The sequence below is a fragment of the Microbispora sp. H10836 genome (genome assembly GCF_012999525.1).
Taxonomy (GTDB): domain Bacteria; phylum Actinomycetota; class Actinomycetes; order Streptosporangiales; family Streptosporangiaceae; genus Microbispora.
Genome location: NZ_JABBWU010000004.1, coordinates 282,181 through 339,851, shown reverse-complemented (window position 1 = coordinate 339,851; position 57,671 = coordinate 282,181). Strand labels below are relative to the sequence as shown.

Sequence of the window (57,671 nt, the reverse complement as noted above, 5' to 3'; positions counted from 1 at the left end):
CCCCGGAGGAGGCGGCCGGATGGGTCCGGTACGCCAACGTGACCAAGAAGTACGGCGTGAAGTACTGGGAGATCGGCAACGAGCTCTACGGCAACGGCTACTACGGCGCCACCTGGGAGACCGACGACCACGCGGACAAGAGCCCCGCGGCGTACGCCCGCAACACCCTGGAGTTCGTCCGCGCGATGAAGGCCGTCGATCCCACGATCAAAATCGGGGCGGTGCTCACGATCCCCGGGAGCTGGCCGGACGGCGTGGTCGCCGCCGGCGACTCGGCGAACTGGAACCACACGGTCATCCCGGCGGTGGCACCCGAGATCGACTTCTTCACCGTCCACTGGTATCCGGGCACGAGCATCCCGGACACCAGCGGCGACGTCGCCGGGCTGCTGGCCTCTCCTCCCGGGCTCGCCGAGATGCTGGCCCAGGTGCGGGCCGACGTCGCCGCCCTGGGCGGGCGCGACGTTCCGCTCGCGCTGACCGAGGTCGCCTCCAACATCGGGCGCAACACGCACGCGGCCGGGCTGTTCGCCGCCGACGCCTACCTGACCGCGCTGGAGAACGGCGTCTTCACCGTGGACTGGTTCGACACCCACAACGCGCTGGAGAAGGTCGGCACGATCGACGGCGAGACCGACTACCAGGACATCGGCTTCCTGTCACTCGGCCAGTGCGCCGACGGCGTCTGCGAGCCGCCGCTCAACACGCCGTTCCCCGCCTACCACGGCATCGAGATCCTCCAGACGGCCGCCGGGCCGGGAGACAGCCTGGTCAGGGCCGGCTCCAGCCGACCGAAGGTGGCCGTGCACGCCGTACGGCAGGCCGACGGCGACCTGGCCGTCGTGATGATCAACAAGGATCCGGGCACCGCCTATCCCGTACGGCTCCGCTACACCGGGTTCACCCCCTCCGGCCGGAGCCCGGTGACGTACACCTTCACCCGGGGGGCCACCGCGATCGTCCGGGCCGAGCAGGGCGACGCGTACACCCGGACGCTTCCGCCGTACTCGATCACGACGATGACGGTGCGGGCTGAGAAGGGCCCGAAGCCCGCACCGGCCCCGGGTACGCCGACAGCGCGCGGTGTCCCCGGCGGCATCACGGTGAGCTGGCCTCCGGCCGGTCCCACCGCGGACAGGTACGAGGTGTACCAGCAGACGGGCACGGACACCGTCCCGCTGGGCACGACCCGGGGCACCTCGCTCACGCTGCGCGGCCTGGAGCCCGGCGCCTCCTACACGGTCAACGTGCTGGCCAGGGACCGGGCCGGACGGCTGTCGCGGCCGTCCGCGCCGGTGACCTTCACCGCACCCACGCCGCAGGACAGCGCCTGCGCGGTCCGCTACCGGGTGACGCAGGGCTGGGGGCGGGGCTTCACCGCCACGGTCACCGTCACCAACCGCGGCGCGGACGACGTGTCCGACTGGTCGCTGGCGTTCCGCTTCCCGGTCGCCGGGGAACGCGTCGGCAGCGGGCAGGGCGGCACGTGGACATCTGAGGGGACATCGCAGGGACAGGACGTGCGGGTCGTTCCCAACGAGCAGACCAGGACGATCCCGGCGGGCGGATCCGTCACCCTCGGGTTCGTCGGCGCCAACGAGGGGGCCTATCCCTCCCCCACGGTCTTCCGCCTGAACGGCACGGTCTGCTCGACGCTGTAGTCGCCGGTCTCAGCGTGTGACGCGTAGTTTGGACTGCTTGTGCCGGGTCCGCTCCCAGTCGTCCATGAACCTCGCCGTGAGGCCGTACCGCTCGGCGAGGTTCACGAGCGTCTCCGTCCGGTAGTAGAAGTCCTCGCGCAGCACATGGTGCTCGGCCTTCTCCGTACGGTCGAAGGTGAAGTCGAAGAACCCGTCCGGGTGCAGGATGCGGCCGACGTGCCGGAGGCACTCGTCGATCACCTCGATCGGGCTGTGGGAGAACACGCTGTGCGCGTGGATCACGGTGAAGTGCTCGTCGGGGAGAAAGGCGAAGGTGAGGTCGTCCACCACGGTCAGGTGCGGCAGCCGTGACTGCAGCCCGCGCCGGGCGACCGTGTCCGCGGCGGCGAGCAGGATCTCGGGCGAGATGTCGACGCCGTAGTAGTGGCCCGGTTCCAGATACTCGATCAGCCGCCAGCCGAGGCGCAGGTTGCCGCAGCCGATGTCGAGGACGCGGTCGCGCGGCGTGAGGCCGTGTGCGCGCAGGTAGTCGAACTGCATCCTGCCGATCCGCAGCCAGCTCTCCCTGCCGTGGCTGCCGATCGCGCCGTCGGCGCTCATCTCCGCGATGTCGGCGCGCATGACCTCGCGGTAGTAGGACACGTGATCGGCGGTCGTCGCCCGCAGCCGCGCGTCACGGGTCATCCGCCGCAGGTGCGGCCAGACCTTGCCGGGGTGGCGCAGAGCGTAGGCCAGCTGGTAGGAGAGGCGTGACCGCCGCCGTTTCACGTAGGGCTGTCGCTGCATGGCCCCAACCGTAGGGCGGCGCACGCGAGGTCATTCGCATTCACGCGGAGCCTCAAGAAGAATTTGCCGAAACGCATTTCGAGTCCGGCGGTGGCGCTTGCGGCCTTTTGCGTGATCGGGGCGGTTTGTTGCACAGGGCCGCATCGAGCGTTTGATCTCGGCATGAAAGGCTTCGTGGCAAGCGCCTGCCATGTCAGGCGCAACCCCGCGGCTCATCGCCAGAAAAGCCGCCCGGTGTGGTTACGGCGAAAAACCGCTCGAAGCCCGCCCTCCTCGTCCTTCACGGCGAGGAGGGCGGTGCCCGTTCCGCGTTCCGCCATCCGGGCGCCCCCATCCGGGCGCCGCCGTCGGGGCGCCGCCGTCAGGGCCGGCCGTATCCCCCGCCGCCCGGCGTCTCCACCTCCAGCACGTCGCCCGGCCCCACCCGGACCGAGTCGCATCCCGCGAGACGGACCACGCTCCCGTCGGCGCGTCGCACCCGGTTGACGCCCAGCGCCCCCGGCGCGCCGCCGGCCATGCCGTAGGGGGGCACCCGGCGGTGGCCGGACAGCACGCTGACCGTCATCGGCGCCCGGAACCGGATGCGGCGCACCACCCCGTCCCCGCCCCGCCATCGTCCGGCCCCACCGCTGCCACGCCGGACGGCGAACTCCTCCAGCAGCACGGGGAACCGCCATTCCAGCACCTCGGGGTCGGTCAACCGGGAGTTGGTCATGTGGGTCTGCACCGCCGACGCCCCGTCGAAGCCGTCACCGGCGCCGGAGCCCGAGGCGACGGTCTCGTAGTACTGGTGCCGTTCGTCGCCGAAGCTGACGTTGTTCATCGTGCCCGAGCCCTCGGCCTGGACGCCCAGCGCGGCGTAGATCGCCCCGGTGATCGCCTGGGAGGTCTCGACGTTGCCCGCGACCACGGCCGCGGGATAGGCCGGGGCCAGCATCGACCCCTCCGGCACGACGATCCGCAGCGGCCGCAGGCACCCGTCGTTGAGCGGGATCTCGTCGGCCACCAGGGTGCGGAAGACGTACAGCACGGCCGCGGTGACCACGGCCGACGGCGCGTTGAGGTTGGAGTCGAGCTGGGGCGAGGTGCCGGTGAAGTCGATCGTCGCCGTACGGCGGGCGCGGTCCACCGAGACGCGCACCGCGATGACCGCGCCGCAGTCCGTCTCGTAGCGGTACCCGCCCTCGCTGAGCGCGCCGATCACCTCGCGCACCGCGCTCTCGGCGTTGTCCTGCACGTGCCGCATGTAGGCCCGCACCACGTCCAGGCCGAAGTGGCCGATCATCGCCCGGACCTCCTCGACCCCCCTGGCGTTCGCGGCGATCTGCGCGCGCAGGTCGGCCAGGTTGGTCGCCGGGTCCCTGGACGGGTACGGCGCCTCGGTGAGCAGCCGCCACGTCTCCTTCTCGCGCAGGCCGCCGCGGTCGGCCAGCAGCCGGCAGTCGAACAGCACGCCCTCCTCGTGCACGCTCCTGCTGGCCGCGGGCATGGAGCCGGGCGTGAGCCCGCCGATCTCCGCGTGGTGGCCGCGCGACGCCACGAAGAACAGGATCTCCCGGCCCGCGTCGTCGAAGACCGGGGTGACGACGGTGACGTCCGGAAGGTGGGTGCCCCCGTGGTACGGATCGTTGATCGCGTACACGTCGCCGGGCCGGATGCCGTCGCCCCGGCGGCGGACCACCTCCTTCACGCTGGCGCCCATCGAGCCGAGATGCACCGGGATGTGCGGCGCGTTGGCGATCAGGCCGCCGCCGGGGTCGAACAACGCGCAGGAGAAGTCGAGCCGCTCCCGGATGTTCACCGACTGCGCGGTGGCTCCCAGCCTGGCGCCCATCTGCTCGGCGACGGACATGAAGAGGTTGTTGAAGATCTCCAGCATGACCGGGTCGGCCTCGGTGGTCACGCCCGCGGCCTTCCGCCGCGGCCGCGCCCGCTCCAGCAGCAGGTGCCCGTACGGCGTGACCCCGGCCCGCCAGCCGTCGTCGACGACGGTGGTCGCGTCGGCCTCGGCCACGATCGCCGGACCGGTGAGCGCGTCCCCGGGACGCAGCCGTTCCCGCCGGTAGAGCGGCACCTCACGCCACGCGCCGCCCGTGTACAACCGCACGGCGTCCGCGGACGGCGGGCCGGCGGCGCCGGATCCGGGAGCGAGGTCCGCGAGGCCGGGCTGCTCGGTCAGTCCGACGGCCTCGACGGAGACCGCCTCCGCGACCAGCGGCCGGTCCATGAGGAAGGAGTACGTCCGCAGGTGGGCGGCCTCGAACGCCGACACCATCGCGTCCCGCCCGGCCAGGTCGACCTGCAGCGGCGTATCGGTGCCCTCGTACCGCAGCCGCACCCTCCTCGTCACCCGGATCCGCCCGGCCGGGACCTCCTCGTCCAGGAGCTCCCGTCGCGCCGCCGCCTCCAGGGCGTCCGCGACACCGGTCAGCCGGCGCATGGCGGCGGGCTCCAGGCGGGCCTCGACCGACTGCTCCCGCATGACGGTGGTGTCGGCCAGGCCGATGCCCAGGGCGGACAGCACGCCCGCCATCGGCGGCACCAGCACGGTGCCGATGCCGAGCGCGTCGGCGACCGCGCAGGCGTGCTGGCCTCCCGCGCCGCCGAACGTGGTGAGGGCGTACTCGCCGAGGTCACGGCCCTTCCGCACGCTGATCTGCTTGATCGCGTTGGCGATGTTCTCGACCGCGACCCGCACGTAGCCCTCGGCGACCTGCTCGGGCCCGCGCTCGTCGCCGGTCCGCCCGCGGATGTCGGCCGCCGTCTCGGCGAACCGGCGCCGCACCTCCTCGGCGTCCAGCGGCAGGTCGCCGTCCGGGCCGAACACCTTCGGGAAGTGGCCGGGCTGGATGCGCCCGAGCATGACGTTGGCGTCGGTGACGCACAGCGGCCCGCCGTTGCGGTAGCAGGCCGGGCCGGGGTCGGCGCCCGCCGAGTCCGGCCCGACCCGGTAGCGCCGGCCGTCGAAGCGCAGGATCGACCCGCCGCCCGCCGCCACCGTGTTGATGGCGATCATCGGCGCGCACAGCCGCACGCCGGCCACCTGTGTCTGGAACACCCGCTCGTACGCGCCCGCGTAGTGGGACACGTCGGTCGACGTGCCGCCCATGTCGAAGCCGATCACCTTGTCGAGACCGGCCAGCCGGGACATGCGCGCCATGCCCACGATGCCGCCGGCCGGACCGGACAGGATCGCGTCCTTGCCGCGGAAGTGCCCGGCCTCCGCCAGCCCGCCGTTCGACTGCATGAACATCAGCCGTACGCCGGGCAGTTGCCGCGCGACCGCGTCGACGTACCCGCGCAGGACGGGCGAGAGGTACGCGTCGACCACGGCGGTGTCCCCGCGCGGCACCAGCTTCATCAGCGGGCTGACCTCGCTGGAGCACGAGACCTGGGGGAAGCCGGTGCGGCGGGCCAGGTCGCCGACCACCCGCTCGTGCGCCGGGTGCAGGTGGCTGTGCAGGCAGACGACCGCGACCGCGCGGACTCCCTCCGCGCGCAGTCGCCGCAGCGCGGGTGCGAGCCCCTCGAGGTCGGGCGGCCGGATCACCGTGCCGTCGGCGGTGATCCGCTCGTCCACCTCGACCACCTGCTCGTACAGCATCTCCGGCAGCACGATCCGCCGGTCGAAGATGCGCGGCCGGTTCTGGTAGCCGATGCGCAGCGCGTCGCCGAACCCCTTCGTGATGACCAGCGCCGTGCGCTCGCCCCGGCGTTCCAGCAGCGCGTTGGTGGCGACCGTGGTGCCCATCCGCACCGACTCGATCCGCTCGACCGGGATCGGTTCCCCGGCGGCGAGGCCCAGCAGGGAGCGGATGCCCGCCACCGCCGCGTCGGGATAGCGCGCCGGATTCTCCGACAGGAGCTTGCGCGTCACCAGCCGCCCGTCCGGCCCCCGCGCGACGACGTCGGTGAACGTCCCGCCGCGGTCCACCCAGAACTGCCACCGGCCTTCGGGCATGGGACCCCCTCGCGCAGGCGCCCGTACGTCCCTTGTATCAAGGCCGCACGCCCCGGCTCCCGCGGGGGAGACCCGGGGGCGTGTTCCCCGCGTCGCTCGTCGGGGCGCCGCTGAGCCCACGCACCACACCGACACCGGATGACAGATCTATCATCAGATGGCGCTTTCCGGGACACACCGGACCGGGCGTAAGGAAAGGTGGTTCCGGCAGTGGTGTCCGTGCGGAGCGTGGAGCGCAGTGGCGGCATCGGCGCCCTCGTCACCGGCAACCTGCTCGGCGGGGTCGCGGTCGCCTCCGGCTTCGCGGTCGGCGGGCTGCTCGTGGAGCGGCTCGGCGGCACGTCCGTCGCGGGGCTGGGCCAGGCCGCGGGCGTGCTCGGCGCGGCGGTCGCCGCGGTGCCGCTGGCCGGCGTCGCGGCCCGGCACGGGCGGCGCCGCTCGCTCACCCTGGGGTACGCGATCGCCGTGCTCGGCGGCGCGCTGATCGTCACGGCCGCCGTCGTCTCCCAGCTCGTCGTGCTGCTGGCCGGGCTGGCCATGTTCGGCGTCGGCCAGGCGGTGAACCTGCAGTCCCGGTACGCCGCCGCGGACGGCGCGGCCCCCGCCGCCCGGGCCAGGACGATGTCGATCGTCATCTGGGCCACCACGATCGGGTCCGTGGCCGGCCCCAACCTCAGCGAGGTGGCCGACCGGTTCGGCAGGTGGCTCGGGCTGCCCGGCCTCGCCGGGCCCTACCTGGTCTCGGTCGTGTCCTTCGCCCTGGCGGGCGCGGTGATCGCGCTGTTCCTCCGGCCCGCCGTACGGCCGTCCGCGCCGGTCACCGGCGCGGCGGGCGACGGCCCCCGCACGGCGGGAGCGTCGACGGCGCTGCGGTGGGCGGCGGCCCATCCCGTGGCGCGGTTCGCGGTCGTGCTCGTCGCGGTCGCGCACGCGACGATGGTCATGGTCATGGTGATGACACCGCTCCACATGCAGCACCACGGCATGTCGCTGCGGCTGGTCGGCGTCGTGATCAGCCTGCACGTGCTCGGCATGTACGCCTTCAGCCCGGTCTTCGGATGGCTGGCCGACCGGCTCGGCGCGGTCCGGACCGCGTGCGCGGGAATGCTGATGCTCGTGGCGGCCGTCGCGCTCGGCTTCGTGGCCGCGTCCGCCTCCGAGGGCAGCGCGCTCACCGCGCTCGCGCTGACCGTCCTCGGCATGGGCTGGTCGGCGTCGATGATCTCCGGGTCGGCGCTGCTCACCGGCGCCGCGCCGGACCACGTACGGGTGCCGTTGCAGGGGGCCACCGACGCCGGCATGAACTACGCGGGCGCCGCGGCGGCCGCGCTGGCCGGGCCGATCCTCGCCGCCGGCGGCTTCCGCGCGGTCAACGTCGCGGCGGCGGTCATCCTGGTGCCCGCCGTCGCGGCGGCGGCCGCCGTCCTGCGCCGGGGTGGGGCGACCGCGGACGGGTCCGAGGGACGGCGGGAGCAGACCGTGGAGCGCGGCCACGCCGACACCGGCTCCGGCTCCGGCTGAACGACAAGTCCGGGCAGATCGCATCGAACAAGCGGCGCCAAACACGTGCCCCTCGTTTTTTTGCACTTTCCTTGAGGAAGGCGCACTTCAACTGGCGCGGGCGCTCCGGCGGGCCGTTGCTATGTTCCGGATACATGGTCGCCAGGAAATTCGGCGCGACCGGACGTGTGCGGAAATCTGCTTTTCGTCGCGCGTTTTTCCACCTGCATCAGCACGCTCGTGCGAACGAACGCACCCGAGAACATCCGGGCCAGTCAGGAGAACATGTGAGATTCCGTCCCTTGCGTGCGCTGACGGCGGTATCGGTCGCCGCCGTGCTCACGGCGGCGTTGGTGGCGAGCCAGGGCGCGGCGGCCGGCGTGCCGCAGGCCCATGATCCGGCGAACACACCAACGCCGATGGCGAAGCTCAGCGCGAACACCAACACTCTCTACTCGCTGCGCTGGGATGAGATCGGTCCCGACAAGAGGTCGTACCGGCAGCTCATCACCCAGTTGCGCGGTGCTCTTGCCCTGCCGAAGTCGTACCGGTACACGAACATTTCGCAACTGCTGGGCCAGCCCGGCCACATCGCCTCGAGCGGTCCCGTCGGCTGTCCCGAGGCGAAGCGTGCGCACGGCGCGCTGGGCGGCGCGTACCCGGTCCGCAGCGATTACTGGATCTGCCTCAATCCCGTGGATTCCACCACGAACAGGTGGTATCCGCAGGGAGTCAGCGGCACCTGGGACGCGACCGCGAACGGAGTCGTCGACGGGGAGCGTGCCTTCGCTTTCGGCTGGTACCGCCGGGCGAGCACGACCGACAGGACGCCCATCGCCTCCAGGGTGACGTTCCTCGACGAGCAGGCGCCGATGGGGTCCTTCGCGCACCGCTATCAGCATGTGCTGCTGGCGCTGCCGCGGTACGGGAAGAACGGGGTCACCTTCACCTCGGTGCCGACCCACGCGGGCGGCTTCGTCTGGTATCACCAGTACCTTCTGGTCGCGGACGACGGCCCGAGGCATGAGTTCAACGGGATACTCGTCTTCGACCTGCACAATTTGATCGACCTGGCGCTCAGCCCGCGCGCCGATCTGACGTCGCCGCAGGCCGCCACCCGTCCCTACGGCCTGTACAAGGGCCGGTTCTATTCCAAGGGTTACCGCTTCATCCTGCCGCTGCGCGGCATATGGCGGCCGTCGGTCGGCCCCCTCACCACGCCGCAGAAGTGCCGGGCGGGTGACCTCCACTACCCACCGTGCTACACGTACGCGGGTCTCGACAGGAGCACCTCCCCGCCGAGCTTCCTCACCGGTGAGTGGTGCACGAGCTCCGCCTGCGGCAAGGGGCGCGTGGCGCGCTTCCCGCTGTTGCCGGACAAGACCCCCTGCACCAAGGGCTGCCTGCGGACCTCCGGCGGCACGGCGAGGCCGACCTCGGTGTACACCCAGCCGGTCCGGTACGCGCAGGGCGGCGTGTCCTGGAAGGGGACGTACCAGTTCACGACGAGTCACGGAGGCGCCGCCGGACGCTTCGTGACCCGGCCGGGCGCGACGGCGGTGACTCGTCACTACGCCGGTGCGGGCGTCCAGGACCTCTACTGGAACCGTGCCACGAGCACGCCGATGCTCTGGTCCGTCACCGAGTTTCCGGGAGTGGGCAGGCGTATTCTGTACGGCGTCCGCCCCTGATCAGCACGCGGGAAGGCCCCTCTCGTCGCGTGACGAGAGGGGCCTTCCGCCGTCCCGGCCTCAGGTGAGGGCCGCCGGCGCCGGCTCGGCGTCGCTCACGGCCTCGCTCACGGCCTCGGGGCCCGCGAGGAGCCTGGCGGCCAGCGGCGCGGTGCCCGCGAGCTGGACCAGCGTGCCCACCACCGTGACGGCGAGGGAGAACTCCCCGCTGGACAGGACGAAACCCGCCACCAGGAGCGGAGCCGTCCAGCGCGGCAGCACGCCGGTGCGCAGGATCGCGGCTACCTGCGTGACCAGCCCGGCCACGGCCGAGGCCAGCATGGGCAGCATGATCCCGCCGAACCACGCCGAGCCCTGGTATCTCCCGTACGCCGCGACGGCCTCGGCGGCCACGCCGCCCTCCGGCGCCAGGCCCAGGACCACCGGCCGCATGCCGGAAACGATCAGGCCGAGCACCCCGGCCAGGGCGAGCAGCAGCCCGGAGATCGCCCCGGCCAGCGGCGCCCGGTCGCGCAGCACCCGCGCGACCGCCAGGCCGCCGGGGATGGAACACCCCACGAAGATCATGTAAAGCAGGGTGCCGAGGGCGTAGCCGTCCCGGTCGGCGGCCACCTGGGCGAGGTAGTCCGCCGCCTCGGTGCGGGGCAGGCCGACGGTGTCGACCAGATGCCAGACCACTCCGGCGATCGGGCCGGCGACGACCGCCGCGGCGAGCAGGTAGGGCTTGTTCGTTCTCATGATCGCGTTTCCTTCGTGCGTGGCGGCCCGTCCGCCGCATGCCGAAACACTGACGCGGCCCTGTCCCGGGCCGCCTGAGCCCACCGCCCCCTTCCGCGATAAGGACGATTTGTCCCATGCGGACGGGACACCAAATAACGGACAATTCACCTCGTGCATACGCGTACGGTGCTGATCGGGGACTCGGTCGCGGGAGCCGCCGCGGCGGCGACCCTGGCCGGGTTCGGGCTGCGGCTGCGGTCGCCGGCGGGGTTCGCCGACGACTACTGGCTGTGGATCTCGGTGACGGCCCTCGTGTACGGCCCGCCCGGCGCGTTCCTCATCCGGCGCGGCCGGGCCGTCCTGGGCGGGCTCTTTCTCGCGGTGAGCGTGAGCGCCGCGACCGGCGCTCTGACCGCGGAGTACGCCGCCGCGGCCCTGCCGCACTGGCCCGGCCACCTGACCGTGCTGTGGCTGTCGGCCTGGAGCTGGCTGCCCGCCTATGTGATCGTGGCGGCCGTCGTCCCCTACTGGCTGCCGTCCGGGGAACGGCCGTCGCGGGTGTTCCGCCCCCTGATGTACACCGGTTGCGCAGCCGTGGCGACGGGGTCGGCCGCCTGGGCGCTGCTGCCCTGGGAGCACGGCGACGACCCTGCGCTGGCCGAAAGCGGTTTGCTCAACCCTCTGGGAGTCGCGGGCGCCGAGGCGCTGCTGCCGGTCAGCCTGGCCCTGATCACCGTGGCGTCACTCGGTGGGCTCGCCTCCCTGGGCGTACGCCTGCGCCGGGCCGAGGGCGACGAGCGCGGCCGGCTGGCCTGGGTCCTCGCGGGAGTGGCCGGCACGCTGCTCCTGCTGGCCGCCGCCCAGGCGGTGCCGGCGCGCGGCTCGGGGGTGCTGCTGGCGGCGTCCGCCGTGCCGTTGCCGGTCTCCGTGGTGGCGGCGATCCAGCGATACCGGCTGTGGGACATGGAGACCGTGCTGCGCCGCGGCCTGGTCTGGGCGCTCATGTCGGCCGAGATCGCCCTCTGCTACACGGTGGTCGTCGCGTTGCTCGGGGACCTGCTGGGCCGTAGCCTCGGCGCTCCCCTCGTCGCCGCGGCCGTGGTGGCCATCAGCGTGGCTCCCGTCCACCGCCTGCTGCAGCGGGGCGTACGGCGGCTGCTGTACGGCGACGCGGCCGACCCGTACGACGCGCTGGGGCGGCTGGGAGCGACGCTGGAGACGGCGGCGGCCCCCGCCGAGGCACTGGAACGGCTGGCCGGGGACGTCGCCAGGATCCTGCGGGTGCCGGTCGTGTGGGTGCTGGTGCTCGACGGACCGGAGTCCCGCCACGGGGACGACGTCGGCGCCGACCCGGTGCGGGTGCCGCTGGTGCATGCCGGGGAGGCCGTGGGAGAGCTCGTGCTGACCCGGCCGCGCGCCGGTGAGTTCCGCCCCGCCGAGGCCCGGCTGCTGAACGTGCTGGCCCGGCAGGCGGGCGCGGCGGCGCACGCCGCCCGGCTCGCCGCGGATCTGGACCGGTCGCGGCGGGCGTTGGTCGCCGCGCGCGCCGAGGAACGCCGCCGGCTGCGCCGCGACCTCCACGACCATCTCGGGCCGAGCCTGTCGGCCGTACAGCTGCAACTGGAGACCATCCGCGACCTGGCGGCCGACGACCCGGACGGTGCGGGTGAGCTGGCCGACCGGTGCGCCGCGTGGCTGGCTGGCGCCGTGAGCGACGTCCGCAGGATCGTGGACGGCCTCGGCCCGTCCGCCCTCGACGACCTCGGCCTGGCCGAGGCGCTCCGCGCACAGGCGGCGGCCTTCGACCGCCCCGGCCTCACGGTCCGGCTGAACCTGCCCGCTCAGGGCCTGCCCCCGCTTCCGGCCGCCATCGAGGCGGCGGCTCTGCGCATCGTGGGCGAGGCGCTGGCCAACACCGCCCGGCACTCGCGTGCCGGGCGCTGCGACATCGACGTGGCGCTGGCTCCCGACGCACTGCACTTCACCGTAAGGGACGACGGCGTCGGCATGACCGGCTCCGCCCCGGGCTGGCGCGCAGGAGTCGGCCTGGAGTCGATGACCGAGGCCGCCGCCCAGCTTGACGGGAGATGCGAGATCCTTGCCCCGGCGGGCGGCGGCACCGAGATCAGCGTGCGGCTGCCGAGAGTCGAGGTGTGAGATGCGCGTGCTGATCGTGGACGACCACCCCATGTACCGCGAGGGGCTGATCGCGGCGCTGTCCGGCCGTCCCGACGTGACGGTCGTGGGCGAGGCGGGTGACGGGGCGGCCGCCGTCGACCTGGCGGTCCGGCTGGCGCCCGACGTCGTCCTGATGGATCTTCACATGCCGGTCATGAACGGCGTGGAGGCCACGGGGCGGTTGCGGGCGGAGCTTCCGGACGTGGCCGTCGTGGTGCTGACGATGCTGGAGTCCGACGAGTCGCTGGCGGCGGCCGTACGCGCGGGCGCGCGCGGCTACCTGCTCAAGGGGGCGGGCCGGGCCGAGATCCTGCGGGCGCTCGAGGCGTGCCGGGACGGCGGCGCCTACTTCGGCCGGAACGCCGCCCGGGCGCTCGCCGGGCTCGTCGGCGCCGAGTCCCGACGGCCCGTCGCCAACCCCGTCCTGCCCGAGCTCACCGAGCGCGAGGTCGAGATCCTCGACCTGATGGCGCGCGGGCTGTCGAACGCCGCGATCGCCTCCCGGCTCTATGTCTCGGACAAGACGGTCCGCAACTACGTGAGCACGGTGTACGGCAAGCTCGGCGTCGGCGACCGGGCCGCCGCGGTGGCCCGGGCCAGGGACGCCGGGCTCGGCGCCGGCCTGCCCGGCGGGCGCTGAGCCGGCGTTCGGCCGACCCAGCGCTCTACGGAGGGAGCGGGGTGGTCAGGCCCCGCGCTTCGGGATGATCCGCTTGACCGCCACGGCGGCCGACACCAGCGTGAACAGGCCCAGGGCGATCCAGAGCGCGTTCCAGCCCATGAACGGGGCGGTCAGCGCCGCACCGCCGAAGCCCGCTGCGACACCCCCGATGGGTGGGTTGTTGTACATGTTCACCATTTCCTTTCCCGACGCCATGCGGCGTCCCAGAAGGCTTTCGCCTGTGCTAACTGCAGGAAGACATCGAAGATCATTTCTACGAACAGCAGGGCGGCGACGGCCATCTGCCCGCCACCCCTGCTGCGTACGGTCACGATCCGCTCGACCATGAAGACGCCCGTGACCGCCAGCCAGAGCGGATGGAAGGTGAGCGTGCCCGTGACCGCGATCGACCAGGCCGTGGCGCCCAGGTACGCGAAGATCACAATGATCCCGACCAGCGACAGGAGCTGGCGGCCCCAGTAGGGCAACGTGACCCGCGTCCAGCCGTAGTCGGTGAGGTTCTCCAGCGCCCCCCGCTTCCACCGCAGCCGCTGCTTGAACAGGTCCCTCCAGGTCTCCATGACCTCGGTGGTGAGCGTGCACTCCGCGGGACACAGGATGCGGAACCGTAGGTGCAGCAGCGCCAGGGTGAGCTCGTTGTCCTCGGTCAGGACACGTACGTCGTACACCTGGTCGCGGCCGGGGAGACGGCCGCCGCGGCGGGCCCTGACGACCTCCTTGAGCGCGAGCGCGCGGAACAGCGTCGCCGTCCCGGTGAGCACCAGCGCCTTTCCGCGCAGCCGTCGCACGTCCCTGGCGTAGCGCGCGTACTCGTTGCGCTGGAACATGCCCACCAGCCCGCCGCCCGGCTTGCCGGTGAAGGTGCCTCCCACCGCGGCCAGTTCGCCGGTGGCCAGCCGGAGGACGGCATGGTGGATGAAACCGGGATCGAGCGCCGAGTCCGCGTCCATGACCAGCACGGCGTGCCGGGACCCCAGCTGCGGCAGCAGGACTTCGAGCACCTGGTTGAGGGCGCCCGCCTTCTTGTGGCGGTTGCCGATCGTCCTGATCACCTCGGCGCCGTGCGCGCGGGCGATGTCCTCGGTCCTGTCGGTGCAGTTGTCCGCGATCACGATGACGCGGTTGGGCCCGCGCCGCTGCGCGTGCAGCGACGTGATCGTCTCGGCGATCTGGGCTTCTTCGTTGTGCGCCGGGACCAGCACGGTGACGTGCATGCGCGAGGGGTCGACCTCCGGGAGGTCCCGTTTGCCGTCGGCGCCCTTCGCGGCCCGGTGCCGGCCCGTACGGGCCTCCGCGAGGTCGCCCGGATGGACCGGTGTGAAGGCATGTCCGCGGTGTCCGGCGTCAGGCGCGTGGCCGCGCCCGGCCTCCGGCGGCATGGGCAGAGTTTCTGACAGAACCACTTGAAACCCGTCCAGCTCCCAGCAAACCGCCGCATCGTGGTAACTACTTCCTAGAGGTTACACGCGTGACGAAAGTGACTGGTTTACATCAACGCGACATACGATGTGCGCGGAGATTTCAGGGTGGGAACGGTGATGAAATGGGCAGGGCCGTTGTCGCCGTCCTTCTGGGCCTGGCCGCGGCCGCCGTCGGCGTCACGGTCGCCGTCACGGTCGCAGCAGGGCCCTCCGGCGACCGTCAGGCGGCGCCGCCCGCGCCGCCCGTGAGCGTCTCCACCCCGCGGGCGCAGCCGAAGGCCACGGCGCGCGCGCTGCCGTCGTCACCGCCGGTCAGGCTGGAGATCCCGAAGATCGGCGTGCGGACCACGCTGATGACGCTGGGCAAGAACCCGGACGGGACACTGGAGGTCCCGCCCCTCGACAGGGTCGACGAGGCCGGCTGGTACCGGCTCGGCCCGTCGCCGGGCTCCCCCGGTCCCGCGGTCATCGCCGGCCACGTCGACTCGAAAGAGGGGCCCGGTGTCTTCTTCCGCCTCGGCGACCTGCGTCCGGGCGACACGGTGAGGATCTCCAGGAAAGACCGCACCCAGGCGGTCTTCGAGGTGGACTCCCTGGAGCGGGTGCCGAAGGACCGCTTCCCCACCCGCAAGGTCTACGGGATGGTCAAGTTCCCCGGCCTGCGCCTGATCACGTGTGGCGGGGACTTCGACGCCGCCAGTGGGCACTACCGCGACAACGTCGTCGTCTACGCCCATCTCGTCGCCGTGCACCGCCCGAAGGACGGCGCCCTCTCCCGTCGGTCGGCCGCGGGGGGATGACGCGACACCGGCCACGAGCGGCACAAGGGCGGGAGCGAGCGGTGCCGGTCACCCGTGGACCTTCTCGGGCAGGGAATCCAGGAAGCCTTCGGCCTGCATCGAGAACAGGCCGGCGTAGATGCCGCCGCGTGCCGTGAGCTCCTCGTGGGTTCCCCGCTCGACGACGGCTCCTTCGTCCAGCACCACCAGCAGGTCGGCCTCGCGCACGGTGTTGAGCCGATGCGAGATCAGGACGTTGGTACGGCCCGCCCGGTGCCGCCGCAACCTGCGATGGATCTCGTACTCGGCCTCGGCGTCCAGGCCGGAGCTGGGCTCGTCGAGGATCATCAGGTCACGTCCCGCCCGCAGATGCGCACGGGCCAGGGCGAGTCGTTGCCACTGGCCGCCCGACAGGGTCACGCCGAGGGCGCCACCGGTGTCCCCGGCGCTGTCCCCGGGGGTGTCGTCCTCCTGGAAGAAGACCCTGGACAGGAGCGTGTCGTAGGAGCGGGGCAGACGGCTGACGAACTCGTGGGCTCCGGCGCCGTCGGCCGCGGCGGTGACGCGCTCGCGGTCGCGCAGGTGCTCCAGGTCGCCCAGGCCGATGTTCTCGGCGGCTGTCAGGTCGTACTCCATGTAGTCCTGGAAGACCGCGCCGATGCGGGCGCGCAGGTCGGCGGGGTCGAGGTCGCGCAGGTCCACCCCGTCCCACAGGATCGCGCCGCGCTCCGGGTCGTACATCCGGCACAGCAGCTTGATCAGGGTGCTCTTGCCCGCGCCGTTGCGGCCGACCACGCCCACCGTGTGCCCGTACGGGATGGTCAGGTCGACGCCGCGCAACACCCACGGATGGTCGGGCGAGTAGCGGAACCACACGTCGCGGAAGACGATCCCGCGCGCCAGGGGTGCTATCGCCCGGGGCGGCCGGGCGACGGGCAGGTCCGGCCCGGCGGCGACGACCCGCAGATAGTGGTCGAACAGCAGGAGCTGCCGGTGACACTGGGCGATGATGTGCACCAGCGACACGCCCGCGCTCTGCACGCCGGCCACCGAGGCGACCAGCAGGGAGATGTCACCGATGCCGATCCGGCCGCCGGCGGCGGCCAGCACGGCCCACAGCAGCGTCCCGCTCGCCACCATCGTCCCGCCGAGGCCGATCAGGCCCTGAGCGCCGACCTGCCGGTGGTCCATGCGGCGGTTCTCCGCGTTGGCCAGGCGCCGCTGTTCGGTCATGCGGCGGCGCAGGTACGCGCCGATGCCGAACAGCCGGATCTCCTTGGCCGCCTGGGTGCTGGTCAGCAGATCGCGGAAGAACATCTCCCGGCGTTCGATGGGACTCAGCCGCCACGACAGCGCGGCACGTCTGCGGGCGAGCCACATCTCGACGAACAGCACCGGCAGAACCGAGGCCAGGATCAGCATCGGCATCCAGGGCGAGATCACCAGCAGTGATCCCAGGAAGCCCAGCCCGGTGACGACGGAACCGACGAGCGACAGCACGGCGGAGACGACCACACCCGGAGTGGTGCCGCCGTGCTGAAGGGCCATCCGCATGCGATTGAGGAACGCGGGATCCTCGAACCGGGCCAGGCCCACGAACCGCTCGGTCGCGGCGAACAGGCGTTCCTGGGCCAGGAGCCCGACGCGCCGCTCGGTCTCCTGCGAGGCGTACGCGGTGACGTGCGGAATCAGGCCGGTCACCAGGCCCGCGGCGGCGAGTCCCAGGCCTTTCCCGAGCACCGCGCCGGGCCCGGCCCCGGCGGTGATCTCGTCCAGCACCAGCTTGGTCAGCCAGGCCGTCACGACCGGCGCCGGCGCGGTCAGCAGCGTGAGCGTAACGCACACCGCGGTGAACAGCGGGCTGGCCTCCCAGCTCAACCGCAGCGCAATGAGGATCTTCCGCATCGTCAGACCTTCTCCAGCGCGGCCGTCACGTTGTGCATCAGCGTGCCGGATGCCCGGACCACTCCGCCGGGTTCGACGATCCCTACGGCGGGATAGCCCTTGACCCCCAGCGACGCGCACAGCGGCCCGCCGTGGAGGCCCTCCACCACGACGGTGGCCACCGGCTCCAGCCGCGCGAGCTTCTCGGCGACGCCGTCGGTGCCGACCACGAGAGCCAGCACCCGCTCCCTGCCTCCCGGGAAGGTCTCGGCGAACCGGACGAACTCCGGCAGGCGCTCCTCACACGCCCCGCATCCCACGGAGAACGCGGCCACCAGCGCCGGGCCGCCGGCGAAGAAGTCCTCGCCGACCGGCCTGCCGTCCACCGTGGTGGTGCTGAACGCACCCAGCCGCTCTCCCGACTCGCGCATGACGGGACCGAACCCACCCGGAGACGAATGTCCGTCCGATGCGGGGCCGGGCTGGGACAGCAGCGCGCCGAGGGCACGCAGCCGCCGGGCCATCCCCACGGTGAAGACGAGGTTCAGCACGCACACCAGGACGGCGGCGCAGACGAGCGCCACCACGATATTCGACACGACAACCCCTAACTACGACGGTGACGGCGCCGCCGGCACCCGCGGCGGCGGTTCAGGTGAGCGGCCGGAACAGCTCGGCGACGTCGTCGGTGAGCAGAACCAGGCCGGCCCCGGTCAGAGCGGCGACCACCGCGGCCACGACACCGGCCGGTTCGAGCGCCGCGGGCGTGCCGCCTGCGGCGAGCACCACCCCGGCCAGCGAGGCGGTCAGCAGCGCCGTGTTCCTGATGATCTGGGCCGGTCCCACCGGCGCGGAGGAGGTGCCGAAGCAGTTGCAGGCCACCTGCCTGCGGGCGCGCACGGCCGCGACGATCGCGGCGGTGAACGCCGCCAGCAGGACCACGGCGAGCGCGAACCCGGCCGCCACCGTGGCCGGAACGGCGAGCAGCACGACCGCGGCCAGTTCACCGGCGACGACCGCGGAAGACACGAGGGACCGCAGCCTCGGCGGCACCCGTGGCGCCAGCTCGCCGGCGGCCCGGCGGAAGGCGGCGTACGCGTCCCGGCCGCGTATCTTGCCCGCCGCCGAGACCAGGAAGACCACGCCGATCAGAAACCGGCAGCCGACCAGGACGTACTCCATGGCAACCCCTACTCTCGGGAGGGGGTGCCGCGGCTCTACGCCAGCCGCGGCACCCCCGATCGTCCCCTTCACGAGGTCCGGGTGACCGGTCGGGCCCGGATCACCCGGAGACCTAGGGAGTGTCTGACAAATGCTGCCCGTCGCGAGCGTGGATCCAGGTGGATGCATCGCAAGGCGGAGGAGGAGCCGATAACAGCGTTATCGGCGACGACGACAACGCAGCGAGGCGCCGCCTGGGCCACGCGTAGCAGGGCTTGATTTGTCAGACACGACCTAGCAGTTCGGCAGGAAGGGCGGGCAGACGGGCGGCGGGCAGGGGCCCGAGCTGGGGGAGCCGTACGTGCCCGGCCCGTAGGGACCATTGCTGTAGTTGCAGGTCGTCTGCTGCGGGTAGTGGCAGGGCTCGGTCTGGACCACGCTCGCCTTGCCGTCGCAGACCCGGATGAGCTGCCTGCCCGTCTGGTAGCTGGGGCAGTTGTAGATCGGCTCCCAGCGCTCAGTACATGCCAACGGTTCGACCTTCCTTCTCGTGACGGCTCCCCTCGGCGGGGAGCACGTGAGTGCGACACGGCCAAACCTAGGGACGCCGCGCATGGAGACGGCATGGCCGCGACATCACCTGGCGCGGGTCTTCGATCGGATTGCGGGGCCGGACATATGTGCGGTTACGTATCGCCATGCCGATCAACCGCGGCACCCACGTCGACGACCCGCACCACCGATGGCTCGGCCCGGCGCCGGGCGGGACTCATCCCCAGCGGGCGAAGGAGTACAGCTGACATGCGGTTCGAAACGGGCGTCGACATCGACGCCTCCGCGGAGCGGGTCTGGCAGGTCATGACGGACGTCGTCAGGTGGCCCGAGTTCACGCCCACCATGACCACGGTGGAGCACCTCGGGGACGGTCCGCTGGGCCTCGGCGTCCGCGTACGGATCAAGCAGCCGGGGCTTCCCCCGATGGTCTGGCAGGTGACGGAGTTCGCCGAAGGCCGGTCCTTCGCCTGGCAGGCGGCCGGCGGGGGCGTGACCACGCTCGCGACGCACGTGCTCACGCCCCGGGACGGCGGGGTGTCGGTCCTGCTCGGGATCGCCCAGTCCGGACCGCTGGCGCCGCTGATCGGCCTGCTGGTCGGCGGCCGCACCCGCAGGTACGTGCGCACGGAGGCGGAGAGCCTCAAGCGGCGCTGCGAGTCCGGCGACGACCGGTGAAAGGGAGAATGGGCCGGAGTCGCGGGGACTCCGGCCCACCGGCTACCGGGCGGGGTAGTCCGCGATGTACTGCGGCACCCCGACCTTGGTCGTGTCGGCCGCGTCGCCGACGCCGTTGACGACGTGGTCGATCGTCCCGGCGCTGAGGTTGACCGTCATGATGTGGTGCAACTTCACGCCCGGGGTCCGCGGGACCTCGAAGCCGTTCTCGGTGTGGATCTGCGGGTTGTTCTGGTTGAAGACGTACACGCCCGCGCCGTAGAGGTTGTGCCTCTTCACCCGGTCGCCGACCTTGTAGCCGGCGTAGCCCTCGACCTTGCCGTTCATCCAGTCGGCCTGCGTGGGCGGGTCGTACGGCAGCTCGTTCTGGTAGAGGATCGTCGTGCCGTCCTCGCCGTTCCAGACCGTGTTGTAGCGCTGGAAGTGCTCGACGAACAGGCCGGTCGCCGTCACGCGGTCGCCGTTGATGACGGCGCCGTACCGGCCGATGTTGGTGTTCCAGCGCTGCGTGTCGGTGAAGCCCTCGACGCCGTGGTCGGCGCGCCACACCCAGGTGTGGTCGATGAGCACGTTGTCGCTGTTGACCTCGAGAGCGGTCTCGGTCTTGCCGACGTGCGGGCCGCCGACCCGGAAGTACACGTCGGACAGGGTCGTCGGGTCGTCCGCCGACGTCCGGTGGCCGCCGTGCTCGCTGCCGACCCGCACGCCGTGCTCCTTGCCCACCCGCAGCAGGACCGGGGACTTCTGCGTGCCCGCGTCGACGGTGACCCCGGCCACGACCACGCCGGGGACGTCGGCGACCTCGATCGGAACCGCACCGCGTACGGCGGTGAGCGTGGCGTGCCCGATGCCGAGGACCACCGTGCCGGGCCGCTTGATCTCGATGCTCCGCGCGATGTCGTACACGCCCGGCGTGAGCAGCAGGTTCTTGCCGCGCGCGAGCTGGCTGTTGATGGCCTGCACGGAGTCGGACGGCTTCGCGACGAAGAAGTCGGACAACGGCACCGTACGGCCCGGCGTCATGCCGCCGGCCCACGAGACGCCGCGCGTGTTCTTCCTGGCGTCCGGCACGCGGACGCCGAACCCGCCCTGCGCGTCGGTGAACAGGTAGGGCTTCTCCCGGCTGACGGGGGTGTTCTCGATCGTGGTGTAGGGCGGGTCCGGGAAGCCGGACTCGTCCGGCGCGCCGACGACGCCCGAGAAGACCTGGTTCCACACGGCGTTGGACCACCCGGCGACCTCGGTGTTGCGGGTCAGCCACTGCTGCTGGGAGCCGTTCGTGACGGACGGCAGCCGGGAGTCGGCGATGAAGCCGCCGCTGGCGTACTGCGGGCCGGCGGTGCAGTAGTCCATCAGCGACAGGGTGCCGCCGGTGACGTTGAGGCGGCGCATGGAGACCGCCTGGGAGACGGCCCAGAAGTTCGCCGACTGGCGGCAGCCGTCCTGGCCCGCCGCGTTGACGTTGATGGAAAGGTTCGACAGCGTGCGCCAGAAGTTGACGAGCGCGAGGCAGTTGCCGGTGCCGTTGTTCTCCAGGCAGCGGTTGTAGACCTCGACCTTGCCGTTGATGACGACGTCGGTGGGCGAGGCGCCCAGACCGGCGATCTCCGTGTAGTAGCCGACCTTGATCTGGAGGGGGCGCTCGGCGGTGCCGTACGTGCCGGGCTTGAAGAGGTAGGCGTGGCGCTCGGTGCCCATCTCGTTGTCGACCTGGGCGGTGTGCGCCGCGTCCAGGGTCGCCTGGATCTGGTCGACGGGCATGCTCGGGTCGAAGACGGTGACGTTCGGGCCGAGGTCGACGGCTCCCGGGTTTCCGTGGTCGCCGTGGTTGCCGTGGTCTCCATGGGCCGGTGCGGCGGTGGCGGCCGTCGCTCCCGCCGTCATGACGGCGGTCGTCAGCACGAGACCGGCCGTGAACGCCCGGCCGATCATCCGGCGGCCGGGGCGCCGCCTGGTGGGACTCCCGGTTCCAGGAGTCTGGGTCGTCATACGGGTCGTCCTTTCCGCTGCGTACGCAGCGAGAGAGCGCTCTCTCCGCGGGCCCGACTTACATCAAGCCCTGAAAAATGTGTGGGACGTTTCTATCGCGCGAACCGGCTCCGGCGCTATGCCCCGAGCGCCATTGATTTCCGGTTCGCCCGGCCCGGCACAGCGGACCGCCCCGGGGCCTTCGTGGCTCCGGGGCGGTGCGCAGCGGATCAGGCGGCCTCCCGCAGATACCGCGCGTGGGCCGCGGCCAGCCGGCCGCCGACCTCGGCCGTGCTGACGAGCACGGACATGTTCGCCCTGGACGACCGGCCCTCGGTGGCCGCGTCCACGGCGCGCATGAGGTACTTCGTGATCGCGTTGCCGCGGACGCCGTCCCGCTCGGCCGCGGCCATCGCGCCGGCGATGGCGGCGTCCACCTCGGACGCGTCGATCGCGTCCTCCTCCCGCACCGGTGTGGTGATCAGGAAGGAGCTGTGGTTGCCCAGCGCCCAGTGGTTCTCCACCGCCCGCGCGATCACCCGCTCGTCGTCCAGCCGCTGCGGGCTGCGGATGCCGCTGGACACGCAGTAGAACGCGGGGAAGTCGTCCGACCGGTACGACACCACCGGCACGCAGTGGGTCTCCAGAAACTCCATGGTCAGGCCCAGGTCGAGGATGCTCTTGGCCCCCGCGCAGACGACCGCCACCTTCGACCGGGTGAACTGGATCAGGTCGGAGGAGACGTCCATCGTCTTCTCCGCGCCCCGGTGCACGCCGCCGATGCCGGCCGACGAGAAGAACGGGATGCCGGCCAGTTCGGCCGCCACCACCGAGCTGGCCACCGTCAGCGCGCCGAGCCCGCCCTGGGCGAGGATCACCGGCAGGTCCCGGCTGCTGACCTTGGGGATGCCGGGGGTCGAGGCGAACCGCTCGACGTCCTCGTCCGTCATGCCGACCCTGAACCGGCCGCCCTCGACGCAGATCGTGGCCGGGACCGCACCCCCGGCGCGGACCGCGTCCTCGACCTTCCGCGCGGTGGCGGCGTTGTCCGGATAGGGCAGGCCGTGGGTGATGACGTTCGACTCCAGCGCCACCACCGGCCGGCCCTCGGCGAGGGCGTCCGCGACCTCCTCGCTGTAGACCAGCGGGACGCGGCCGTGCTCCCTAGTCATCGTCGGCCCCTCAGTTCGTCGCGGCCGGGCCGTAGTTCGGCAGCTTGTTCAGTTTGTGCTTCTGGTTGAGGATCTCCGGGATGTAGACCTTCTCGTCCCACAGCTCCTGCGCGACCGGCTCCAGGATGATCGACACCGAGCCCTCCTCGCATCCGAAGGCGCTCGTCATCGCCTTGGTCACGGCCGCGACCAGGTCGGAGTGCTGCTGCTCGGTGAGGGGGACGGGGAAGTGCTTGATGCTGACGTGCGGCATGATGATCTCCTTACGGTGGGTCCCGAGACGATCCCCGATGGCTCCGGCCAGCTCGTCGATGTCCGGTTCCTTGAGCAGGCCGTAGTGATCGGCTTCCAGATCGACGACGACCGGGGGCGTCGCCGAATAGCCGCTGCTGTTCTCCAGGAACGAGTAGTCGTCGCCCCTGGCCTTGAAGATGGTGATCGGCGCGTCGATCCGCCGCCGGGCCAGCTCGCGGAAGGTGTAACTGAACTCGAAGGTCTCGCCCACCACCCGCATGATCCGGCGCACCAGGTCGATGTCCAGGTCGGGGAAGTTGCGGTGGACGAAGGCCGCGAAGCTCTCCTCGTCCACGGCCTCGGCCAGGCACCGCTCCAGCAGCGGCCCGGTGATCGTGCCCGCGAAGACCGAGAACAGGATCGTCACGTACGCCTCGTTGCCGAAGCCGGCCTCGCGCTCGTGCCCGGCCGCGGCCGCCGAGCGGACCTTCGGCGAGCCCGGCGCGATCAGGAACAGGTGCTCCACCCGCTCGCCGGCCTGCTCCAGCTGGTAGGCGGCCTCGAACGCGACGCGCGCGCCGAAGGAGTATCCCCACAGCGTGTACGGCCCGGACGGCTGCACCCGCCGGATCGCCTTGACGTCCTCGGCCGCCATCTCGCCGATGGTCGCGTACGGGACCTCCTCGGGGTTGATCCCGTACGCCTGGACGCCGTAGAAGGGCCGGGCGGCGCCCATCCTGGCGGCCAGCGTGCGCAGGTTCATCGTGTACCCGCCGAGGCCGGGCCAGCAGTAGACCGGCCGGCCCGCGCCCTCCCGCTGCAGCGGCACCAGCCGGGAGCACGCCTCGGAGTCGCGTCCGTCGACCCGGCGGGCGAGCTTCTCGATCGTGGGGCACTCGAACAGCACCTGGAGGGGCAGCGAGCCGCAGAACTCCCGGTTGATCTTGTTGATCAGCCCGACGGCGATGAGCGAGTTCCCGCCGGAGGCGAAGAAGTCGTCCTCCACCGAGACGGTCTCCCGCTTCATCGCCTTCTTCCACAGTTCGGCGATCCGGCGTTCGGTGACGGTCCGCGGCGCGACGTACGGCCGGTCGTCGTTGTCCACGTTCGTCGCGCCGGACGCGGCCAGCGCCTTGACGTCGATCTTCCCGTTCGCCGTGAACGGGAGCCGGTCCAGCACGACGACCTTGTTCGGGATCATGTAGTCCGGCAGGAAGTTGATCAGGTCGTCCCTGATCATCTCCGCCGGTCCCTTCATGTGGACCAGGTCCTCCTTCATCCCCTCGCTCAACCGCTGTTCGTCGCTCACGCGCCCGCCGATGAAGAAGTAGGACGGGCCCGTGGGCCGGCCGAGCGAGCGCAGGATGCCGTCGATCCGGCGCGCCGAGGGCAGGTCGTCGCCGGACTTCGAGCTGTATCCGGACGACATGAACCCGATGTTGACGTCGTTCATCGACAGGTGCTGCAGCGTGCGGCCCAGGTCGATGTAGCGCAGCCAGTCCTCGTCGTTCCTGCTGACCACCGAGACGCCGATGGAGGCCCGGTCGTAGACCTGCTGGTTGATCGCGATGACCTGCTTCTTGAGGATGAGCTCGTCCGAGATCAGGCGCAGCCGCCCGTTCTCGTAGGCGTACTGGCCGGCCCGCAGGTCGGGGACCCTGCCGGGATGCGCCTGGACGTAGAGGTCGACCTCGTCCGGGCGCGGCCCCGCGTACGGGACCAGCTCGAACGTGCCGAGGTAGTGGTCCTCGTCGGCGCAGTCCAGGTGGTCCTTCGTGGCCGGCGCGTACTCGAGGGCTCTGATGTCCAGGCCGTGCCCGGGCAGCACCTCCTCGAACAGGCCGACCATGTGGCCGGTCTCGATCTCCAGGACCTCGCGGATGTTGTTCTTGTAGACCGGTTCTATCGCCCGCTTCTTACCGATGAAGTGCACCTTCACCCGAGGCTCCGGCCCCCCGGCGGCCGGCCCGATCAGCACGAGCCGGTGGTGCACCGGGTGGTGGTAGTAGTAGCCCGGCCGGAGGCCGTCCATCCCGGTGATCTCGAGGTACATCTGGGTCGCGTACAACGCCCCGGGCGAGGCGTACGCGTACTTCGGCAGCAGGCGCTCCTCGCTGATGTGCTGGCCGAAGTGCCGCAGGATCTCGCCGAGCTCCGCCAGGCCGAGGGTGTCCAGGCCGCGGGAGTCCGCGCCCTCGGCCCGCCTGGCCAGCAGTTTCAGGATGTCGCCCCGGCCGACCTCGCCGCCCTCGTAGAACCGGTAGGTCTTGCGGGCGAACGCCAGCGCGCGTTGCCGCGCGGTCGCCTGCCTGCCCGGCAGGTCGACGACCGGCCTGCCGTCGAGCTCCGCGGCGTCCCGGACTCCGGGATTGGACAGCTGCGCCCTGACCTGGAGCCTGCTCGCCTTGGACTGGTGGTGCGCGCCGTGGTTGCCCTGGTCCATCAGCGCCGCTTCCTTGGGATTCAGCTCGACGCAGGCGATCAGGTTCTGGAATCCGGTGCGCGGGTCGTCCTTGACGATGACCGCGGCGTGCTTGACCCAGTCGTGGGTCTCGATCGCCAGCTTGATCTCGTCCAGCTCGACCCGGAACCCCCGCAGCTTGATCTGGTTGTCCGCGCGGCCGACGAACTGGACGGTGCCGTCGGCGTTCCAGTACGCGAGGTCGCCGGTCCTGAACAACCGGCCCTCGCCGAACGGGTTGTCCACGAACCGCTCCGCGGTCAGCTCGGGCCGGTGCAGGTAGCCGCGGGCGACCTGGACGCCGCCGATGAACAGCTCGCCGATCTCTCCGACGGCCACCGGAGATCCGCCGAGGTCGAGGATGTGGTAGCCGGTGTGGTCGACCGGCGCGCCGATCGAGATCGCGTGCGGGCCCTCGCCGACGGCCGCCGGGTCCACGGTGTACGCCGAGGAGTTGATCGTGCATTCGGTGGGGCCGTACAGGTTGACCAGCTCGCACCCCGGCAGGGTGTCGAAGAAGCTCGTCGCCAGCGTCTTGGACAGGACCTCGCCGCCGGTGAAGACCTGCGTCAGCGACGTGCAGCCGTGCAGCTCCTCGGTGTCCACGAGCGCCGTCAGCAGCGTCGGGACGCACTGCAGCGTGGTGACGTCGTGCGTCCTGATGACGTCGATCAGCCGCTCGGCGTCCCGGTAGACCCCCGGCGGGCCAACGACGACCACCGAGCCGCAGACCGGCGCGAGGATCTCCCACTGCGCCGCGTCGAAGCTCATCGGCGTCTTCTGCAGGACGATCTTGTCGTGGCCGATCCCGTAGCCGGCCCGCAGCCACCGCATCTGGCTGACGATGCTGCGGTGCTCGATCATCACCCCCTTCGGCTTGCCGGTGCTGCCGGAGGTGTAGATGACGTACGCGAGGTTGCCCGGCCGCAGGCCCGGGTGACGGTCGCCCTCGGGCGAGCCCGCGGACCGCGCCGCGTCCTTCAGGGTGACGATCCTCGTCCCGGCGGGCGCCAGCTCGGTCAGCCTGGCCGCGAGCTCGTCCTGCGTGACGACGACCCGCACGCCGGCGTCCTCGATCATGTAGCGGAGGCGCTCTTCCGGGTATTCGGGGGACAGCGGGAGGTAGGCGCCGCCGGCCCGCAGGATGCCCCACACCCCGACCATCAGGTCGATCGACGGCTCGACGAACAGCCCCACACATTCGTCGAGGTCCACGCCGAGCTCCCGCAGGTGCCCGCCGAGGGCCGCGCCGCCCTCCGCGAGCTCGCGGAAGGTCAGCCGCAGGTCTCCGCAGACGACCGCCGTGTCGTCCGGGCGCGTCCGGGCCTGTGCGTCGAGCAGATCGGGAAGACAGACGTCCTCAGGTGATTCCCGCCTCGCCTCAGTGACTGGAGTGGTGGTCATTTCCTCCCCCTGCGATGAGCGGACAAGAGTTGGTGGGAAGCCGCGGCCCTCGGCGCCGTCGCCGCCACGGCCGCGTCCGGCGCGGCCGTGGGCCGGATGACCGGCAGCGCGACGCCGGCCGCGCCGATCACGCGGCGCCGGCGTTCATCGTGTGATGTCCGTGCCGAAGTACCGGTCGCCGAAATCGCCGATGCCGGGGATCATGTAGGCGTTCTCGTTCAGCCGTTCCTCGATGGCCGAGGTCACGATCCGCAGGTTCGGGTGGCGCGCGTGGACCGCGTCGATGCCCTCCGGCGCCGCCAGCAGGGTGACGAAAACGATGTCGTCCACCGCGACCCCGTGGCCGAGCAGCACCTCGATGGCGGCCAGCGCGGTCCCGCCGGTGGCCAGCATCGGGTCCAGCAGCAGCACGCTCCGCCGGTCGATGTCCGCGGGCAGCGCGGAGTAGTACAGCCGCGGCAGCTTCGTCACCTTGTCCCGCTGGATCAGGATCTTGCCGATCCGCACTCCCGGCGACATCGCCCGCAGCTCGTGCTCCATGCTCTCCCCGGCGCGCAGGACGGACACCCCGCAGATCCGCGTGGCCGGTCGCAGGCCGTGGTAGGTGCGCCCCACCGGGGTCTGCACGTCGAACGGCTCGTACGGCAGGAGGTCCAGGGCCGTCTCGACGAGCTGGCGGATGATCCGGCCCGACGTGGTGACGAAGCGCTCCGGGTCGGCGTGCCGGTCCCGGATGATCGTGTGCAGCGCCCGGAGCTGCCTGGTCTGCGGCAGCAGGTGCACGGTGTCGAGCGCCGGCCCGGTCGTGGTCGCAGTCGTGATCGTCATGCCTTCTCACCCGCCTGCAGCTCGGCGAAGGCCCTGCGGGCCTCGTCGACGAACTTGCGCACCTTCAGCCGGTCCTTCCGGCGGGTGACCGGGTCCTCCAGGCCGGTGTGCGCGTCGACGGCGGCCGGGCGTACCTCGGCGATCGCGGCGGCGACGTTGTCCGGGTTCAGCCCACCGGCGAGCATCAGCGGCTTGGGCGAGATCCGGACCAGTTCCGCGCTGATCGACCAGTCGTGCAGCAGACCGGTGGCGCCCTTGGCACCGGTGGCCGGGTTGAAGGTGTCGGTGATGAACATGTCGACCCACTCGGCCGCCTCGTCCACGATCGTGGCCAGTTCGTCGAGGTTGTCCTGCTTGACCACGAGGCTCTTGAGCACGTACAGGTCGGGGGCGATGCGCCGCAGCTTCCGCAGTTCCTCGCCCGTCACGTCGCCGTGCAGCTGGATCGCGGTGACGCCGAGCTCCGCGCAGAAGGTCTTGATCTCCTCGGCGTCGGTCAGGTAGGTGATCACGACACCCCTGTGCTCCGGCTGGATCTCCTTGACGATCGCCGCGGCGTCCGCTTCGGACAGGTCCTCGTTCTTCGCCGGCAGCCGCAGGGCGAAGCCGAGCCAGTCCGCGCCTTCCTCGCGGATCAGGTCCGCCTCGGCCTGGTCGATGACACCGGCCACCTGAATAAGTCCCTGCATGTTGACCCGCCTTTCGAACCGGCCTTAGCGGCCTCGGTCGGAAACGAATTGCAATCGGCCACGAACGATGGCATTGAGCTGCCCGCGACAGTTCGGCCTTTCGCGCTGGAATTAGCAGCGGCGCGAATACTCTGGCCTGGCGAGGCGTATTCAGAATTGGCTGCGGCGCACTTTTCCCACAACCCCTAGCAGCCCCACAAGCATGTCAGGACAATCCGGGACACCTGCGGACTTTTCGGGTGCCCCAGAGCCGGGCGATAAAAATACGGCGGGCAACCCCTTTCGACCCCTATCGGAGGACGGCCCGCCCCGAATCGTGAACGACTCTCGTTGACCCGGCGGAAAACGCCGAACTAGCCTCCGTTTCGGAGTGCCTTGAGCACGCGCGAGAAACGGCGGTGGTGAGAATGCACCACGGACAATCACTTTCCCCGGATCATCCGCCGGCGCGGCTCCCCGCCCTCCGGCGCGCGATCGCCGGATCGCACGCCCGCCCATGCCGCCGGGGCGCTGTCACCGGCCCCTCTGGTCAATCGCTTAGCGCTAAGCTAATGTCTCTTAGTACTAAGCGAAGTTGCCCAGCCGACGCACGAACGTCCGCTCTCCCCTGCCCGGACCGGGCCACGCGCACAGGAGGAACCAGATGACCGTCATCGAGTCCGTCTCCGCCGAAGCCGGCAGACCGGATCGCGTGCCCATCAAGAACTGGCTCGCGGTGATCGCCGTCGCGCTGGGGACCTTCCTGGTGGTGACCGTCGAGAACCTGCCCATGGGCCTGCTCACGGCCATCGGCGGCGGCCTGAACGTCACCGACGGCGAAGTCGGTCTCATGGTGACCGTGTCCGGCCTGGTCGCCGCCGTCACCGCCCCGCTGCTGCCCGTGGCGATCCGGGGGCTGGACCGGCGGGTGGTCCTGCTCGGCCTGATCCTGCTGGCACTGGTGGCCAACGTCGTGTCCGCGCTCACCCCCTCGTACGCCGTGCTCATGGTGGCGCGGCTGTTCGTGGGCGTCAGCATCGGCGGGTTCTGGGCGCTCGCCGCGGGCCTCGGCGTCCGCCTGGTCCCCGGGGCGCACGTCGCCAGGGCCACCTCACTGATCTTCTTCGGCGCCATGGCCGCCAACGTCCTCGGCGTCCCCGCGGGCACGTTCGTCGGCGAGCTCACCGGCTGGCGCGTCGCGTTCGGCGCGGTCGCCGTGGTCGCGCTCCTGCTGGTGATCGCGCTGGCCGTGCTGCTGCCGCGGATGCCGGCGACCGAGCCGGTCCGGCTGCGCACACTGGGCGAGCAGCTGCGCACGCCCGCCGTCCGGGTCGGCGTCATCGCCACGTTCCTGCTGGTGTCCGGGCACTACGGCGCCTTCACGTTCGTCAGCCCGATCCTGCAGGACGTCTCCGGAGTGGACGCGACGTTCGTCGGCCCGCTGCTGCTGGCGTACGGCGTGGCCGGGATGATCGGCAATTTCATCGCCGGCTCGTGGGCGGGCCGCAACGTCCGCGGCACGATCGTCGCGGTCAGCGTCGCGCTCGCGGTCATCCTGGCGGCGTTCCCGTTCCTCGGCGGCAACGCCGTCACCGGGTCGATCCTGTTGATCGCCTGGGGGTTCGCGTTCGGCGGCCTCCCGGTGAGCGTGCAGACCTGGATCATCAAGGCGGCGCCGCAGGGCATCGAGGCCGCCACCGGGCTCAACACCTGCATGTTCAACCTGGCGATCGCGCTGGGGGCGCTGTTCGCCAGCCTCATCGTCGGGGCGGTCGCCGTGACCGGCGTGCTGTGGGTCGCGGCGGGGCTCGTGATCCTGACGTCGCTGGTGGTGTCCGGCGCCAGGCGGGTCTAGGAGGCCCGCTCGTCGCCCAGTGACGTCAGCAGTTGCCTGAGGGTCTCGGCCAGGTTCTCCCGCTGGGCGGGGGTGAGCCCGGCGAGCAGGCGCCGTTCGGTGTCCACGTGGTCGGGCAGGGCGCGGTCGATGAGCTCGCGGCCCGCCTCGGTCAGATCGACGTGGACACCGCGGCCGTCGACGTCGCTGGGCGTCCGGGTCACCAGGCCCCGCGCCTCCAGCCGGTCGAGGCGCTGCGTGACCGCCCCGGAAGTGATCATGGCTGAGCGCATCAGCTCGGCCGGGGCCTGCCGGCCGCCACGGCGGAGGGTGGCCAGGACGTCGAACGACGAGGGGTCCAGGTCGTGCTCGGCGAACGTGCGGCGCAGCTCGTTGTTGACGAGCTGGGTCAGCCGCGACAGCCGGCCGAAGACCGCCATCGGAGACACGTCCAGGTCGGGGCGGGCATGGGCCCACTGCTGGAGAACGTGGTCCACATGATCGGGCACATCGCAAGGTTACCGCCACGGCAACCACCCGGATCGAGAGGGAGTAACAGGCATGCGCATCACGGTGTTCGGGGCGACGGGGAACGTGGGCAGGCGTGTGGTCGCCGAGGCCGTGTCCCGCCGGCACGAGGTGACTGCCGTGGCCCGGACCGCGGTGCGGCTCGCCGGGCTGCCCGACAGGGTGCACGGCGGGGTGCACGGCGGGGTGCACGGCGGGGTGCACGGCGGGGTGCACGTGCGGGCCGGCGACGCGACCGACGTGGACGACGTCGTCGCGTCGATCGCCGGGCAGGACCTGGTGATCACAGCGACCTGCCCGGCCCCCGGCCACGAGGGCGAGCTGGTCTCGGCCGCCACCACGCTGCTCGCGGCGTGCGCCAAGACCGGCGTGCGCCTGCTGCTCGTCGGCGGCGCGGGCAGCCTGACCGTCGAGGGCGGCGGCCGTCTGATGGACCGGCCGGGCTATCCGTCCTTCCTGCTGCCCATCGCGTCGGCCTGCGTCGCCCAGCTGGCGGCCTGCCGGGCCGACACCACCGCGGACTGGGCCTACCTGAGCCCGGCCGACCTCCTCGTCCCCGGCGCCCGGACCGGCCGGTACCGCGTGGGCGCCGACGAACTCCTCGTCGACGCCGACGGCGAGTCCCGCATCTCCATGGAGGACCTCGCGGTGGCGCTGCTGGACGAGGCCGAACGGCCGCGCCACCACCGGACCCGTTTCACCGTGGCGTACTGAACGCGAGAGAAGGCACCGCGAGACGGGCTCATCCCGATTCGTCCCCGCGTTCCGGACCCCGCGCTCCATGGTCTGCCGCATCGCGACCTGCGCCATGGTCTCCGCGGCATCAGCCGGAATCGCCGGGTCGGTCAGAAACGACCGGGACCCCTTCGCGAATTCGACGAATCCCTTGATCTGGCATCCGTCGTCGGCTCCTGAAGTAGGGGCAGGGAAACGGCTCTCCGTACATTTCACCGGCGCGCGGGGTGTGAAGCTCGCCGTGAATCGAAGCCCTGCCGATATCGAGATCGATTCGTGATTCGGAGGCGACAGGCTTTCCGAGCGTGCTTTTCAGCCAAGGGAGAGATATGAAGCGTCTCGCGGTCGCCGGTTTTGTGCTCGGTATGCTCACGGCGCTGTCCGCCGGCGCCGCTCACGCCGATTCGCCCACTCGGCCGGTTGAGGCGCTCAGACAGCAGTTCGCGGCCGGACGTGGAGTGCTGGTTTCGGAGACGGCCCGGGTGACTTCCAGCAGTTCCAGACAGACCTACGTCACCCGCACCACCGGCTCGATCGGATTCGGCAAATCCGGCGTAACCGGCTATGACCTCACCTCCAGGCTGGAAATCACCCCTGCGCTCGAAGCCACTGTCCCCCGCGAGCACCTGGAAGACCTGCGCGCCCCGCTCCGCGCGGTCAACGTGGGGTCCGACACCTATGTCCAGGGTTTCGGGTGGGGTCCGATGCCCGCGGGAAAGACCTGGACCAGATTCGACGGGAACACCGCGAGCTGGGGAAATTATGGCCAGCGCGGAAATCAGGTCGTCGACGTGCTCAGCCCAGCGAGGCTCAAGTTCGTGATCTCGAAGGCGGTGGTCCGCCGCCCGGGCGAATATCGCGGCATCCTTAGGACGCAGGACCTGTACACGGAGCAGGGTCCCATGAATCCGGACAGGCTCAAGGTCTCGTTCAGACTGTACGTCGGCCCGGACGGACTGCCGGTTCGCCTGGTGACGCGGTGGGCGGAGAAGGATTACGAGTTCTCCCGCGACGACGAATGGGTCAGCACCGTTTACACCAACGTCGTGGACACGCGGTATCACCACTGGGGCGCGAAGGTGAGGGTCACGGCGCCTCCGGCATCCCGCGTCGTCGTCTTCGACGACCTCCCCGCGAACCAGCCGAATCACAACGTCGTCAGGATTCCGTGATTCATTCGCGAAGTTTCCGTTGGGTAGGGTCGATCCATGCGGCCTACCACGGACGCCGACGTACGGCGGGTGTTCGACCGGATGGCGGATCGGTACGACAGCCAGATGCTGGCCCAGGAGCGCCGTCTTTTCCCGGGCAGCCGGGAATGGGCCGTAGGGCAGGCGCGCGGTCACGTCGTGGAGATCGCGGTCGGCACCGGGCTCAACCTCCCGCTGTACGACGCCGGCACCACGGTCGTCGGGATCGAACTGTCCGAGCGCATGCTGGAGCTCGCGCGGCGGCGGGCGGCGCGGGCCGGCCTCGGTGAGCGGGTGCGACTGCGGCAGGGCGACGTGCAGCGCCTCGACCTGGCCGACGGCGTCGCCGACACCGTGGTGTCCACGTTCACGATGTGCACGATCCCGGATCCGGCGGCCGCGGCGCGCGAGGCCCACCGGGTGCTCAGGCCCGGCGGGCGGTTCGTGCTGGCCGAACACGGGCCGTCGAGCAACCGGGTCATCCGGGCCGGGATGCGGCTGGCCGAACCGCTGTTCGTGCGGTTCGCGGCCGACTACCTCACCCGCGATCCCCGGCCGTTCCTGGAACAGGCCGGTTTCGAACTCGAGTCGGTGACGCGGACGACGCGCGGGATCGGCTTCCGGGTGCTGGCCGTCCGGCCGTGACCCGCGCGTCTCCGTGACCCGTGCGGCTCCGGGCCCCGTCCGCGTACGGTCCGCCGACCGGCGGACGCGGGGCCCGGATCGCGCGCTCAGCGGGCGAGGTTGTCCCGCACGCGGGGCACGACGTCCTCGGCGAAGCGCTTGACCTGGTCGGCCGACTGCTCCTCGGGCCAGAAGACGAAGGCGCCGAAGGGCTGCTCCGTGCCGAGGCGGGTCAGCTCGGTTACCCACGTGTCGGCGTCGGCGCGCAGCGGCTCGGCGCCGGTGCGCAGGAGCGGGGTTGTGCCCGGCCGCCCGCCCGCCGTGACCACTCCCGGGATCTGGGCGATGCGCAGGATCGAGCGGGGGTCGCGTCCGTGCTCCTCCGCCTCCCGGTCGACGATCTCGTTGCACGACGGCCAGCGCTCGTACGGCAGGTAGGAGGGGATCGGCGCCGCCCAGCCGTCGGCGATCCGCGCGGTCTGCGCCAGGCTGCGCGGCCCCTGGGCGCCGAGCCAGATCCGTACGGGTGACGGTCCGGGGTCGGCGCCCTGGATGCCGGAGACGTCGTAGTACTTGCCGTGGAAGGTCACGCTCCGGCCCGGGCGCCACAGGCCCCGGATGATCGTGACCGCCTCCTCCAGGGCGTGCAGCGCCTCGGCCGGGGAGCGCCGCGGCACGCCCATCGCCGCGATGGCGTCCCAGTAGCCGCCGGCGCCGAGGCCGAGCTCGAATCGGCCGCCCGAGAGCAGGTTGAGCGCGGCGGCGGTGCGGGCCATCATGGCCGGCGGGCGCAGCGGCAGGTTCGCGACGTCCGGGAACAACCGGATCCGCTCGGTGTGCGCGAGCAGGTCACCGATCAGCGCGAAGGCGTCCAGCAGCTGCGCCGCGTACGGGTGGTCCTGCACGCCGGCGAGGTCGAGGCCGTGGCGCTCGGCGGTGACCGTGAGCTCCCGGACGAGCGCCACGTCGGGCGTGGGCGTCACGGAGACGCCGAACATCGGCTGAGGCGGCTGAGTCGTCTGCGACAAGGTCTACTCCCGATCGAAACGGCCCGGCGCGCGTGGTCCGCGCGGGGCGGGGGCTGGTCCGTGGTGCGGGTGACGCTGGTGCTCGGCGATGTCGAACGCGGCCGGGGCGGCCGTTCGGCCGCCGCCGGTCATGATCGGATGCTAATCGCTGGGCCGCCGCCCGTCCCGCCGCCGACCCCCGAGCGGCCCTAATCGAGCAAGATGACGATGCCGGTCATGCCGGTGAGGACGGCCGCGACGCCGGCCCGTACGGCGCGTCCGGCGCGCTCGGGCGTGAAGCTGGCCGGGTCGTACGTCGAGGACATGCCGAGACCCTCGCCGCGGAACGACGCACCGGGCCAGTCGGCGGCGGTGACGTTCGCGGTGGGCTCGGCCAGCTCCGCACCGACCACGAGGAACTGCTGGTCGAGGTGGTTGGGGGTGACCAGGGCCAGGGGGTCGACGAGGTCGTCGCCGGCGCTCACGATGAGATCCGGCTTCATCTCCATCGCCCTGCTGATGCTCGGGACGAACTGGTCCGGCCGCGTGGCCGTGACGGTCCTGAGGCTGACGCGCTCCTCCTCGGCCCACGCCGTCACCGCGCTCACCAGCGTCCTGGTCTGGCGGTCCTCCCCCGCGGTGAGCAGCACCACGCGGTAGCCCTCCGGCGGGCGGACCCCGTTCCAGGAGCCGGGCCTGGGTGTGATCGTCGCCTCGGGAGCGGGTGACGTCGCCGGGAAGAACCCGGGGCCCGGGGTGCCGACGGCGGTGGGCTTCGCGTGCGGCCGGGACCAGTCGTCGCCGGAGCCGCATCCACTGACCAGCAGGGCGGTCGCGACTGCCGCGGCCAGGGTGCAGGCAGGCAGAAGCCGAGAGCGCATGGGGATCGTCCTTCGAAGGCGGCGGGGACTGCGCCTATTTCCTACCCCATGTCCGATGTGGAGGTCGCGTCCGCCGAACGTGATTCCTCGTCGGTTCGCGCCCGAGATACCGATCGTTCATCTCAATCGAGCAGATTTCGTACGCCAAAGCCAAAAGGAGTCATATGTCCCCCGCCGCTCGGCGTCGTGTCTGTGCTGTCATCGCCGCCGCAGCCGTGGCCGTCCTGTTCAGCGCCCTCTCCGCTCCGCTGGGCGCCCTGCCCGCTCTCGCCCACGGGTTCACCTCGACGGTTTACGTCGATCTCGCCTCGCCCGCGACCGGGCACGTCCGCGCCGAACTCCAGCTGGAGTACGACCTTCTCGTCGTCTCCGCCGCCGACTACGAGAAGGACGACCCGCTCTTCAAAGCGGGCACCGCGGCGTTCGAGGCCGGTGATGCGGGTCAGCAGGCCGCCGCGCTCGACGCCCACGCCGACTCGGTCGTCGCGTACGTGACCGAGCGCTTCGGCGTCACCGCCGGCGGCACGGCGTGCGCCCCGATCAGGGACGGCGGCTTCACGATCGGGCCACGCGAGGGTGTCCCCTACGCGCGGCTGATTCTCGACTACCGGTGCCCGGAGTCCGCCGAGGCGCACGAGGTGCGCAGCGGGCTGTTCCCCGGCTCGGAGGGATACGTGCGCGACAGCAAGACGATCGTCACCTACGACCTCGACCTGAAGTCCGGGAGCACGGCCCTCGACGCCCAGCATCGGTCGTTCTCCACGCAGCAGTCCTGGTTCGAGCGGTTCTGGGAGTTCTTCCGGCTCGGGGCCGAGCACCTGCTCGGCGGACTCGACCACATCCTGTTCCTGCTGGCGCTCATCGCGGGGTCACGCCGCCTGCGCGAGATCGTGCTGACCGCGACGACCTTCACGCTGACCCACTCGGTGACCTTCGTCCTCGCCGCCCTCGGCCTCGTGGAGGTGCCGGCGGCGTTCGTCGAGCCCGTCATCGCCCTGTCGATCGCGGTGGTCGCGGGCTGGCACCTGTGGCGGATCTGGCGGCGCCGATCGCACGCCACGGATCTCGAGACGGCCGGTCACGGCCACCTCGGCCTGGACCGCGCGGGCTGGACGCGGCTCGCGGTGGTCTTCTGCTTCGGCCTCGTGCACGGTCTCGGCTTCGCCTCGGCGCTCGGCATCGACCAGGCGTGGTCGTGGACGCTCCTGTGGTCGCTGCTCGTCTTCAACGTGGGCATCGAGGCCGTCCAGCTGTCGATCATCGTCGCCGTCTTCCCGCTGCTCGCCCTGCTACGTCACCGGCGGCCGATCGCGGGGCTGTGGACGACCGGGGCGATCGCGGCGGGTGTGGCCGCGATGGGCCTGGTGTGGTTCGTGCAGCGAGTGCTCGGGGCCTGAGATCACAACTTCCGGCAAGCGCAACGGTCCACCCGCCCCATGTTCATCTTCACGACATTGAATCCCGAAAGCGTGCAAATCGCTCCAATGCCCCCAAATGGATGGAAAGCAATGAAGCTCGACAAGGGGACTCAGGGCCCCGGGCACGTCCTGCGCCGGGTGGCCCTCAGCGCCACCGCCGCCGCCCTCAGCGCCGGCGCCGTGTTCGGCGGCGGCCTCGCGACCGCGGCCCACGCCGACAGCGTGACGCTCACCGGTGTCGTCCTCGGCGTGGGCGCCGACGAGACGCAGCGCGTCGTGTCGTGGTACTCCTCGGCCGGCACCGCGCAGGTGGTCCAGGTCGCGCCGGCGTCCAAGGTCGTCGACGGCCAGTTCCCCGCGAACGCCGTCACGTTCGCGGCCACGGTCACCGCGAACGTCGTCAACGGCGGTTACAACGCGCACGCCACGATCGACAGCCTGAAGCAGAACACCGCGTACGCCTACCGGGTCGGCGCCGAAGGCAGCTGGTCCCCGACGTACTCCTTCACGACCCAGGACTTCAACGGCAACAACCTCGACTTCCTGTTCTTCGGCGACCCGCAGATCGGCTCGTCCGGCAACGTGGCGAAGGACGGCGCCGGGTGGGAGGACACCCTGAACGTCGCCCTCGCCGCCAACCCGAAGGCCGAGCTGCTGGTCTCCGGCGGCGACCAGGTCGAGACCGCCAACACCGAGACGCAGTGGGACGCGTTCCTCGCGCCCGACAAGCTGCGGCAGTACCCGTGGGCCGCCACCATCGGCAACCACGACGTCGGCGGTAAGGCGTACGAGCAGCACTTCTGGACGCCGAACACCGACCGTTCCGCGCCGTACTACAACGGCGCCTCGACCACCCGGTCGGGCGGCAACTACTGGTTCATGTACAAGAACGTGCTGTTCATCGACATCAACAGCAACGCCTACTCCAACGGCTCCGACGCCGCGCACGTCGGCTACATCACCGACGTCGTCAAGGCCCACGGCGCCAAGGCCAAGCACACGGTGCTCATCTACCACCACGCGATCTACTCGCCGGCCGCTCACGCGAACGACGGCGACAACAAGGTGCGTCGTCAGGACTTCCCGACGGCCTTCTCGAAGCTCGGCATCGATCTGGTCCTCCAGGGTCACGACCACAGCTACTCCCGCAGCTACGTGATCAAGAACGGTCAGAAGGCGGACGAGGACGAGCAGCCGGGCGCCACCGAGGTGTCCAAGGGCCCGGGCGGCGTCATCTACGTGACGGCGAACTCCGCGTCGGGTTCGAAGTACTACGACCTGACCGCTCCGGTCGTGGGCTCGGACTTCGGCCCCGACCCGCTGAACCCCAAGAGCCACTGGGCCAACTCGGTCGAGAACCAGGAGCACGTCCGCACGTACGTGCGGGTCCAGGTGCGCGGCAACAAGCTCGTGGTCGAGAACATCCGCAGCGGCACCTGCGCCGCCCCCAACGCCGCGGTGGAGCTCGGCAAAGTGAAGTGGTGCGGCCCGGACAACGGCGCCACCGCCGCTCCCGAAGTCGGCTCCCTCGTCGACAAGGTCGTGATCCACACGAACGAGGGCAAGGCCGGGGAGGACACACCGGCCGCCGCCGAGTCGGACTGGCTCCAGTAGACGACCGAGGGTGACGTAGGGCCTCTCGCCCCGATCGACCGTGGGGTGGGCGCCGTCATGACGCCCGCCCCACGGCACGTCGCCCGTCCCTGCCCAAGAGACCACCGAGGACCAATCAGATGCACCCGCTCAGACCGCCCGCGACAAGCGCGGCAGGCTCCCTCGCCCGGGCCGTCGCCGTGGTGCTGCTCGCCACGCTCGCCCTCCTCGACGTGGGGGCGGCCCCCGCGGCGGCGGCGGACGGCGAGGCCTCCTGGACGGTCACCACCGCCTCCAACGACTTCGGATCCGGCCGGCGGAACTACAGCTACACCCTGGACCCGGGCGGGCGGCTCCAGGACGGACTCGTGATCGCCAACCGCGGCACGACCCCGCTCCACCTGGCCATGTACGCCGCGGACGGGTTCACCACGGAGCAGGGCCGGCTCGACCTGCGCGGCAGGGACGCGAAACCGGCCGGGGTGGGTGCGTGGGTCCGCACGGACCGCCCCGACGTGACGGTCCCGCCCGGGGAGTGGGCCGAGGTGCCGTTCACGGTCGCTCTTCCGCAGGACGCCGCGCCCGGCGAGTACATGGGCGGCATCGTCACCTCACCGGCCTCGGCCGGCGCGGCGGACGGGCGCCGCCTCGGCATCCGGATCCGCCTGCGCGTGGGCGGAGAGCTCAAGCCGAGCCTGTCGGTGGAGAACCTGCACGTCGGTTATTCGGGCACGCCCAATCCGCTGGGGAAGGGCGACGCCACCGTCACCTACACGATCCGCAACGACGGCAACAGCGTTCTCACCGCTCGTCAGACGGTGTCCGTGTCCGGGCCCTTCGGGCGCTGGCACGCCGAGGCGGGACACATCGACGACTCGCCCCAGCTGCTCCCGGGCGACACCTGGAAGGTCTCCGTACCGGTCCGCGGGGTGACGCCCGCGCTGAGACTGACGGGGACGGTCTCCCTCGTCCCGCTGCTCACCGACGCGGCGGGCTCGGTCGCCCCGCTCGCCGCCGTCGAGAGCACCACACACGCGTGGACCCCGCCGTGGGCGCTGCTGCTTGTCCTCCTCGTCGTCTGCGGACTCGTCGTCGCGGCCCTGGCCGCCCGGCGCCGTCGTAAGGCCGGTGGCCGTCCGGGGCGGGTTCCTCACCGTTCCGCGGCCGTCTCGTGAAGACGTACGGCCGTCCGTCCCGGTGACAGGCCGGTGTGTTCACCGGCGAAGGCCAGGATGTCCGCGGTCAGGGCGCGTTCCTTGCTCGCGGGCGAGGCGGCGTGGGCGGTGTCGGGTTCCCTGCGCATGAGGATCGGCCGGTCACCGCTGGTGGCGTGCTGGAGGGCCGCGCACATCTTGGTGACGTGGGCCTCTCCGGTCTGCAGATCGGTCACCGCGCCGGTGAGCAGGAACGCGGGATAGCGGACTCCGGGCGTGACGTGGTGATAGGGCGAGTACCTGAGCAGCCATTGGAGCTGGTCGGGCCGGGATGCGCTGCCGAACTCGTCGGTCCAGGTGCATCCCAGGCCGAACCGTTCGTAGCGCACCATGTCGCACAGCGGGCCTTCGGCGACGACAGCGGCGTACAGGTCCGGCCGCCGCACGGCGGCGGCCGTGACCAGGAGACCCCCGGCTGACTGACCATAGATCGCCAGTTGGTCGGCGGTGGTCGCGCCGCTCTCGATGAGCCAGGCCGCGGCGTCGTTGAAGTCGCCGACCGCGCGGTGCTTGTGCGGCCCGCGCCCGGCGTCGTGCCAGCGCTGGCCCTCTTCGCCGCCTCCGCGCACGCAGGCGACCGCGTACGTCCCGCCGGCGCCGACCCATGCGGCCGCCAGGGGGAAGAACCACGGGCGCATCGGCATGCCGAAGCTGCCGTAGCCGTACAGGAGGGTGGGGCGCGGGCCCCGGTCCTCCTCGTCCGCCGTGAACAGGAAGAGCGTTATCGCGGTGCCGTCACCGGCCCGGTAGCGGACACGGCGGCTGTGGATCGCCGGGGTGTTCCCGGCCGTCGCCGCGCCGGCTTCCCGTTCCGCCCTCCGGCGGACGGCGTCGTACCGATAGATGGTGGGGGGCGTGGTCGCGTCGCAGTAGCTGAACCACGCCTGGTGCCCGGGCGGGACGCTCGTACGCAGGGATGACACGATGCCCGCGCCGGGAAGGGGCAGATCGGCGAGCGGCCGGCCGTCGGCCAGGTCGTGCAGTGTCAGTGTGGAGGTGCCGTGGCGGGCGCGCGCCACCAGCAGGAGGGGCCGGGCGAGCGCCGGGCCGTCCAGGACCAGGCACTCGTCCAAGGGAGCCTCAGGATCTTCGGCCACCAGCGTGCGCCAGCCTCCCGGGCCGGTGTCGTGCCGGTCCGCCAGGCAGACGCGGCCGCACGGCGCCTGGTAGTCGGTGACCAGCAGCAGACGGCCGTCCGCGAGGAAGCGCGGGAGTACCCGCGCGCGGACGGCGTCTCCGTCCACGACCTTGACGAAGCTCGGAGTTTCCGGATCGGCGAGTTCGGCCACGTACACGTCGTTTCGCGGGGCGGGCCCGGCCGCCGCGGTGACGGCCAGACGACGGCCGTCGGGGCTGACCGTGAGCCCGTAATAGTGGTCGGGGGCGTCCTCGCCGCCGAACACCACCGTGTCGGCCTGCCAGGGCGCACCGATCCGGTGCAACCGCACCCGCCGGTGCAGCCGCATGTCGCCGGAGGCCAGTTCCTCGTCGGGAACACGGCTGACGTAGTAGAACGCGTCCCCTCCCGGCAACCAGGCGAGCGAGGTGTTGCGGGCACGCGGCAAGGGCCCGTCCACGACCTCGCCGGTACGCACGTCCAGCACGATGACGTCGCTGCCGGGCTGCTCGGCGATCTCCATCTGCACGGCCACCCGCTCGCCCTCACGGGACGGCCACCAGGCGTACAGCCCGGTGTGACCGGACGGATCGGCCTCCATCGGGTCGACCAGCACCCGCCTGCCGCCCTCGGCGTCGACGACGAGCAGGCGCCGCTGCTCGTCCCCGCGCCGCTGCTCGGCGAGGAACATGACCGGGCCCCGCACCATCGGGGGCTCCGACACGCCGAAGGAGGACACCTCGGCCACGGAAGACGCCCAGGATTCCTTGTCACGCCATTGCTCGCGGTGGGCGCGGAAGAGACGGTCCTGGGCCGCGACCCACTCCCGCACGCGCGCATCATCGCCGTCTTCCAGCCAGCGATAGGGATCGGGCACGGGATTTCCGAACAGATTCTCCACCACGTCGCCGCGCCGGGCGGCAGGGTAGAACAATCGCGCCATGGACGTCCCCCGATACGTCGTGTGATATGTCGAGGTACTGCGGCCGTACGCGCCGCAGCACCTCGATTCACTCAGCTACGACTCGCCGCGGAGAATATCCGCCTGCCAGCCGCGCACGCCCCCGATACGGGCGGCGGGAGTGGAATCGCGATACGGCAGGTATCCAGTCATGTCAGCCTCCTGGATCCGTCGATTCGCCCCGAATTGGGCGATTACGACGCCGACCATCCCCGCGCCCGGGATCGATAAACACCGGCACCACCTCGGGCCCCTCGACTCACGGGAAGCGACGAGCCGTCAATCATCCTGTCGTCAAATCCACCGAAAAAACGAAGGCGTACGAGAATGCCAGTGGAGATCAATCTCACGCGACGGCGATAAGGACGCGACCGGATCGGCGATCCCTCGGCGAAGCCCCTGGGCGGGCAGATGAAAAGCTGTAGAGGTCCATCCGCCGGAGGAACGGGGCCATCACGATCGTGGATATCGGTGCGGGGAGCCATCACAGCGGGGCGGAAGACCTCGACCAGGCGGCGGCCACCTTCGAGAGCGTGCGGCCACGCCTGTTCGGAATCGCGTACCGGATCCTCGGCAGCTCCGCCGAAGCGGAAGACCTGCTGCAGGACGTCTGGCTGCGCTGGCAGGCGTACGACCGCGGCATCGTGGCCGACCCGGGGGCGTTCCTGGCGACGGTGACCACGCGCCTCGCCATCAACACCCTGCAGTCCGCTCGCGTCCGCCGCGAGACGTACGTCGGCCCGTGGCTGCCCGAACCCGTCGACACCGGTAACGACCCTCACCTCGGCGCCGAGCGAGGCGAAGCCCTCGGCTTCGCGGTCATGCTCCTGCTGGAGAAGCTCTCGCCCACCGAACGCGCGGCCTACGTGCTGCGGGAAGCGTTCGACTACCCCTACGGGCAGATCGCCGAGATCATCGAGGCGAGCGAGGCCGCGGTGCGGCAACTCGTCAGCAGAGCACGCAAACACATCGTCTCCGAGCGCCGGGCACCGGTGACCCGAGCCGAACAGCGCAGGCTGCTCACCGTCTTCGTCGCCGCCGCCCGCTCCGGCGACCTCGCCGCGCTGGAAGAGCTCCTCGCCGCGGACGCCGTCAGTTACTCCGACGGCGGCGGCGCCGTCCGCGCCTCGCGCATCCCCGTGATCGGCGCGTTCCGGGTCGCGAAGTACGTCAGAGCGTTCGCGGACCGGTTCTGGGCCGGGGTCGAGGTGGAATGGGCCGACGTGAACGGGCAGGCGGCCGCTCTGCTGCACCGCGACGGCGAGCTGTTCACGGTCCTCACCGTCAACGCCTCGGACGAGGGCATCGACCAGGTGTTGTGGCTGATGAACCCCACAAAGATCGCCGCACTGTCCGCCGCGGGGACGCCGACCCCCGGCTACTCCACCAGCGCGCCGAATACGTAGCTCCCGGGAGCGTCCGGGTCGTCCCCCGCCCAGAACTCCGTCCAGTGGGTGCGGAACTCGTCGCGGGTGAGGTGGCCGTCGCCGTCCAGGTCCAGGCGGGGGAAGACCTCATCGGTCGCCGTGCGCGTCCCGTTCCACGTCTCGATAAGCGCGCCGTACTCCGAACGGGAGATCAGACCGTCCCCGTCGAGGTCGACGGCCTCGAACATCGCGTCGGCGGTGGCGGAGACGGCGTCCGCCCGGTCGCCGAGTCCTTCCACGACGAGAAGCACCTCGTCGAGAGTGACGGCGTTGTCGCCGTCCCGGCCGGAGGCGGCCCGGAGCACCGGCCACCAGCCGGTCATGACGGAGGCGAGTCGCTCCGGATCGCCGGATCCGGCGACGGCCGTCCAGCGGCCGGCGAGCGCCTGGAAATCGGCCTCGGTCAGCCGGCCGTCGCCGTCCACATCCATCGCCCGGAAGACTCCGCTGACCTTCCTCCGCTGGAACTCACTGGCCACATCCGTCTCCGTTCTTCGGGAGACTCCATGCTGCCGGGAGATAACTGTCCGTGACAGTACACAACAAGTGACTAGTGCGTTACAGCCATGGCGCCCGCGGCCGAGGCCGCGGGCGCCATGCGCTCGGGATCACCGGAGAGTCCGGGACCTCCCCGGCCGGTACGTCACGGAGTGACGGTCACCTGGACCGCCGGGGCCGTGCCGATCCGTACGTCCAGAGTGATCGACTCGCCGGCGAGGAGGGCGGCACGGGCCTCGTCACGGAGGTTGAGCTTCAGGTCCCCGGTCTTGCCGGGCTGGAGCGTGACCTTCCTGGTGTCGAGCAGGTGGCCGTCGTGGGAAACGGCGACCTGCTCCCGGCACTTGTCCGCACCCGCGCAGACCAGGGTGATCGTCGCCTGGGCGGGTGCGTTCCCCTTCGTCTTGACCGTGGCGGTGACGGTCTCGTGGAGCACCCTCATCGCCGGGGTCGCGGGCGTGCTCGGGAGGAGCGAGGCGACGTGGCGCCGCGTGTCACCGGAGGTGTTGAGCGCGAGGATCGTCCCGCCCGGCCGGTCCGGGAGCACGGTCAGCGTCGCGTTGCCCTGCTCGTCGAGAGGCGCCTCTCCGAGGTAGGCGATGTCGTCCTCGGCCGGAGCCGACGTCGAGGCGCCGGCCTCCAGCAGGAGGAACGACAGCTGCTCGGCCGCCGCCGCGGTCCCGGCGGACACCGTAACGGTGACGGTGCCGTCGTCGTTCGCGACCGCCTCGTGGCGGATGCCGCCGGCCTCGACGACCTCGGCCGCCCCCGGGACCGCAGTGGTGGACGCGGTGGTGGACGTGAGGGTCCGCGCCGCCCCGGGCTCGGCGCCGGTCTCCGGTGCGGCCGCCGGTCCGGCCGCCGGTCGGGCCGCCGTCGGCGCCTCGGCGGGTGCGGCTGTCGTTACGGCGGCGGGCGCCGCCGTCGCCTCGGGTGCGGCCATGCCGCGCAGCACCGGCCGGCCCAGGCCGGCGTCCCACTCCCAGACGTGCTCGAAGTCGAAGCCGAGCTTGCCGGCCCAGAACGCCTGGGCGGCGACCTCGTCCCGGGTCGCGGTGGCGCCGTTGAGCGTGGCCGGGCCGATCGCGGTCTCGGTCTGTGACTTCGCCTCGACGGTCTCGGCCGCCCAGTTGTTGCTCAGCGTGGCGACGTTGTTCGCCAGCACCCGGCCCAGGAAGCGGTGCGCCCAGGACGGCGCCGCCACCGTCGGGTTGAGCGCGATCGAGTCGCGGATGGTGGTGCCGGTGTAGCCGTAGCCGGCCACGCCGCCGTCATTGCGGCCGTCGGCGGTGACAGAGCCCGTGGCGAAGACCCGCTCCGTGGTGGAGCCGGCCAGGGCCACGCCGATCACGCCGCCCGCCTCGGTGCCGCGCACGTGCACGTTCGCGGCGGAGTAGGCGTCGCGCACGACGCCCTGCGAATCGCCGACGAGACCACCCGCGCGCGAGCCCGCGGTCACGGCACCGGACACCTGGACGCGCTCGACGGTGCCGGTGCTGCTGCCGGCCAGGATGCCGGCGCGAGCGGTGGTGGTGTTCACCGTGGCGTCGAGGACCGCGAGGTCGTGGACGTGCCCGGAGATCTGGGTGAACAGACCGCCGGTGGTGGAGTTCAGGCCCTTGATCGTGTGGCCCGCGCCGTCGAGTTCGCCCGTGAACGGCCCCGGCAGGCTGGTGAACGGTGTGCCGGTCAGGTCGATGTCGGCGGCGAGCACGTAGTCGTAGGAGGGGTGCTTACCCATCAGGGCCAGATCCTCGGCGCTGCCGACCTTGTAGAAGCCGCGCTCGTCGGCCGGCAGCCCGGGGGCCGGGACCGGTTCGAGCGTCTCGGGCGCCATCCGCAGGGTCGGGCGCCTGGCGACGTCGTTCCACTGCCAGACGGTCGCGAAGTCCCAGCCGCGCTCCTGGTAGAAGGTCTGCCTCTGGATCTCCGCGGGCGCGACCACGTTGCCCTTCTGGTTGTCGGCCGCGGGCGGGCCGGTCAGCGACTGCCCGCTGATCGGCACGGACCGGCTGACGTGGTTGTCCTCGAGCGTGGCGGTCTGCCCGGTGTAGACGCGGCCGACGATGGCGTGCGCGTAGCTCGACGCGGAGACGTTCGTGTTCAGCGCGACCGTGTGGCGCACCTGGGTGTCGGTGTAGCCGTAGGCGGCCACCCCGCCCGCGGACGCGCCGTTCGCGACGACGGCGCCGGTGGCCAGGACGTTCTCGGTGACCGACCCGCCGACCGAGACGCCGACGACCCCGCCGGCGTACTGGGTCGTGGCGCGCACGTCCACCGTGGAAACACTGTCGCGAACCGTGCCGAAGTGGTGGCCGGTGATGCCGCCGACGTAGCTGTTCGCGGTCAGCGACCCGTCGACGCGGACGCGCTGGATCGTGCCGTGGTTGTCGGCGAACAGGCCCGGCCCCTGGCCGGGCAGGGCGGCCAGCCCGGAGATCGTGTGCCCGTCGCCGTCGAAGACGCCCGTGAAGGTGGTCGTACGGCCGATCTGAGCGCGGGCGAGGCCGGTGAGGTTCAGGTCGGCGGTCAGCCGGTAGTGCCCGGCCGGGTCGTTGTCGACCTTGGCCAGGTCGTCGGGCGAGTCGATCAGGTACGGCGCCTGCTCGCTGCCCTCGCCGGCCAGGCCCTCACGCAGGGTCACGGCGGGCCGGAGCGGTTTGCCGGACCCCAGTGAGTCCCACGTGAAGAGCTTGACCGTCGAGCTCGGCGCCACCGGCAGCGGCGTGCCGAACCGGACGTACTGCTCGCGACCGCGGTGGTCGAGCGTGACGTCGAGGGTACGGACGTCGATCATCCGCTGCTGCGCGTTGTCGTACGTCGCCGCCATGACGGTGACCTTGTCCAGGCTGCCCGGAGAGGACAGCAGACCCACGCCCTTCAGCTCACGGTCCTTGATCTCGGCGGAGGAGACCTTCCAGGAACCGTGCGGTTCGGCGACCGTCACCTCGTCGACCAGGCGCCCGTCGATCGTGTACGTCGACAGCCGCAGGCCGGCGTCGGTCACCGTCAGGACGCCGCCCATCTGGACGTTCTCGTCGAAGACCTTGTCGTCCCACCAGAACTTCTGGTTGTCGTAGAACTTCGGGCCGGACGACCCCATGGTCACGAACGTGGTGCCCGCGACCTCCTCCTCGGGGGTGGTGGCCAGGCGCCCGTCGTAGATCGTGGACCGCTTGTAGACGTGGTCGTGCCCGCCGACGTACAGGTCGACGCCGAGCCGGTCGAGCACGCGCGTGACCTTGTCGCGGTCGATGTCCATGCCGCCGTCGTCGGCGTGCTGGCCGCCGTAGTAGGAGAAGTGCCCCACGACGACGTTCCACGTCGCGTCCGAGGTGCGCACGTCGTCGACCAGCCAGTCGAGCTGCTCGTCGAGGCGCGTGTTGGAGTTCAGCACGGAGAAGTGGACGTCGCCGCGGTCGAAGGAGTAGTTGCTCTCGCCGATCACACCGTTGCCCGGCAGCGCGAACGTGTTGGTGAAGATCGCACCCGGCTGCCTGCCGACCGCGTCGTAGTCGAGGTCCTCGTAGGTCTCGTGGTTGCCGACCAGGCCCGCGTACTGCAGGTCGAGCGTGGACAGGAAGGAGTCGTGGATCTCGGCCCACTTCTCGCCCCGGCCGCCGCGGTCGACGAGGTCGCCGACCTGGATCACCGTACCGCCGCCCGGCGCCTGGCTCTTCAGCCGGTCGAGCACCCGCCCCGGCAGCGTGAGCTCGCCGGCGTCGCCGTCGGGCACCTGCACATCGCCCAGGATGTAGACCGGCTCCCCCTTGGCGCCACCGGCGCGGAACCCGCCGCGTACGTCGGTCCAGGCCGGCGCGTCGGTGGCGGCGGGGGCGCGGCCGTCGCGGGCCACGCCGAACCGGAACCGGTAGGTCGTGCCGACCTTCAGCCCGGTCAGCCGGAACTCGTGCGAGCGCAGGGTCTGGCCCGTGATGGAGTGCTGGTAGACCGGCTCGTCGTTGCCGACCGTGTTCACCTCGTACGGCCGGTCGTTGGTGGACGTGAGCACCTCGGCCGTGGACCAGTCGTCCGATCCCTCGGGCAGGACCTGCGCGTAGACCCGCTCGACGGCGCGGTCGGTGGTGACCGCGACGCCGGCGGAGCCGGGCTTCTCGCCCACGGTCGCGTTGCCGCCGAAGCGGAAGACACCCGCGGGGTCCGGCTCCTTCTGGGAGACCCGGACGCGCAGCAGCTCGGCGTTGGTGTTGCCGAGGTTGTCGGTCGCCTTCACGACCACGAACGCGTCGTCGTACGAGCGGATCCGGAAGGCGCCGCCGGAGACCGGCACCTCGCCCGCGGAATCGAACACCTCGTACGCGACCGCCGGCTGGACGCGGGAGTCGTCGGTGGCCGTCGCCTGGGGCAGCGTGATCGTGTCGCCGTACCGCGCCGTGGCGGGGAAGCCGGCCGGGACGGTGATCACCGGAGCGTAGTTCGCGCCGCGGGTGGTCTTCCCGACCCAGATCGGCGCGGAGACCAGGAAGTTGCCGTCGGCCTGGTCGGCGCGGACGTAGTAGAAGTCGCCGTCCCGGACGTTCAGCGTGGTCTTCAGCGTCAGGTCGTTGCCGCTGATCGCGCCGAAGTCGTGGGCGACGGCGCCGCCGTTCGTGATGAGGCGCGCGGAGGTGAAGGAGTCCTTGGCGTCCGGGTCGGCGAGGCGGAGCTCGACGTCCAGGCCGGTGGTGTCGCCCGGCAGGATCGAGCCCATGAGTTTGCCGTTGCCGCCGAACCCGAGGACCGCGTTGGTGTCGGCGGTCGAGTAGAGGCTGCGGTCCCGCATCGCCGCGTACAGCGCGTCCAGGGAATGCTCCTTGGCCCACACGCCGGTGATCGACGGGTTCCCGGACACCCAGGTCGCGGAGTGCTCGTCGCCGTTCCACGTCGGGGCCAGGTGCCAGCCGGCGTCCAGCGCCTTCTGGAACTCGCCCACCGCGTCGGCGGACTTGACCTCGATGAGGTCCATCCGGTCGTCGGCGACGGGGTCGAGGCCCTTGAAACCGAAGAAGTCGCCCTTGTCCTTCGTGGACGGGTGGTTGAACTGGCCGATCGCGTCCGGGTCCTGCTTCAGGCGGGCCAGGAACGTGAAGTAGTCGTACTTCATGTCGCCGGTGCCGAACACGTTGCCGTACCCGTCGACGCTGCCCTTCTCGGTCGCCCGCGCCGTCACGTGCCAGTCGGTGCCGAACACATTGATGTGGCCGGTGCCGTCGTACCAGGTGTTCTCGATCGACGGGACCGCGACCAGGTCTTTCTGGCCGGCGTTGAACTTCGCGGCGCTCTCGTGCAGGTAGCGCCACTCGGCGGAGTCGGCGTCCCGCCAGTTGTCGACGAAGTCGTCGCCGTTGCGGATGTCCCACATGACGTCGTGCTCGGTGACCGCGAAGAAGTCGGCGTCGGTCTCGTCGTGGACGTGCTCGTAGGCGTCCGGCGGCAGCTTGACTCCGTCGCTCACCGAGGTGTGCGCGTGGAACTCGCCGGTGTACAGGGTCCTGCCGAGGTAGGCCGGCCGATCCTCGCCGGCCGCCGAGGCCGGGGAAGCCGGGGCGCCGACCAGCGCGCCGGCCGCGAGTGCGACGGCCGTGACAGCACCGGACCAGGTGGATGTGCGTGGTGCGCTACTGCGCGTCATGTTCTCTACCGTTTCACATGGTTCAAGCGTGCCGATCATAGAAATCAGGGCAGGTGAAACGGTTCGCTTCGCACACGTGTCACGAAAGTAAACGAGCGACCAAACCTGGCATATCTAATATTTCGGACGCATAGGGACAGTCCGTGATTGAAACGGCGGCGGACAGCCCTTCGGCCACACCGCGAGCACCTCCGCCCGGCGCAGTGTGAGCGCCTCCTGCGCGGGAGAGCGTTCCCGCACTCCGGCACCGGGAAGGCCGGCGGCTATTCCTGGGGCAGCAGGTAACGCCAGGCCAGCACGAAGGTCTCCCCCGAGCTGGTCTTGAAGAGCGACCGGCCATACTCCTGCCCGGCGGGAACCGCCTTGGTGACCGCACTCGCCGCCGCCCCCTCGACGTCCTTCTGCCAGACCGGGTCCACCACGCCCGAAGGCTCCGGAACGCCCTCGGGCCACGGCGACGGCTCGCCCTCCGCCGACGGGGCCTCATCGGCGACCAGCCGGACGCGGGCCACGACATAGTCGGTGCCCTCCGCGGCGGCCCGGGTCGCCAGGCCCTCCATCAGCTTCTTCGCGTCCAGCAACTGCTTCGGGTAGAAGTCCGCGAGCTGTTCCAGGGCCGGGACCCGGACCTCCAGCATCTTCCCGTCCTTCCCCCGTACGCCGAGGACGGTGTCCGGCACGTCCGTCACCGACGGCGCACCCGGCTTCGGCGCCGCCGTCGGCGGCTGCCCACCCAGGTACTCCTGCATCCGCGCGACCACCTCGTCCGTCTCGGCATCGGTGAGCGTCAGCTGCTTGCTCGCGTCGGCGATGACCAGGCCGTCGCCGTACAGCACCGTCCTCGGCGGACGCAGCACGTTCATGGTCGCGGTCACGAACCCGCCCTCCGCGCCCCACGAGGCGACCGGCTTCGCCGGCCCGTCGTCAGCCGCGGCCGCCGACGTGTCCGGTTCCCCTCCTCCACAGGCCGCGGTCAGCGCCGTCATCGCCACCAGCAGAATCAGTCGTAGTCTCATGCCTCAGACCACGTACGCACCCTCGCCTCGGTTCACCCACACGCCGATCAATGGCAGGTCGCCCGGCCGGAGGTCCGGGGATGCCTCTCGCTTGATCTAGGCGGAACAGACCTCCTGGTAGCCCAGGTCTGTTCCCACGTGCTCGCGCCACTCCTCCGGTGCGAGCCGGCGCCCGGCCCGCGCGCACACGGCAGGGACGGCTTTCGCGGGGTCGACCGGCAGCTCCTGGAACGCGCCGTCGTACCCGACCACGCGCAGGAGTGAGCCGTCGGCCGTGAAAGCGAGCGCGGGCATGGGGCCGGCCATCGCGTTCGGATCGAACATGCCGGTGGTCACGGTCCAGCCGGCGCCGAGCTGACGGCCCGCGACCGCGTCGAACAGCGTCACCCTGGTGTCGTGGGCGACGGCCAGGATTCGCCCGTCGGGCGAGAACCTGGCCCCCACCACGTCTCCCGGCACCCTGAACACCCGGCCCGTCGTACGCCAGGTGCGGGTGTCCCACAGGGCCACCGCTCTGCTCCCGTACGGAGATGCGCCCAGCGGGCCTTTCGGCGCGAGCGTCATCCACCTCTCCGCGAGCGTGCCGGGGCCTTCCTCGGCGGGAAGCACCCTACGGGCGACGAGGTCGATGACGTCGGTGCCTCCTTGATCGGCGGTCACGAGGAACCTGCTGTCGGAGCTGAAGGACAGGCTGCCTCCCGCGACGGGGCCGAACCGCATCACCTGCTTGCGTTGCGCGAGGTCGACGATGACGACGCTGCCCCGGCCGTAGTAGTCGCTGGGCAGGGTGTGGCTGATGGCGAGCAGGCGGCCGTCAGGGCTGATCTGCATGTCCGCCCTGTCGTACTCCGAGGCCACGGGCGCCTCGCCCAGCTTGCGCCCGGACTCCGCGTCCCAGAGTGTGGGGCCCTTGAGGTCGTATGGGGGGAGGGTGACCACGGTACGCCCGTCGGGGCTTACCTGAGTGATCAGCGCGTCCCTGTCCCGCCCACGGAGTGGAAAGCGTTTTTCGAGCCGCCCGTTCTCCGTGAAGCCGGGCACCGACCATCTGCGCACGGTGCCGCCCGTCAGGGCGAACAACGCGTCTCCCGAGGCGGTGAACCGCGGGTGCAGAGCGTCGGGAGGCAGGACGCGCCGGGGACCGGTCAGCCGGCTGACGTCGTAGGTGGTCACCCGTCCGGCGTCATCCAGGATTCTCAGGGTGCGATTTCCGGAGTCGAGCCGCGGGGATCCGACGATCCTGGAGGCGACGGTGAGCCGGAGGATCGGGGCCGCGTCATCCAGCCGCCACAGCGTGAGGCGCCCGCCCGCGGCGTTCACGAAGGTGATCAGGAAGCGGCCGTCGGGGCTGAACACGGCGTCGGTGTAGAGCCCGGGGAGGACCCGCCGGTCCCACGTGCCGGTGGACAGGTTCCACAGCCGCGTTCCGCTCCCCTGTACGGCGGCCAGCGCGCCGTCGGGGCTGAAGGCGAGGACCGCCCCCGGCACGTCGCGCGGAAGCCGCCTGCCCGCCGGCGTTCCCCCATCGGGGAACGCCCGCAGCGCTCCGTTGACGAGACCGAAGCGGTCGCCCGGTCCGAGCAGCGCTCCGCCCAGGTGTTCGTCCGGCTTCTGCGGCTTTTCCAGCGCCCGCCGCGCCACGTTCCACAGCGCGACGTACGGCCCGCCGATGTTGTCCTGGACGACGATGTAACCTCCGCCGGGACTGAACTCCACGCTGTCCGGGCGACCGTCGTCGCCCTTCATCTCCTCCGGCCCCCACCGGCCCCCGCCCAGCCGCCTGCCGGTCCGCAGGCTCCACAGCTCCATCATCTTGCCCCGCGCGAGCGCCAGCGTGTCACCGTCAGGGCCCATCGCGGCGGTGACGGGCGCCTCGCCGATCCCGCCGAAGGTCCTGACCGGCCGTCCGGTCACCACGTCGTAGGCGGTCACCCGGCCGGCGCCGGCGCTGACCAGCGTCCGCCCGTCGGGGCTAAGCGCCCGTCCCTCGTTGGCCGCGGCGGGATCCGTGAAGACCGACTGCTCCTGCTGGGCGAGCGAGCTCAGCACCGCGGAGGCGCTCTCGGGGACCGGCGCGATGCGGTAGGCGGCCACGCTGAGCAGCATCGCCTTCACCGGGTCGATCTCGCGCAGCGCGTCCGCCTGCAGGGCCACCCGCCGGGCCGTGGCTTGTGCCCGCTCATCGGCCAAGCGCCTGCCGGCCTCGTCGCTCCGCACCGACTGCTGCCAGGCGAGGGCGCCGCCGGTGAGCGAGGCGACGAGCAGGACCGTCAGGCCGGTGGTGACCAGGCGGCGCCGCCTGGTCAGCCGCACCGACGCGGTCCTGCTCACCTCGACGAACGTCTGCTCGGTGGTGTTCAGGGTCAGATGCGTGGTGTCCGTCCACTCCAGCGCCTGGCGCAGCGCGGTACCGCGGAGGAGGTCGTCCGGGCGGCGGCCGTTGCGCGCCCACCGCCGGGCGGCCTCGCCCAGCTCCCGGTGACGGCCGAGCGCCTCGCGGTCGCCCGTCACCCATTCGTGGAGCCTGGGCCATGCGTACAGCAGAGCGGCGTTCCCGATGGCGACCGCGTCTCCCTGGCGGCGGACCACCATGGCCTGCTCGAGCGCGGCGAGCACCCGCTCGGCGTGCCGTACCTCGATCAGCTCGTCCAGGGCGGCGATGCGCGGCGCCTCGTCGCTGTCGCGGACGTCCACCAGGCGCAGCAGCAGATCGCGTGCCACCTGGCGCTCGGACGGCGGCAGCCCGGCGTAGCACTGCTCGGCCACCGCGCCGAGCGTCGGCTCGTCGGCGGGCCCGCCGGGCGGCCGCACGTCGGCGGCGGCCTCGGCGCCCTCGGCCATCCTCGCGCGTACGCCGCCATCTTCACCACCGCCATCTTCACCACCGCCATCTTCACCACCGCCATCTTCACCACCACCAGCGAGCAGCGCCAGCAGCAGATGCTCCGCGGACGGACGCGCGGCCGGGTCCTTCGACAGCGCGGCGCGAACCAGCTCCCGCAGCCTCTCCGGCAGGACATCGATGTCGGGGTCGTGATTGAGCAGCCGGTTGATGACCGCGAACGTCGTCGGGGCGGTGAACGCGTCCCGTCCCGTCGCGGCGAACAGGACCACCGCGCCCCAGGCGAACACGTCGGCCGCCGGCTCGGCGCGTCCTCCGGAGAACAGCTCTGGCGCCATGTACATCGGGGTGCCGGCCAGCTCCCCCATCGAGGTCATCGACAGGCCGGCGGCCCGGGCGATACCGAAGTCGATCACTCGTGGCCCGTCGGGCCCCAGCAGGACGTTCTCCGGCTTGAGATCACGGTGCACCACGTCCGCCTGGTGGATGGCGGCCAGCGCGGTGGCGATGCCCACCGCCAGCCGGTGCAGCGGGTCGCCCGAGAGCGGGGCCTCCTCCCGCACCGCCGCGCGCAGGCTCGGACCGGGGACGAACTCGGTGACGATGTAGGGGCGCTCGCCGTCGAGGTCGTGATCCAGGATGCGGGCCGTGCAGAACGACGCCACCTGCTGCGCCGCGGTGACCTCCCGGGTGAAGCGGCGGCGCAACGGTGAGTCGCCGGACAGGTAGGCGTGCAGGACCTTGACCGCCACGCGGTTGGCCACCTCGTCGTAGCCCTCGTAGACGACGCCCTGGCCACCCGAGCCGAGCCTGCCCGCCAGCCGGTAACGGCCCAGCATCGCCGGGTCCCCCGGGCGCAGCGCGTCTGCTGTCATGGCTCCTTAGACGGCCGCTCACCGGACCTGGTTCGGCTGCGTACGGCCGGCCAGACCCGAGCGCGCAGGCGCCGCTTCATACGGCACCTGCGCCTACGGCTCCTACACCGAGTATGCGGAACTAGCGCGCCACGCCCGGCTCGCGGCCGTCTTCCATGTGCCCGTCGTCCCGTCGGCTCAGCGGTTGGTCCACAGGTGCCAGAACCAGTCGCCCTCGGAGCAGGTGTAGTGCTCCCAGTGGCCTCGATCGATCCCTCCCTGACCTGCCGCCACGCACTTGGAGTGGCTCGTGTACCAGGTGCGGTACACGTCATCTCCGGCGGGCCGCTGGGCAGCGCCGTTCTGCGGCGCGGCCACGCCCTGCGGCGGTTGCGCCGGCAGGGTGGCCGCCGTAGCAGGCAGGCAGACGGTGCCGGCTGCCAAGACCAGGGCGGCGGTACCGGCCAGGCGGCGGGCGAGAGCGGGAACGCTGGACAGCGTCAAGAAAGCCTCCTCGGCAGTTGTGATGGTCACCCCAGATCTTGCTACTACTTTCTGTAATGTCACAACTACCCAAAGTGACATACTCGCCTGTCGGCCGGATGGTCCCGTTCGCGTTCAACGGCGATTTCAGCTGGCCGCCCTGCGCAGGACAGGTGTGCGGCGCGGGCAGAACTTGACCTCGGGGTAGCGGGACGTCGGGCCATCGAGGACAGGTTGCCGCTGCGACTTCAGGTGCTGGTCGAGGAAGGCGGCCACGTAGGTGCGGGTGAGCTCTGCGCCACGGGCCGCGGGCAGCATGCCAGGGAGAGGTTCGAGGCCGAGGACGTCTGCCACCAGCGGGATGTCGGTGAAGGACTGGTGTTCGGCGTCCGACAGCACGAGCCAGCGCTTCCACCCGGTCAGCAGCTTCCAGTCACGGTCCCACGAATTGTCGTGGCCGCCCGGGACATGCTCTTGCGCACCCAGGAACATGAACGGCCGGGAGAGGCCGCCCGTGGGGATCCGAGCGTAGGTGGTGCCGTCCATGTCGACTCCGGCGCGTATGCGTGGGTCTTTGACCATGGCCGCAACAGTGCTGGCCCCGCCGATCGACTGGCCTACCATCGCGATCCTTCTGTGGTCGATCAGGTCGGAGTGCTTCCACTTGGAGGTCAGCTGGTCGAGGACGAAGGACACGTCGGCGGCCCGGCCCTGGACCAGTCCGGCGCCGAAGCCCGGGTCGCTGTTGCTGTCGCAGGCGAGGCATTCGGCGACCCGGCCGTCGGACAGGGTGGTGGCGTAGCTTTCGTAGGTGTGGTCGATGCCGGCCACGACGTAGCCTCGGCTGGCCAGGTCCTCGGCCAGGGAGGTGAGTGTGCTCATCGGTTTGGTGAAACCGGGTGAGAGCACCACCAGCGGAAGCTTGTGCCCGGAGGGGTCCGCATCCTCGACGGCGTTGGTCCGTGTCTTGCTCAGCGTGTCGTACGGCGTGCTCGCGATCCCCGAGCCTTTCAGGAGCAGCTCCGACTCCTTCGGCGTCATGTAGGGCGAGCGCTGCCCGTCGCGCTGCTCGGCCGGGTACCACAGGGTGACCTTGAGCTCCCTGGCTTGGACGTCGAGGTTCCAGGGGTCGGGGCGGGAGGTGTCCGTCAGATGCAGGACCGTGGTGCCGACCGGACGGTCACCGGTGGGCGCGGGCAGGGTCGCGGGGCCGGCCGGCGTGACCGACGGGGCGTCGGACCGGGGCGGTGCGGGGGCGGAGCAGGCGGGCGCGGCCAGGACGACCAGTCCTAGGGCGACGGCCAGGATCAGTCTCATGGGGAGTCCGTTCACTCGGGCAGCAAGATCAGGGACGTCGCCAGTGCGGGGTCACGTCCGGCGGCCGCCTCCTCGGGGGTGAGGGGCACGTAGCGGTCGGGCGGCACGCCGATCCGGTCGATGAACTCGCGATCGGGCCCGAGGTGGTGCCTGGCGGGGAAGCTCAGGAGGGTGTTGTTGGCGAGCAGGTAGGACTGCGCCGGGCCGGAGATCACGCCGGCGGTTCTGGTGCCGACCAACTGGCCGAGGTGCAGGTCTTTGACCGCGGAGCTGAAGTGCTCGCAGGCCGAGACGCAGCCGTGGTCGATGAGCACGACCAGCGGCAGGTTGAGCAGTTCGACGGTGTCGTCGGTGCGCGCGGCCGCGCATCTGTTGTCCACGGTGCATTGGTAGGCGGTGATCTTGCCGTGGACGAACGCGCTCACCAGCCGGATCGCCTCCACGGGACTGCCGCCGCCGTTGCCGCGCAGGTCCAGCACGACGCCGGACAGCGTCCGGCCGGTTCGCAGCCTGGAGATCGCCTTGAGCACCCTGTTCGCCGAGTTGGACGTGAAACCGGTCAGCCGTACGTAGGCGACGTCGTCGTCCAGCAGCTTCGAACTCACCACCGGCAGGGTGGCCGGATCCCGCGGGTAGAGGCCGGGCTTGAGCGAGACCGTCCAGCGGCGGCCGGTGGTCGGCCGCAGGAGCCGCAACTCGACCGGCCTCGCCTCCGGGTACTCCGGATACAGGGTGGCGATCGCCGGGGTGGCCTCGCCGTCGACGAAGGGCGCCGACCCGTTGATCGACTCGACGATGTCGCCGGGACGCAGCCCGGCGGCCCGCGCCGCGCCGCCCTCGACGGTCGTGACGAACAGCGGCGGGAGGGCGACGCGGGGGGTGCTGCCGTCCACCTGCAAGCCGCTGACGTTCGCCTGGAAACCCAGGCCGTAGCCGTCGCCGTCGTAGTAGTCGGGCGGCCGTTCGACGTCGTGCGTCCAGCGGGCGTGGTTGTCGCCGAGGGCGGCCACTATGCCTTCAAGGGTGACCACGGCCAGTTTGCCGCGCAGGTCTGGGGCCCGATTGGTGATCTTCCGGTAGGCGGCCTCGAAGGCGGCCCAGTCGGCCTTCCTGTCGCCGGTCAGCGCCGGCATGATCGCCTCCGGCACGTCGCGCCCGTCGCGGTTGATCTCCTGGGTCAGGGCGAGAAATCCGGCGGCCAGCAGCGAGCGGGCGTCCAGCGTCGGGCCGCTGTAGTAGTTGCCGAGGATGCAGAAGTACGCCTGCTCGATGACGTCGATCGTGGTGGCCGTCTCGGTCCCGAGCCGTCCCTGGGGATGCGCGCAGGCCGTTGCGCCCGCCGTGCTCGCCTGAGTGCGCGGTGGTGTCGGCGCCGTGCAGGCCGCCGCCAGGAGGAAGGCGAGTACGGCGGCCGCGGTCCTGATGGTGGTCATGACAGACGTCTCCGGATCCACCAGAAGGAGAACCATGTGAGACCGAGGGTGAGCACGGCGTAGATCCCGGTCTCGATCCACTGGAAGGGCCAGAAGCGCTCCAGGGGATGGTAGGTCGCCTGCTGCCGGTAGCCGAGCCGGTTGATCTCGCCCCAGCACGGGTCCGAGCTCGGTGGTCCCCCTGCCGGTGCGCAGGGTCCCGACGTCCCCGACAAGGGGAGGGGCGCTTCTTCGCCCATGCCGGCGATCGTACGTCCGGACGAATCGAGCAGGTCGCTGGACAGGACCCAGGCGCCCGCGTGGCCGGGAACGCCCGGCCGCATGGATATGTACACGGGTCCGCCTCCCTGCCCCTGCATGTGGATGCCGCCTCCGTTCACGTGGCTGAGCTCGAAGGTCGCGGTGACCGGGGGCATCAGGTGGGGCCGGACCAGCAGCGGCATGGCGACCTGGACCGCGGTGAAGACGACCAGGGTGAGGGCCATGGCGGGCAGAGTGCGGCGCACCAGCATGCCCACGGTCACACCGAGGACGACGGCGAAGGCCGCATACCCCATAGGGGCGATGCCACGCGCGCCGAACACCAGAGGAGCCATCAGGGCCAGGTCGAGAACGGCCGACTTGTCCAGGGGATCGGACCACCAGGTCACCGCGAGGCCGCTCGCGGTGGCGGCGGCC

Annotated in this window: 41 protein-coding genes (2 of these 41 only partly in view); 15 read left to right on the top strand and 26 right to left on the bottom strand. The window is 71.2% G+C overall.

Going from position 1 to position 57,671, the window contains the following annotated elements:
• Positions 1-1,661, top strand: the 3' portion of a protein-coding gene (locus tag HHX30_RS11075; RefSeq protein WP_211591852.1) for a cellulose binding domain-containing protein. It extends 400 nt beyond the left edge of the window; only the last 1,661 of its 2,061 coding nucleotides appear in the window; its start codon lies off the left edge, out of view; the stop codon is at positions 1,659-1,661.
• 9 nt (positions 1,662-1,670) lie between these two features.
• Here HHX30_RS11075 and HHX30_RS11070 read toward each other — a convergent pair whose 3' ends face one another.
• Both HHX30_RS11070 and HHX30_RS11065 read right to left on the bottom strand, forming a co-directional pair.
• Positions 1,671-2,447 (bottom strand): class I SAM-dependent methyltransferase, encoded by a 777-nt coding sequence (locus HHX30_RS11070; protein WP_169981790.1) that lies wholly within the window; start codon positions 2,445-2,447, stop codon positions 1,671-1,673.
• A 361-nt stretch (positions 2,448-2,808) separates the two neighbouring features.
• Complete coding sequence (locus HHX30_RS11065) at positions 2,809-6,408, bottom strand: hydantoinase B/oxoprolinase family protein (protein WP_169981789.1); 3,600 nt, start codon at positions 6,406-6,408, stop codon at positions 2,809-2,811.
• Between the two features lie 210 nt (positions 6,409-6,618).
• Here HHX30_RS11065 and HHX30_RS11060 point away from each other — a divergent pair, with 210 nt between their 5' ends.
• Positions 6,619-7,929, top strand: a complete 1,311-nt coding sequence (locus HHX30_RS11060) for an MFS transporter (protein WP_211591851.1) — start codon at positions 6,619-6,621, stop codon at positions 7,927-7,929.
• A 266-nt stretch (positions 7,930-8,195) separates the two neighbouring features.
• Positions 8,196-9,599 carry a hypothetical protein gene (locus HHX30_RS11055; protein WP_169981788.1) on the top strand — a complete coding sequence of 468 codons (1,404 nt, stop codon included), beginning with the start codon at positions 8,196-8,198 and terminating at the stop codon, positions 9,597-9,599.
• A 60-nt stretch (positions 9,600-9,659) separates the two neighbouring features.
• Here HHX30_RS11055 and HHX30_RS11050 read toward each other — a convergent pair whose 3' ends face one another.
• Positions 9,660-10,337 (bottom strand): hypothetical protein, encoded by a 678-nt coding sequence (locus tag HHX30_RS11050; protein WP_169981787.1) that lies wholly within the window; start codon positions 10,335-10,337, stop codon positions 9,660-9,662.
• Between the two features lie 153 nt (positions 10,338-10,490).
• Between HHX30_RS11050 and HHX30_RS43205 the strand changes: the two genes are divergently transcribed.
• Positions 10,491-12,476 (top strand): histidine kinase, encoded by a 1,986-nt coding sequence (locus HHX30_RS43205; protein WP_169981786.1) that lies wholly within the window; start codon positions 10,491-10,493, stop codon positions 12,474-12,476.
• A gap of 1 nt (position 12,477) precedes the next feature.
• Positions 12,478-13,137 (top strand): response regulator transcription factor, encoded by a 660-nt coding sequence (locus tag HHX30_RS11040; protein WP_169981785.1) that lies wholly within the window; start codon positions 12,478-12,480, stop codon positions 13,135-13,137.
• A gap of 45 nt (positions 13,138-13,182) precedes the next feature.
• Here the strand turns inward: HHX30_RS11040 and HHX30_RS11035 are convergent, their stop codons facing one another.
• Complete coding sequence (locus HHX30_RS11035) at positions 13,183-13,347, bottom strand: hypothetical protein (protein ID WP_169981784.1); 165 nt, start codon at positions 13,345-13,347, stop codon at positions 13,183-13,185.
• Positions 13,348-13,349: 2 nt separating this feature from the next.
• Positions 13,350-14,558, bottom strand: a complete 1,209-nt coding sequence (locus HHX30_RS11030) for a glycosyltransferase family 2 protein (RefSeq protein WP_169981783.1) — start codon at positions 14,556-14,558, stop codon at positions 13,350-13,352.
• Between the two features lie 164 nt (positions 14,559-14,722).
• Between HHX30_RS11030 and HHX30_RS11025 the strand changes: the two genes are divergently transcribed.
• Positions 14,723-15,400 (top strand): class F sortase, encoded by a 678-nt coding sequence (locus HHX30_RS11025; RefSeq protein ID WP_169981782.1) that lies wholly within the window; start codon positions 14,723-14,725, stop codon positions 15,398-15,400.
• Positions 15,401-15,448: 48 nt separating this feature from the next.
• On the opposite strand, the gene HHX30_RS11020 is transcribed toward HHX30_RS11025, so the two are convergent.
• From HHX30_RS11020 to HHX30_RS11005, 4 genes are all read right to left on the bottom strand, one after another.
• Positions 15,449-17,284 (bottom strand): ABC transporter ATP-binding protein, encoded by a 1,836-nt coding sequence (locus HHX30_RS11020; RefSeq protein ID WP_169981781.1) that lies wholly within the window; start codon positions 17,282-17,284, stop codon positions 15,449-15,451.
• Between the two features lie 2 nt (positions 17,285-17,286).
• On the bottom strand, positions 17,287-17,862 hold the full coding sequence (locus tag HHX30_RS11015) for a hypothetical protein (RefSeq protein ID WP_169981780.1): 576 nt from the start codon (positions 17,860-17,862) through the stop codon (positions 17,287-17,289).
• Between the two features lie 52 nt (positions 17,863-17,914).
• A complete protein-coding gene (locus tag HHX30_RS11010; protein WP_169981779.1) occupies positions 17,915-18,445 on the bottom strand; it encodes a MauE/DoxX family redox-associated membrane protein in 531 nt (176 codons plus the stop codon).
• 273 nt (positions 18,446-18,718) lie between these two features.
• Positions 18,719-18,955 (bottom strand): hypothetical protein, encoded by a 237-nt coding sequence (locus HHX30_RS11005; RefSeq protein ID WP_169981778.1) that lies wholly within the window; start codon positions 18,953-18,955, stop codon positions 18,719-18,721.
• A gap of 270 nt (positions 18,956-19,225) precedes the next feature.
• Here HHX30_RS11005 and HHX30_RS11000 point away from each other — a divergent pair, with 270 nt between their 5' ends.
• A complete protein-coding gene (locus HHX30_RS11000; protein WP_169981777.1) occupies positions 19,226-19,654 on the top strand; it encodes an SRPBCC family protein in 429 nt (142 codons plus the stop codon).
• 42 nt (positions 19,655-19,696) lie between these two features.
• Here HHX30_RS11000 and HHX30_RS10995 read toward each other — a convergent pair whose 3' ends face one another.
• The 5 genes from HHX30_RS10995 to HHX30_RS10975 all read right to left on the bottom strand — a co-directional run bounded on the left by HHX30_RS10995 (position 19,697) and on the right by HHX30_RS10975 (position 28,410).
• The gene (locus tag HHX30_RS10995; RefSeq protein ID WP_249349893.1) at positions 19,697-21,643 is read right to left on the bottom strand and encodes an adenylyl cyclase; all 1,947 of its coding nucleotides are present in this window, start codon (positions 21,641-21,643) and stop codon (positions 19,697-19,699) included.
• A 209-nt stretch (positions 21,644-21,852) separates the two neighbouring features.
• On the bottom strand, positions 21,853-22,794 hold the full coding sequence (locus tag HHX30_RS10990; RefSeq protein WP_169981776.1) for a pseudouridine-5'-phosphate glycosidase: 942 nt from the start codon (positions 22,792-22,794) through the stop codon (positions 21,853-21,855).
• 10 nt (positions 22,795-22,804) lie between these two features.
• Entirely contained in the window at positions 22,805-26,893 is a 4,089-nt protein-coding gene (locus HHX30_RS10985) for an amino acid adenylation domain-containing protein (protein ID WP_169981775.1), read from the bottom strand.
• Positions 26,894-27,037: 144 nt separating this feature from the next.
• Entirely contained in the window at positions 27,038-27,721 is a 684-nt protein-coding gene (gene upp, locus HHX30_RS10980; RefSeq protein WP_169981774.1) for a uracil phosphoribosyltransferase, read from the bottom strand.
• Positions 27,718-28,410, bottom strand: coding sequence for a phosphoribosylanthranilate isomerase (locus HHX30_RS10975; protein WP_169981773.1), 693 nt, complete (start codon positions 28,408-28,410; stop codon positions 27,718-27,720). Before HHX30_RS10975 ends, upp begins: the two co-directional genes overlap by 4 nt.
• Before the next feature lie 643 nt (positions 28,411-29,053).
• On the opposite strand from HHX30_RS10975, the gene HHX30_RS10970 reads away from it, so the two are divergent.
• Positions 29,054-30,244 carry an MFS transporter gene (locus HHX30_RS10970; protein ID WP_169981772.1) on the top strand — a complete coding sequence of 397 codons (1,191 nt, stop codon included), beginning with the start codon at positions 29,054-29,056 and terminating at the stop codon, positions 30,242-30,244.
• Here the strand turns inward: HHX30_RS10970 and HHX30_RS10965 are convergent.
• The gene (locus tag HHX30_RS10965) at positions 30,241-30,732 is read right to left on the bottom strand and encodes a MarR family winged helix-turn-helix transcriptional regulator (RefSeq protein WP_169981771.1); all 492 of its coding nucleotides are present in this window, start codon (positions 30,730-30,732) and stop codon (positions 30,241-30,243) included. The two genes, HHX30_RS10970 and HHX30_RS10965, sit on opposite strands and share 4 nt — an antisense overlap.
• A gap of 52 nt (positions 30,733-30,784) precedes the next feature.
• Between HHX30_RS10965 and HHX30_RS10960 the strand changes: the two genes are divergently transcribed.
• The 3 genes from HHX30_RS10960 to HHX30_RS10950 all read left to right on the top strand — a co-directional run bounded on the left by HHX30_RS10960 (position 30,785) and on the right by HHX30_RS10950 (position 33,321).
• Complete coding sequence (locus HHX30_RS10960) at positions 30,785-31,465, top strand: NAD(P)-dependent oxidoreductase (RefSeq protein ID WP_169981770.1); 681 nt, start codon at positions 30,785-30,787, stop codon at positions 31,463-31,465.
• 350 nt (positions 31,466-31,815) lie between these two features.
• Positions 31,816-32,658 (top strand): hypothetical protein, encoded by an 843-nt coding sequence (locus HHX30_RS10955; RefSeq protein ID WP_169981769.1) that lies wholly within the window; start codon positions 31,816-31,818, stop codon positions 32,656-32,658.
• Between the two features lie 36 nt (positions 32,659-32,694).
• A complete protein-coding gene (locus HHX30_RS10950; protein ID WP_169981768.1) occupies positions 32,695-33,321 on the top strand; it encodes a class I SAM-dependent methyltransferase in 627 nt (208 codons plus the stop codon).
• 86 nt (positions 33,322-33,407) lie between these two features.
• On the opposite strand, the gene HHX30_RS10945 is transcribed toward HHX30_RS10950, so the two are convergent.
• Together HHX30_RS10945 and HHX30_RS10940 are read right to left on the bottom strand one after the other, a co-directional pair.
• Complete coding sequence (locus tag HHX30_RS10945; RefSeq protein WP_249349892.1) at positions 33,408-34,328, bottom strand: LLM class flavin-dependent oxidoreductase; 921 nt, start codon at positions 34,326-34,328, stop codon at positions 33,408-33,410.
• Between the two features lie 188 nt (positions 34,329-34,516).
• Positions 34,517-35,188, bottom strand: coding sequence for a hypothetical protein (locus tag HHX30_RS10940; RefSeq protein WP_169981767.1), 672 nt, complete (start codon positions 35,186-35,188; stop codon positions 34,517-34,519).
• 164 nt (positions 35,189-35,352) lie between these two features.
• Here HHX30_RS10940 and HHX30_RS10935 point away from each other — a divergent pair, with 164 nt between their 5' ends.
• The 3 genes from HHX30_RS10935 (at position 35,353) to HHX30_RS10925 (ending at position 39,374) form a co-directional block, all read left to right on the top strand.
• Positions 35,353-36,585, top strand: a complete 1,233-nt coding sequence (locus HHX30_RS10935) for a HupE/UreJ family protein (protein ID WP_169981766.1) — start codon at positions 35,353-35,355, stop codon at positions 36,583-36,585.
• 111 nt (positions 36,586-36,696) lie between these two features.
• Positions 36,697-38,220 (top strand): metallophosphoesterase family protein, encoded by a 1,524-nt coding sequence (locus HHX30_RS10930; protein WP_169981765.1) that lies wholly within the window; start codon positions 36,697-36,699, stop codon positions 38,218-38,220.
• Between the two features lie 119 nt (positions 38,221-38,339).
• Complete coding sequence (locus HHX30_RS10925) at positions 38,340-39,374, top strand: DUF916 domain-containing protein (RefSeq protein ID WP_169981764.1); 1,035 nt, start codon at positions 38,340-38,342, stop codon at positions 39,372-39,374.
• On the opposite strand, the gene HHX30_RS10920 is transcribed toward HHX30_RS10925, so the two are convergent.
• Complete coding sequence (locus HHX30_RS10920; RefSeq protein ID WP_169981763.1) at positions 39,350-41,473, bottom strand: prolyl oligopeptidase family serine peptidase; 2,124 nt, start codon at positions 41,471-41,473, stop codon at positions 39,350-39,352. The two genes, HHX30_RS10925 and HHX30_RS10920, sit on opposite strands and share 25 nt — an antisense overlap.
• Positions 41,474-41,952: 479 nt before the next feature.
• Between HHX30_RS10920 and HHX30_RS10915 the strand changes: the two genes are divergently transcribed.
• Positions 41,953-42,897, top strand: a complete 945-nt coding sequence (locus HHX30_RS10915; RefSeq protein ID WP_311922309.1) for an RNA polymerase sigma-70 factor — start codon at positions 41,953-41,955, stop codon at positions 42,895-42,897.
• Here HHX30_RS10915 and HHX30_RS10910 read toward each other — a convergent pair.
• The 8 genes from HHX30_RS10910 to HHX30_RS10875 all read right to left on the bottom strand — a co-directional run.
• The gene (locus tag HHX30_RS10910; protein ID WP_169981762.1) at positions 42,870-43,397 is read right to left on the bottom strand and encodes an EF-hand domain-containing protein; all 528 of its coding nucleotides are present in this window, start codon (positions 43,395-43,397) and stop codon (positions 42,870-42,872) included. The genes HHX30_RS10915 and HHX30_RS10910 overlap by 28 nt on opposite strands.
• Positions 43,398-43,561: 164 nt before the next feature.
• The gene (locus HHX30_RS10905) at positions 43,562-49,048 is read right to left on the bottom strand and encodes a metallophosphoesterase (RefSeq protein WP_169981761.1); all 5,487 of its coding nucleotides are present in this window, start codon (positions 49,046-49,048) and stop codon (positions 43,562-43,564) included.
• Positions 49,049-49,311: 263 nt separating this feature from the next.
• Positions 49,312-50,064, bottom strand: a complete 753-nt coding sequence (locus HHX30_RS10900) for a hypothetical protein (protein ID WP_169981760.1) — start codon at positions 50,062-50,064, stop codon at positions 49,312-49,314.
• Positions 50,065-50,160: 96 nt separating this feature from the next.
• Entirely contained in the window at positions 50,161-53,781 is a 3,621-nt protein-coding gene (locus HHX30_RS10895; protein WP_169981759.1) for a WD40 repeat domain-containing serine/threonine protein kinase, read from the bottom strand.
• A gap of 177 nt (positions 53,782-53,958) precedes the next feature.
• Complete coding sequence (locus tag HHX30_RS10890) at positions 53,959-54,264, bottom strand: hypothetical protein (RefSeq protein ID WP_169981758.1); 306 nt, start codon at positions 54,262-54,264, stop codon at positions 53,959-53,961.
• Between the two features lie 126 nt (positions 54,265-54,390).
• Positions 54,391-55,560, bottom strand: a complete 1,170-nt coding sequence (locus HHX30_RS10885; protein WP_169981757.1) for an alpha/beta hydrolase — start codon at positions 55,558-55,560, stop codon at positions 54,391-54,393.
• A gap of 11 nt (positions 55,561-55,571) precedes the next feature.
• Positions 55,572-56,993 carry a S41 family peptidase gene (locus HHX30_RS10880; RefSeq protein WP_169981756.1) on the bottom strand — a complete coding sequence of 474 codons (1,422 nt, stop codon included), beginning with the start codon at positions 56,991-56,993 and terminating at the stop codon, positions 55,572-55,574.
• Positions 56,990-57,671, bottom strand: partial view of an ABC transporter permease gene (locus HHX30_RS10875; RefSeq protein WP_169981755.1) — the 3' portion only. It continues 371 nt past the right edge of the window; only the last 682 of its 1,053 coding nucleotides appear in the window; the start codon falls outside the window, past its right edge — the gene reads right to left on this strand; it ends in the stop codon at positions 56,990-56,992. The genes HHX30_RS10880 and HHX30_RS10875 overlap by 4 nt, the downstream gene beginning before the upstream one ends.

Excerpts from the sequence above, each read along its gene's own strand:
- HHX30_RS11035 (WP_169981784.1), bottom strand. The coding sequence starts at position 13,347 with ATGTACAACAACCCACCCATCGGGGGTGTCGCAGCGGGCTTCGGCGGT.
- HHX30_RS11020 (WP_169981781.1), bottom strand. The coding sequence starts at position 17,284 with ATGCGGAAGATCCTCATTGCGCTGCGGTTGAGCTGGGAGGCCAGCCCG.
- HHX30_RS10880 (WP_169981756.1), bottom strand. The coding sequence starts at position 56,993 with ATGACCACCATCAGGACCGCGGCCGCCGTACTCGCCTTCCTCCTGGCG.
- HHX30_RS10955 (WP_169981769.1), top strand. The coding sequence starts at position 31,816 with ATGAAGCGTCTCGCGGTCGCCGGTTTTGTGCTCGGTATGCTCACGGCG.
- HHX30_RS11040 (WP_169981785.1), top strand. The coding sequence starts at position 12,478 with ATGCGCGTGCTGATCGTGGACGACCACCCCATGTACCGCGAGGGGCTG.
- HHX30_RS10970 (WP_169981772.1), top strand. The coding sequence starts at position 29,054 with ATGACCGTCATCGAGTCCGTCTCCGCCGAAGCCGGCAGACCGGATCGC.
- HHX30_RS11025 (WP_169981782.1), top strand. The coding sequence starts at position 14,723 with ATGGGCAGGGCCGTTGTCGCCGTCCTTCTGGGCCTGGCCGCGGCCGCC.
- HHX30_RS10985 (WP_169981775.1), bottom strand. The coding sequence starts at position 26,893 with ATGACCACCACTCCAGTCACTGAGGCGAGGCGGGAATCACCTGAGGAC.
- HHX30_RS10905 (WP_169981761.1), bottom strand. The coding sequence starts at position 49,048 with ATGACGCGCAGTAGCGCACCACGCACATCCACCTGGTCCGGTGCTGTC.
- HHX30_RS10960 (WP_169981770.1), top strand. The coding sequence starts at position 30,785 with ATGCGCATCACGGTGTTCGGGGCGACGGGGAACGTGGGCAGGCGTGTG.
- HHX30_RS10920 (WP_169981763.1), bottom strand. The coding sequence starts at position 41,473 with ATGGCGCGATTGTTCTACCCTGCCGCCCGGCGCGGCGACGTGGTGGAG.
- HHX30_RS11000 (WP_169981777.1), top strand. The coding sequence starts at position 19,226 with ATGCGGTTCGAAACGGGCGTCGACATCGACGCCTCCGCGGAGCGGGTC.
- HHX30_RS10900 (WP_169981760.1), bottom strand. The coding sequence starts at position 50,064 with ATGAGACTACGACTGATTCTGCTGGTGGCGATGACGGCGCTGACCGCG.
- HHX30_RS11065 (WP_169981789.1), bottom strand. The coding sequence starts at position 6,408 with ATGCCCGAAGGCCGGTGGCAGTTCTGGGTGGACCGCGGCGGGACGTTC.
- HHX30_RS10995 (WP_249349893.1), bottom strand. The coding sequence starts at position 21,643 with ATGACGACCCAGACTCCTGGAACCGGGAGTCCCACCAGGCGGCGCCCC.
- HHX30_RS11070 (WP_169981790.1), bottom strand. The coding sequence starts at position 2,447 with ATGCAGCGACAGCCCTACGTGAAACGGCGGCGGTCACGCCTCTCCTAC.
- HHX30_RS10950 (WP_169981768.1), top strand. The coding sequence starts at position 32,695 with ATGCGGCCTACCACGGACGCCGACGTACGGCGGGTGTTCGACCGGATG.
- HHX30_RS11010 (WP_169981779.1), bottom strand. The coding sequence starts at position 18,445 with ATGGAGTACGTCCTGGTCGGCTGCCGGTTTCTGATCGGCGTGGTCTTC.
- HHX30_RS10935 (WP_169981766.1), top strand. The coding sequence starts at position 35,353 with ATGTCCCCCGCCGCTCGGCGTCGTGTCTGTGCTGTCATCGCCGCCGCA.
- HHX30_RS11030 (WP_169981783.1), bottom strand. The coding sequence starts at position 14,558 with ATGCCGCCGGAGGCCGGGCGCGGCCACGCGCCTGACGCCGGACACCGC.
- upp (WP_169981774.1), bottom strand. The coding sequence starts at position 27,721 with ATGACGATCACGACTGCGACCACGACCGGGCCGGCGCTCGACACCGTG.
- HHX30_RS10975 (WP_169981773.1), bottom strand. The coding sequence starts at position 28,410 with ATGCAGGGACTTATTCAGGTGGCCGGTGTCATCGACCAGGCCGAGGCG.
- HHX30_RS10940 (WP_169981767.1), bottom strand. The coding sequence starts at position 35,188 with ATGCGCTCTCGGCTTCTGCCTGCCTGCACCCTGGCCGCGGCAGTCGCG.
- HHX30_RS10990 (WP_169981776.1), bottom strand. The coding sequence starts at position 22,794 with ATGACTAGGGAGCACGGCCGCGTCCCGCTGGTCTACAGCGAGGAGGTC.
- HHX30_RS11050 (WP_169981787.1), bottom strand. The coding sequence starts at position 10,337 with ATGAGAACGAACAAGCCCTACCTGCTCGCCGCGGCGGTCGTCGCCGGC.
- HHX30_RS10885 (WP_169981757.1), bottom strand. The coding sequence starts at position 55,560 with ATGAGACTGATCCTGGCCGTCGCCCTAGGACTGGTCGTCCTGGCCGCG.
- HHX30_RS10895 (WP_169981759.1), bottom strand. The coding sequence starts at position 53,781 with ATGACAGCAGACGCGCTGCGCCCGGGGGACCCGGCGATGCTGGGCCGT.
- HHX30_RS10925 (WP_169981764.1), top strand. The coding sequence starts at position 38,340 with ATGCACCCGCTCAGACCGCCCGCGACAAGCGCGGCAGGCTCCCTCGCC.
- HHX30_RS10930 (WP_169981765.1), top strand. The coding sequence starts at position 36,697 with ATGAAGCTCGACAAGGGGACTCAGGGCCCCGGGCACGTCCTGCGCCGG.